The organism is Phocaeicola vulgatus ATCC 8482, assembly GCF_000012825.1.
GTDB lineage: Bacteria > Bacteroidota > Bacteroidia > Bacteroidales > Bacteroidaceae > Phocaeicola > Phocaeicola vulgatus.
The window spans coordinates 1,614,796-1,672,466 of the sequence record NC_009614.1; the positions used below are offsets into that span (position 1 = coordinate 1,614,796).

A 57,671-nucleotide genomic window follows, 5' to 3' on the forward strand; every position below is an offset into this window, starting at 1 on the left:
TTATCTTTAATAGTGTTATATTGTTTATTATCAAAGTTTTATATGCGGTAAATGTTATCTGTTTTATTTTCATGAAAAGGGCTTTATACCTTACTTTGCATTATTAAACTTAAGCAACAAACCCGATGAAAATAAAACAAATTCTACTTTGCATGCTTTTAGCCTGCTTTATTCTTCCCGCTTCCGCACAGAATAGCTGGGGTATTGTAGGAGGCGGACTTTTTTCTAAATCTCTGTCCAGGGATGCACGCTTCAGCCTGGGCGGTTATGCCGGAGGAATGTATGACGTTCATGTTAAAAACTCATGGTATGTACAACCACAATTATTATTTACTTATGAAGAATTCAGATCCAAGACAAGACTTGGTACCGATTCTTTTTTTAGTAAATTCAATTTGGAGCTTCCTATCCTTGCTTCTTATAATGTTGCTTTGAATAACAAATGGAATTTGCACATCAATGCGGGACCGTATCTGTCCTATGCTATGTTTGGCAGGGATAAATCCATTGATTACGCCTATGGCAACGGAATGCATTCTAGTTTGGGCTGGTGGCATCAGGATTTTCCAGATCATTTTACTTACGGCGGAAGGGCCGGGGTTTCATTGGAATCCGAGCATTTCATTTACACTATCGATGGTAAGTGTTCTCTTCGTAAGAGACCTTTCGGGCGGAGTGTCAGTTTATCGGCCGGTGTAGGATATAAGTTCTGAGTTTTCTGTATCTTTGTCACCGGAGAATAAAAATAGAGTTGCATGTATGTTTATATAAAACAGTTGGGTATTGTTTGCCTTCTATGTTGGCTTGGTCTTTCCTGTACTTTGCAGCGCACGGAACATCCTGCTTTGCGGCAAGCCGGATACTTGATGGAAGAACATTCCGACAGTGCGTTTTCATTATTGAAATCCATCTCTTCCCTAACCGGTATGAGCCCGGAAGACAAGGCCGGTTACGCTTTGCTGCTGGCTGAGGCTGCGGATAAAAATGGTTATTCACTGCTTCCTTGTGACTCATTATTGAATTTTGCTCTCCATGTATATCATGAAGAAGCCAAAGAACATGCCATAGCTCTTCTGTATAAGGGTAAAGTGCAACAGGAAATGGAAAACTATGCCGATGCCCTGAAGAGTTACCGTATGGCGCTTGAAATTCTTTCCGCCTATCCATGCGAATTCTATTGGAAAGGGTTTGTATATAATATGTTGGGTGGGCTGTATGGCAAACAGAACTTGTACGCACAGGCCAAAGATATGTATGTCAAGGCTTGTTATAATGATTCGCTGGCACGGCATAACCGTCATTTCATCAGTTCACTCAGCAATCTGGGGGTAGCTTACATTGGGTATGGAAATATAGACTCCGCTTTTATCTGCCAGCAACGCGCTTTGCAGCTTTCTCTTTCTACTGATAGTTTCCTTTTGCATTCTCTTTATGGAAATATAGGGGATTTATGCGGACGTACAGGACGGAACAGTATAGCTATTATTTGTCTGAAAAGGGCATACGATGCCTGTCGTCTTAGAGAAGACAGCTTGCAGTGTCTTTGGAATCTAGGGGAATTTTATTATAATAACGGGCAGCTTGATTCGGCTCTTTATTATTTGAACCGAAGCAAGGAAGCTGTCGATATTCATATCCGGTATCTCTCTTTCTTTGACTTGTATGCCATAGCCAAGCAGCAGGGAAATGTGGAGAAAGCTTTGGAATATCTGGAAATCAGCACCCAGTTGGAAGATTCTATCTATTCCACCAATGTGGCTACGGAACTGGAGAAGAAGACCTATCGTTGGAATGCCGACGCGCAAGTAAGGAAAGAACAGTTCAAGGCTAAACGGAGGATATACACCATTGCGATGATAGCTGTGGTGTTGCTGCTGGTCATTGTGATTATTTATCAACAGATACTGAAGAACAAGAAGATACAGCAATCCAATTATAAATATCTGTTGCAGAAGCTGAAACAGAACCTGATGGATATGCAGCAGAATATTGCTCAACATGAAGAGGTGATAGCCGAATTGAAACAGAAACAAGAAAGCCGTGTCGAGGAAATAGAAGAGAAGGAACGGGCTATAGAGGCCATGAAGATGGAGAAGGAGAAATTGCGCAACTGGTTGTTCCGGCAAAGTGCCCTCTATACGAAAATAGACAAACTGGCCAACCAGCAAAAGCATCACAAAGAGCGTATTGCAGTGCTCACCAATGCTGAGCAACGCCAACTCAGAGTGATTATAGGACAGATTTATGCTGATTACATAGAGCAACTGCATACCCGGTATCCCAAGTTGAACGAAGATGATGTCCTTTTGCTATGTCTGCAATTGGCGGATTTATCTCCTTTTGCCATCGCTTTATGCTTTGGTAATAATGATGCACAGATTGTAGCGCAACGCAAATATCGTATGAAAAGTAAGATGGAATAACTGTGTGTTACAGAATTTGCATAATGTTTTTTTAATAGATGTTTGTATATCAGGTTATAAAGGCATTTTGCTATCTTTGTGCATAGAAAGCTAAAAGACAAAATTACTATGCGTTCATTTATTATATATTTAAATTTCGTCAGTTTGCTGGCTGTCTGTTTGTTTGCCTGTAACCACCATTCTTCCAATCCGATGTTACAGCAGGTAGATTCATTGTTGGAAATGAAGCCGGACAGTGCATTGACTATTTTAAAAAATATATCTGTTTTAGAGGATTTGCCGGAAGTAGACAAGGCATACTATGCTTTGTTGCTGGCTGAGGCTACGGACAAGAACAAACTACCCTTATTGCCTTGCGATTCCTTATTGAATTTCGCCTTGGATTATTATGGAGATGATGATAGGGAGAAGGCTGTGGCATTGATGTATAAGGGAAGGCTGCTGGCAGAGATGGATGATGAAAAGGCAGCGATAGAGATGAATTTGAAGGCATTGGAAATATTGCAGGATTATCCGGTAGATACAAAATATAGAAGATTAATTTATAGTGCGCTGGGATTGTGGTATGGGAATTGTGGATTGAATGACAAGGCATTGGAGGTGTTGCACCAATCTCTTCATTATTCTTTTGATGCTAAAGATACTGCCATTGCTTATATTAATATAGGATATATTTATGGCATGAGAAATATGCAGGATTCTGCCATAACCTATCAGCGCAAAGCTGTGAAGTATGCCATGCGTTCTAAAGATAGAAGCATGATACTTACTTCTTGGCATAATTTGAGCATTTGTTATAGACACTTTGAAAATGTCGATTCGGCTGTTGTTTATGCGCATAAGGTTTTACAGCATTTATCTTATGGGAATGGAAAAGCAGATGCTTATTATAATATGGGGGATTTATATGTTGATTTGGAACAATATGATTCAGCACGCCATTATTTAGAAAAGAGTTTGTTTCTTTCTCCATCCCGCTCTATACCCTACTGGTCACTTGCCGTAATGGAGGCTGAACTAGGAAATTTTAAGTCTGCCTATCACTATCTGGATACGTTTGTTATGGTTCAGGACTCATTAGATAACAGTGAGCTATTGACGGAAGTGCAACATTTAGTCTATAAACATCAGACGGAATTAAGAGTAAAGGATGAACAGATAAAATCCAAAAGGATTATAAGATGGATTGTCTTTGTATCCGTTATTATTTGCTTTGTCGTTGCTTTGATTTACCAACGTTGGATAAATAAGAAAAATAACCAGCAGGCACTCTATCGGCAGTCATTGCAATATGCCCATGAGAAGCAGGATATGATGCAACAACGTATAGAGGAAAATGAATTAACTCTTGCACTGTTGCAAGACAGAGAGAACCAAAATCTTGATGAAATCGATAAAAAAGAACGATTGATTGCTCAGTTGAAGCAAGAAAAGCTGGAACTTCGCACATGGACGTTTTGGCAGACTCCTATATATAAAAAAGTGATGTCCTTATCCGAACAAAAGGAAGTGGATAAAAAGGCACGAAAAGTAATGACAGATGTAGAACGTGAAAAACTAAAGAAAACAGTATTTGAGATCTATGCTGATTATATTTCTCCTTTGCAACAGCAATATTCCAAATTGACGGAAGATGACCTGTTGTTCCTCTGTCTGCAAGAGGCAGATATTCCTGCACTGACCATTGCTTTATGCTTCGGGCATACCGATACGGTAGCACTTAATCAACGAAAATCACGCTTAAAAATTAAAATGTCAGAGCGATAAACTATAAACTTAGAATAAAGATTCAGATGGTGAAGAAAATATTGTGAAAATGTCAGTGTTGTAGATGTTAATTAATTGTTTTTCAGTATTTTGCAAAATGACAATGTCACAGTAAATACTTGTGCATACTTTTCTTTCCCTGTAACTTTGCGGCATAAACTTAAAACAAAAAGAAGTATGAAAGCAAAGTTATTATTGATGTTATTTTTAGTTTCCTTGAGTTTGGGAGTTCTTGCTTCAGAGCGTCCTAGGAAAGTACCTTATGTACGCTACAAAACTCAAGATAGAACAGCTAAGACAAGAAGTCTTTTTAACCCCTCAGTACAAGCCGAAGATATAAATGACTGCTTGTATCTCACATTTCAATTTTCATTAGATAATGCTGACATTACTATGCTAGATAAGGATGGTAATGAAAAGGTGTAGTTATGGATAACGCATTTGAAAAAACAGCTGTACTTCCTAAGTGTGATAAAGGAAGTGCTTACTCGACTCAGATAAATTTAAGTTTTTAAGTAATTCCAATTAAGGCTGTATGATAATATTTTAGTTGATAATCTAAGGTTATTGATAATGTGAAGTTCATATCTGAATCTTATTTTATTGCTCATGTTATGATAAAATATGTTATATGGTTGATTTTTAGTGTTGTATAGGTGAGTGGATGTTATATGGATAGAGCTTTATGCTTATATCTTCTTTCTAATTTTGCAACATCAAATAAAAAAATAAGTATGAAGACTAAAATGATTGTAGTGGTGGTGTTGGCTGCCATGTGTGTATTGCCTTTGTCTGCACAGGTAAAAGTTGGTGTGGAAGGTGGAATGAACCTGTCTCATTATCTGGTTTCCGGTTCTGACGGATATAAAGCCGAACAGGTAGGTGGAATGAAGCCCGGCTTTCAATTGGGGGTGACTGTGGACTACGAGATAGGAAAGCATTGGATGTTAATGTCCGGTTTGTCTTGGTTGCAGAATAGAAGTACCATGAAAATGATGGATCACATGGTTACTTATTTTCCTAAGACAGAGATAAAGATGAATAATCTGATTTTGCCGTTAAAAATGGGATATAATATTCGGGTTTCGGATAAACTCAGTCTCATTCCGTCGGTTGGAGTTTATGCTTCTTACGGATTTGGTGCTGGAAACTGTTCTTTGGATGTTATTCACCAAGAGGGGGATAATATAACTACCGAGCCTGCAAAATGGAAGCCCTTGGATGGTTTTTCCTATAAAGCCGGGGAGCCCAATAATAGTGGTAATCTTCAGGCTTTCCGCCGTTGGGATTATGGGGGCATTGTTGGAATGAAGGCTGTTATTGCCGATCATTATACGATAAGTTTTGATTATAGGGTCGGAATAAAAAAGATACAGGCACAAAATGGTTTGCGGAATTCAACTTTCCAGTTCTCCGTAGGCTATCGTTTCTAAACTGATTTAATTAAACTGGCAATCTGTCAAAATGATAATGCCGGTGTATGAGGGTGTCCTGTTTCAAAGGATACAGTTTGTGTATTTTCATCGTATTCTCGTGCATCGGCATTTTGACAGATTGTCTTCTTTTTCTGGTTATTTATTCTTTTATGGATATATGTGAACATATGTAGGGAAATGCATACATACGTGTCCGATAGGGATTTTTATGCCTTTTGAGACCCCTCTATTTATTGAGCCACCTCTTTCAATATCTCCTCTATTTTCTGAAAGAGTTGTCCTATGTGCGCTCCGTCCACAAAAGCATGGTTTACAGTGAAAGCGATGGGCATTACCAGTCTTCCTTCGCGTGGCACTACTTTGCCGGCATTCATCAGCGGATAGTCTAATGGATGGTCGGGAGCCATTTGTGTATAGGTGAGTGAAGTGAAATAAAGCTGAGGCGTGGCACTCAGTTGGATAATATCAAAATCTCCCTGTTCTGTAATGACTTTTTCGGCTCCATACGGGTCACCCTCTTCGGGGATGTTATGGACGATGTGATATGCTTCGGCATAAAACCGTTCAAAATCTGCATGGTAAGGGATGCGGACTGTGTAGAAAGTCTTGCCGGGTACAGCGATAGGTGATATGATGTCCACCTGATCGTGATAGACCACCTGTCCGTTTTTATCTGTACGGAAACGGAATTCTTTCACTTCATTGGCAGCACGTAGCACAGCATACAGGTAATACAGGAAAAAAGAGCGCTTGGCGGCTTTTGCAGCTGGAAATGCTTCAGTGCAATCCACTTCACTGGTAATGGATATCCATGAATTATGGAAGTTGCGGAAAAAATTATAATTGTCCCGGCGTTCCCAGGTTTCAATATCTATTATATGTTTCATTTATTTTACGGGTTTAAAAGAATGGTACATGAAGTGCGCTCCCAGCAGTATGAACGGAATGCTGAGCCATTGCCCCATGTTCAGCATCATACTGTCTTCAAAGGCTTCCTGGCTGGCTTTTATAAACTCCACAAGGAAGCGGAAGGTGAATATGGTAGTGAGGCAGTAGCCGAAATAGAAACCGGGGTATAGCGTGGTTTTGTACTTTTTATACAACCGCAAGCCTATGATAAAAATCAGAAGATAGGCGATGGCTTCGTAGAGTTGTGCCGGGTGGCGGGGTTGCATATCTTCGTGCGGAAAAATGAACGCCCAAGGAACATGAGTTACCGTACCTACTATTTCACCATTCATCAGGTTACCTAAACGGATAAAACAACCTGCCAGCGGGGTGGCGATGGCTATATTGTCTAGTACAGTCAGGAACTTCAATTTTACACGGCGTGAATAGATCCATAAGGCGAGCATTAGTCCGATGGTTCCTCCATGGCTGGCAAGACCTTGATAACCGGTCCATTTTATCCCAGAATCGGTAATCTTGACGGGCAACAGCATTTCTACAGGGTGAGAGAGCCAATAGCCTGGCTCATAGAACAGACAATGTCCCAGGCGAGCACCGATAACAATACCCAGCAGGCAGTAAACGAACAGGGAATCAAATTTTTCGTAAGGAATTTTTTGGTCTTGGTAGAGTTTGTATATCACCCAGTAGGCCAATGAAAGCCCTGTAACGAACAATACGGAGTAATAACGGATGGAAATGCCGAAAATGGAAAAGATTTCTATATCGGGATTCCAAAGAATGGCTGACAGTGTATTCATATCTTGAATTTTTGTGCAACTTTGCGGTAAGTGGGCATATCCACATCCATCTTTTCGCCCAGTGCGATCATATCAAACAATAGTCCTTGTATTTCGGACTCGTGTCCTTTGGCTATATCTTTTTGCATGGATGCGGTACTGTCCGGGTCTAATTTGTCAATCACTTTTAAGTTGTATCCTATCGGGTCTTCCGCATAGGTAATTCCCATTTTGCGGCCTATTTCAGAACTTTCCTTGGACAGACCGATGAAAGTGTCGCGTTCTGCTCCGGGATGTTGCAGAGGACCCATCGGGACATCATGGTAGGCACCTGTGCAGGCCATAGCCGAGATGAATGACCATTTGATGAAGGTGTCGCGATTGATATCATCCGAAATATCGGCTTTGATCCCTGCTTTTCTTAGTACATCGGCAATGGTTTCCAGACGTTCCAGAGCCACACCCTGTTGGGGATGTGCACCGAAAACCAGCCGGAATATTTTGCCCATTTGTGTGATTTCACCCGGTCCGGAAACGAAACCTACGATGTAGATGCATCCATCCAGTACTGTTACATGTGGAACGAGTTGCCCGATGCGGGGACCTGTACCGTAAACATTCAGGATGGGGATAATCAAGGTATCTTTATCCGAGGCTTTTTCCAACAGATCTTTGATGGAATCCAGGGAATAGCCCTTCACGCATACAAAAATTACGTTGGCCTTCTCGTTGTATTCCTCGGCTGTGCAGGCTTGTATAGGTAGAAAGTGATTACCTTTTAAGTCTGATCTAAGGTGAAGCCCTTTTTCACGAATGGCTTCCAGATGCTTGCCACGGGCAATGCATGTTACGTCTTTTCCTGCTAAAGCAAGGAAACCGGCGATGCTTCCTCCAACGCCGCCGGTTCCCACGATTAAATATTTTTCCATGTTAGTTGTATTTTGTTTTAGGAAACAAAACACTGACTTATCGGTCTGCCATCAGTTTTGCTGGTTTCCTGATGTTTTTTCATGCATTGCATGACAAGTCTTTTGCGTTTTGATTTACCTTATACATTGAAACGGAAGTGCATGATGTCACCGTCCTGTACTACGTATTCTTTACCTTCCACGCCCATTTTTCCAGCCTCTTTCACGGCGGCTTCCGAACCATATTTAATGTAGTCTTCGTACTTGATTACCTCGGCACGGATAAATCCTTTCTCGAAATCGGTGTGGATGACTCCTGCACATTGGGGGGCTTTCCATCCTTTACGATAGGTCCAGGCTTTTACTTCCATTTCTCCGGCGGTGATGAAGGTTTCCAGTTCCAGCAGGTGATAAGCCGATTTGATCAGACGGTTTACACCTGATTCTTTCAGACCGACTTCCTGAAGGAACATCTGGCGGTCTTCATAGGTTTCAAGTTCTGCGATATCGGCTTCGGTTTTGGCGGCTACGACCAGAATTTCTGCATTTTCTTCTTTTACGGCTTCGCGTACTTGTTCTACATATTTATTGCCGGTAGCAGCACTTGCTTCGTCCACGTTGCATACGTACATCACTGGTTTGCTGGTCAGCAAGAACAGTTCTTTTGCGATTTTTTGTTCGTCTTTGCTGTCAAATTGTACGGTACGCGCAGATTTGCCTTGTTCCAATGCGTCTTTATATTTAACAAGGATGTCGTACATTTGTTTTGCTTGTTTGTCACCGCCCGTCTGTGCCTGTTTTTGTACTTTTTGAATACGGCTTTCAATGGTTTCTAAATCTTTCAGCTGGAGTTCGGTGTCAATGATTTCTTTGTCACGTACCGGATCTACACTACCGTCTACATGAGTTACATTTTCATCGTCAAAACAACGGAGTACGTGCAGGATAGCATCTGTTTCACGGATATTTGCCAGAAACTTGTTTCCCAGCCCTTCACCTTTGCTAGCCCCTTTTACAAGTCCTGCAATGTCAACAATTTCTACAGTAGTGGGAACGATACGTCCCGGATGAACCAGTTCGGCAAGTTTGGTCAGGCGTTCATCAGGAACGGTGATGACACCTACATTCGGTTCGATGGTACAGAAAGGGAAGTTGGCTGCTTGAGCCTTTGCATTCGATAAACAATTAAAAAGTGTCGACTTTCCTACGTTTGGAAGACCGACAATACCACATTGTAAAGCCATTATCTATTTGTTTTTTTGATTATTATCTATCTATTTGTTTGCAAAGATAACCATTCTTTTTGTATCAGACTTCATATTGAAGTCAGATTTGGCTTTTTTATATGCGAAAAGGGAGAGGCTTGTTACGAAACAGAAAGGGCAACCGTCACGGCTGCCCTTTCGTCGAGTTTTTATGAAAAGTGTTAGATTGTTAGAATAGATTTATTTGTCCATAGTTACGGTCATTTCGGGTACTAATATATATTCTTTCTTTTTAGAGTTCCATTTGTAATATTCAGTAGTCATACTTTTATTGCCATAAGTATAACGAATGCAGAGGTTATTTTCCCAGCGGTTTTTGTTACTGTTCCATTTTTGCGCCTCGTCCTCAGTACGTTGGTTGTTGGCGTCATACTTGTAATTGTGCTTCATATAATTAGTAAGCATGGTGCCTTCCATTTTAAAAATCGTTTCCGAAACAACTACTCCATTTACTTCTTCTGCATTGTAAATCAGGTTGTCACCCGGATTTCCTGCAAAAACTGTAAGGTTAGCAATAAATAAAATTGCTACAACGAGCATTCCTTTCAAAAAATTGATCTTTTTCATGATATTGATATATTAGATTGTTACTTTCATATTGTTTTTAAAAGCGGTGCAAATGTACGAAAGAAAATTGAATCTCCTAACATTTCTGCTAGAAAATGATGATATTTTTGCAAAATGTCACTGATTAAACAAATATTAAGAATTGTATAATGGCTATTTGTTATAATTGTCTTGTCTTTGTGTTTTCCACTTATGTCTGGGATGGCAAATGAAAAGCTCAATGGATTGGAAAATACCATTGAGCTTTTATGATATAAATACTTTACATATAGTACTATCTATCTTGCTAATAGTTGGTTTATGTATGCTTTAATGTGCTTCAAGCCAGTTGCTTCCCCAACCGCAGTCTGCGCGTAAAGGTACTTGCATACGGTAGGCATTTTCCATCTCTTCAATCACAATCTTCTGTACTTTTTCCTTTTCTTCGGGTAGAACGCTGAAATTTAACTCATCATGTACCTGAAGTATCATTTTGGACTTTATACTTTCAGATTGAAAGCGCTGGTATATGCGTACCATAGCTACCTTGATAATATCGGCTGCACTTCCTTGGATAGGAGCATTGATGGCATTCCGTTCGGCATATCCGCGCACAACCGAATTTCTGGAATTGATATCCGGAAGATATCGTTTACGGCCGAATATGGTTTCAATATATCCTTGTCCGCGGGCAAGGTCAATGCTTTTGTCCATATATTCCTTTATTTGGGGATAAGTTTCGAAGTAGCCGTCTATTAGTTCTTTTGCCTCTTTGCGGTCTACATTCATACGTTCTGCCAGTCCGAATACGCTGATGCCGTAGATGATACCGAAATTAGCTGTTTTTGCTTTACTGCGTTGTTCGCGGGTAACTTTGTCTATACTTATCTTATATACTTTTGCTGCGGTGGCGGCATGAATGTCATCTCCTTCCTTGAAAGCCTCTATCATATTGGTATCTCCGCTAAGGTGTGCCATAATGCGTAGCTCAATCTGTGAATAGTCGGCGGAGAAAAATTCGCAGCCATCATCGGGGATGAAAGCCTTACGGATTTCCTTGCCGTCTTCGTTGCGGATAGGGATGTTCTGAAGGTTCGGGTTGCTGGAACTGAGCCGGCCGGTAGCAGTGACCGTTTGATTGAACGAAGTATGAATTTTACCTGTTTCTTTATTAATCAATAGGGGCAGAGCATCAATATAAGTACCGAGAAGCTTCTTCAGACCGCGGTGTTCCAATATCTTGCCTACTATTTCGTGTTTTCCTCGCAGACTTTCCAATACTTCTTCACTGGTGACATATTGTCCGGTTTTGGTTTTCTTGGCCTTCTCCACGATGCGCAGTTTGTCAAAAAGCACTTCACCTACCTGTTTGGGTGAAGCTATGTTGAAATCCGTACCTGCCAGTTGGTGCACTTCTTCTTCTATTTGGTTCATGCGGGCGGTGAAATGTTCCGAGGTCTGTTTTAAGGCTTCAGTGTCTACACGTACACCGTTGCGTTCCATATAAGCAAGTACGGGTACCAGGGGCATTTCTATTTCGTAGAAGAGTTTTTCCGCATCGTTGGTTTTCAATTCCTGTTCCAAGATGTTTTTCAATTTCAGTGTGACATCAGCATCCTCGCATGCGTACTTATAGATAGCTTCGGGGGAGAGGTCGCGCATATTCTTTTGACCTTTGCCTTTAGGACCAATCAGTTCTTCGATGTGGATAGTCTGATAATGCAGGTAGATTTCGGCAAGGTAGTCCATGTTGTGACGCAATTCCGGTTGTAGTACATAATGTGCCACCATGGTATCGAACAGGGGACCGCGCACTTCGGTTCCGTAGTTGCCCAGTACCAGCATATCGTATTTTATATTTTGCCCTACTTTCAATACTCCTTCTTTTTCGAAAGCCGGCCGGAACTCATTAACTATTTTTTGCGCTTCAGCCCGATCGGCAGGTACAGGAACATAAAATGCTTGATTTTCGGCATAGCTGAAGCTCATTCCCACGAGTTCTGCGGTGATGGGATCGGTTCCTGTTGTTTCTGTGTCTAGACTGAAAATTTCTTTTGTAAGTAAGTTTTGTAATAATTCAGTTCTTTTCTCTTCTGTATCAACGAGTTGATAGTCGTATTTTAAATTATCTAAACATGCTAGATTCGAATATTTCTCACTTTCCGTCCCTCCGTCGGTAAATTCTGCAAAGAGATTGCCTTGAGGAGAAGACGGGGAAGCGGGTGATTCACCGTTCGAAGCTGGTTCGCCGAAAAGGGAGAGTTGTCCCGAACCGTTCGGCGTATTTCCCTGCCGGGCGCTTCCTCCCGGTGTACGGTTTCGTCCTTGCGGGTCGTTTCCGGTCGCATCGGTGTATGTTCCGGCGAAGGCGGATTTCTTGTCTCGGTTGAAAACGCGGTCGATGAGGGTACGGAACTCCATCTCTTCAAAAATCTTCCGTAGTTCCTCTTCATTCGGTTCTTCTCTTTTCAGTTCGTCCATGTTCAAAGCGATGGGGACATCAATCTTGATAGTTGCCAGAAACTTGGAGAACTCAATCATTTTCCGGTTAGTTTCCACTTTGGTCTTCAAGGCTCCTTTCAGTTCGGCAGAGTGGGAGAGGAGGTTCTCGATGCTGCCATATTGCGCGATTAACTTTTGTGCTGTTTTCTCGCCCACGCCCGGACAACCGGGAATGTTGTCGGAACTATCGCCCATCAGTCCCAGCATATCAATGACTTGTGCGGGTGACTGGATATCGAACTTTGCCTTTACCTCTTCTATTCCCATCACTTCAAAACCGCCTGTATGCTTGGGACGGTACATGAAAACATTTCCGCCCACCAGTTGGCCATAGTCTTTGTCCGGTGTCATCATATAAGTAGTGATCCCCCGTTTGCCGGCTTCGGTGGCCAGTGTACCGATCACGTCATCGGCCTCGTATCCCGGTACTTCCAGAATAGGAATACGGTAGGCCCGTATAATATCCTTTATAATGGGTACGGACAAACGGATTACTTCGGGTGTTTCTTCACGTTGTGCCTTATACTGTTCATAGGCTTCGTGCCGGAAGGTGGGACCGGCGGGATCAAATGCCACACCGATGTGCGTAGGATTTTCTTTCTTCAAGACCTCTTCCAGTGTATTGACAAATCCCAGTACGGCTGAAGTGTTGAAACCCTTGGAGTTAATACGCGGGCTTTTGATGAAAGCGTAATACGCACGGTATATTAATGCATAAGCATCTAATAGAAAAAGTTTGTCCATTCTTAAAAATCTTTAGTTTTTTCATTGTAAAAGTACAAAAAAATACCGTATTCCGTCTTTTATTACTACTTTTGTGCACAAATTAACCTGCATGGACAAATTACAGCAAATCAAATTGCCTATTGACAAGGAGTTTGAGGAATTTAGAAGGTTGTTTGACTCTTCGCTCCAAAGTTCCAATTCTTTACTTAGTGAGGTGTTATCCTATATTAAGCAGAGAAATGGCAAGATGATGCGTCCCATATTGGCGTTGTTGATTGCTAAATTATTCGGTGAAATCAATGATTCTACGCTTCATGCGGCTCTTTCATTGGAGTTGCTCCATACGGCCAGCCTGGTGCACGATGATGTGGTGGATGAGAGTGACAAGCGCCGTGGGCAGTCTTCGGTAAATGCTATCTATAATAATAAGGTGTCGGTTCTGGTAGGCGACTATATGCTGGCAACCAGCCTGAAGCATTCTGCCATGACCCGCGAGATTACAATTGTAGATTTGGTGGCTTGTTTGGGACAGAACTTATCTGAAGGCGAGATTATTCAATTGGCGAATATTAATGCTTCTGAGTTCTCGGAAGAAGTGTATTATGATGTCATTCGTAAAAAGACGGCTGCATTGTTTACTGCCAGTGCGGAAGCGGGGGCTATTTCGGTGCATGCATCCGATGAAATGGTGAAAAATGCTCGTCTGTTTGGCGAAATGATTGGTATTGCTTTCCAGATAAAGGATGATATTTTCGACTATTATTCTTCTGATGAGATAGGTAAACCTACCGGGAACGATATGCGTGAAGGGAAGCTGACATTGCCGGCTTTGTATGTGTTGAATATGTTTGATGATGAGGAGATGCGGAAACTGGCGCTACGCATCCGGGCATTAGACGCTTCGGATGAAGATATTGCCCGTTTCATCGAATATACTAAGGTGAAGGGAGGGATAGAGTATGCCAGGCAGGCAATGGTGGATTATCGTAATAAAGCGTTGGCTTTACTTCCACAATCAGCCGGTCAAGCTGTAAAAGATGCTTTGACTGCTTATATTGATTATGTGATTGAAAGAGATAAATAGTACGATTGTTGAAGATATGTACTTCAAAAAGTTCGGGCGTAGTCCTTTATACAATAAGGACTACGCCCGAACTTTTTGAGGTACGCCTTTCTTTGGTAGAAGGTTTACCTTTAAAATAACCGGAATAGATAAAGCTCATTCCGGTCACTTTAAATGTGGTTGTTATTTAAATAGTGAAACAGTTCTTTGTTTAGAAGAACTTGGTTTCTTGACCTACAATTTCTGAGAGAAGCAGATTGGCCAGGCGGCTTGTTCCTAAGCGGAATAACTCGTTTGTCAGCCATTCTTCACCTAACACTTCTTTTACAATGGTATAGTAAACCAAAGCATCGTGTACGGTATTAATTCCTCCGGCGGGTTTGAATCCTACTTTGCGGCCTGTTGTCATATAGTATTCTTTGATAGCCTCGCACATCACCAAGGCGGCTTCAGGAGTAGCGGCGGGGTTTTCCTTTCCAGTAGAGGTTTTGATGAAATCGGCTCCGGAATACATCGATAGAATAGACGCTTTTTTGATGTTGGATGCGCTTCCCAGTGCTCCGGTTTCCAAGATCACTTTCAGGTGATGCTCACCACATACAGCTTTTAATTCTTCTATTTCATCACACATTCCTTCGTAATCCCCACTCAGGAACTTGCCTACCGGGATAACGATATCTATCTCATCGGCTCCGGTATGGAGAGCCATGGCTGTTTCGGCTACCTTTACTTCGGTAAAGGTTTGCGAGGAGGGAAAACCGCCCGATACACAGGCTATGTTTACATGATCTGCTTCCAAGGTGTCGTTGACTACTTCTGCCATATTAGGATATACACAGATTGCGGCTACATTGTCCAGATCGGGGTACTTGTCAACAAATTCATTTACTTTTCCGGTGAATTTCATTACACTTTCATCTGAATCAGTACACTTTAAAGTGGTTAGGTCAATGCAATGGAACAGGAATTTCTTTACGTCCGGTGTATTGTTTTCTGCTACATGTTTTTCGATGAGTAGGGCAGTTTTCGCTTTTACATCCTCATCGTGCAAACGGATGTTATACTTGGCAAGTGCTTCTTCGTACTTGCTGTGCTCAGGTCCATGATCGTGGTCATGACGATGTTCATGTCCACCTTCGAATTCGTGATTATGTTCCATAATTCTTTATAATTTGGGATTGTTTTTATGTCTGTCTTTATCTCTATTTGTTTTCTTCTCCAAGTTTTGACGGAAGGCTTCGGTCAGGTTTACTCCGGTCTGGTTGGCCAGACAGATAAGGACCCACAGTACATCTGCCATTTCATCGGCAAGGTTGTCTTTCTCTCCTTGCTTGAAAGACTGATCTCCGTATTTGCGTGCCATCACACGTGCCAGTTCGCCTACTTCCTCGGTCAGAACGGCCATATTGGTCAGTTCGCTGAAGTAACGTACACCATACGTTTTAATCCAGCGGTCCACTTCTTTTTGTGCTTCTTCCAGTGTCATTATTCCTTGTTTTTGGTGTCCATACATATAGTAACAGGACCGTTGTTCAGAAGTTCAACTTTCATGTCTGCTCCGAATTCTCCGGTTCCTACTTCTTTGCCCAGACCGATGCTCAGTTCTTGGCAGAAATAATTGTAGAGGGGGATGGCTACATCATGCTTTGCAGCACGGATATAGGAGGGACGGTTGCCTTTTTTTGTAGATGCGTGTAGTGTGAATTGGCTGATCACCAATATGTTGCCTCCTACCTCTAGGATAGATTTATTCATGACTCCATTTTCATCGTCAAAGACTCTCAGTCCTATTATTTTTTTGCATAACCAGTCGGCATCTTCTTGTGTATCAGCTTCTTCAATGCCAACCAATATCATGAATCCTTCTTTTATCGCCGATTTGCATACGCCTTCTATGGTAACAGAGGCGTGGCTTACTCGTTGAATAACTACTCTCATATTTATATTCTTTAATTTCTTGTTAGAAAAATTCTAGTTGTTTATCGGTAATGTCTCCGCTTCTACAATGGACAATATGTTGCCGGCTTCTTGCCTGGACTGATACGAGGCAGAGCATGTCCCTGTAGTAGATGTATGCAAAGGTAGGAAATCCCTTTTATTCTGTGAGATTTTCTTTGATATTTTTAGCGGCTGCTTCACCTACCACGGCTGCAATCTCTTCCAGTGAGGCTTGCCTGATGCGGCTGACGCTTTTGAATGTTTTCAGCAGGGCGGTCTTTCTTTTTTCGCCTATTCCCTTGATATTGTCCAAGGCGGACGCCACCTGACTCTTGCTTCGTTTGTCCCGGTGGAAGGTGATGGCGAAGCGGTGTACCTCGTTCTGTATGTTTTCCAACAGATGGAACAAGGGAGTGCTTTGCTTCACACCGATGGTCAGCGGAGGGAATCCGTATAACAATTCCGAGGTGCGGTGCTTGCGGTCTTTGGCCAGTCCGGCTATGGGGATATCCAGATGAAGTTCGTCCTCTATCACTTCTCTCACCACTTCCATTTGCCCCTTTCCACCGTCGGTAATGATGAGGTCGGGCAGGGGGGAACCTTCCTCTATGGCACGGCTATACCGGCGGCGTACCACCTCTTTCATCGAGGCGTAATCGTCGGGTCCGGTCACTGTCTTGATGATGTATTTCCGGTACTCCTTCTTGCTTGGTTTCGCCTTTTTGAAAACGACGCAGGCGGCCACCGCGTCCGAGCCTTGAATATTGGAATTATCGAAACATTCGATGTGGTTCGGTAGTTTTTTCATGTGCAGCTGCTCCTGGATTTCTTTCATCAGACGGACGCTTCTTTGTTCAGGATTCAACTTTTCCGCCTGTTTCAAGCGGTCCACTTTATACTGTTTCACGTTCATTACGGAAAGATCCAGCAAATGCTTCTTTTCTCCTCGTTGGGGAACGGTAAAGGATACATTGTTCATCTCCATATCCAGTTCAAAAGGTACGATGATTTCGCGGGAAGTGCTCTTATATCGTTCACGCATCTCAATAATGCCCAATTGTAGAAGTTCTTCTTTCGTTTCGTTCAGACGTTTCTTGTATTCGAAGGTGAAGGCTTGGTTGATGCATCCGTTTGTGATATGCAGATAGTTGATATAGGCTGAATTTTCTTCCATTTCAATGGAGAACACATCCACATTATGAATGATGGAATTAACGACTTCGCTCTTGGAACGATAGTTTTCTATCAAGTCATATTTCTCTTTTATTTTCTGTGCTTCCTCAAATTTCATTTCGGCAGCAAGCGCTTGCATCTCTTCCATCAGCAGGTCACTTACAATCTGGGTATCTCCTTTCAGAATATTTTTGATTTCACCGATATTCTTCATGTATTCTTCGTGTGACTGCTGCCCGATGCAGGGCCCTTTGCAGTTCTTTATGTGATATTCCAGACATACGTTGAACTTGCCGGCGCGAATGTTTTCGGGACTTAGATTGAGTTTGCAGGTACGGATGGGGTAGAGCTTTTTGATCAAGTCCATCACGGCAAGCATGGAGGGCATGTGACTGTACGGACCATAATAAGAGGATCCGTTGCGGATGACTTGCCGGGTTTTGAAAATACGTGGGAAATATTCGTTGCTTACACAAATAGAGGGGTAAGTCTTGTCATCTTTCAGCAATACATTGTAACGTGGCTTGTATTTCTTTATCAGGTTGTTTTCGAGTAAAAGGGCGTCTTCTTCTGTTTTTACCACGATATAACGGATATCTGCAATTTTGCTGACCAGCAATCGTGTCTTGCCGTTGGGGTGTTCTCTATTAAAATAAGAAGAGACTCTGCGCTTCAGGTTTTTTGCCTTTCCAACGTAGATAATGGTTCCTTCGGAGTTCAAGTATTGGTAAATGCCGGGGCTGTCGGGCAGGTTTAGTACAATTCCTTTCAGATAATCATTGGTTGTAATCTCTTCTTTTTCCATACATGCTTATTGAATATTGCCGGTTGGCAGAACTGTTTCTTGAGTTGATGTTGCAGCCGCAACATCCTATATCTTTCGGTTGTAACATTATATATCTTCAAGCTGTAACATTATATATCTTACAGCCTGAAGATATATATCTTTCGGTTTCATCGTCCATCTCATTCCATAGATCTCTTTTTATTGTGAACGATGATGGGGCCCGTTTTGATGGACATGTTGTGTGACACTATAAAGTAAGCAGTGTATCCACCGTGATATCTTCGGGGAATGCCTTTCTGCCGTTCAGACCTCCCAGTTCGATAATGAAATTGATGAAAATCTTTTTGGCGCCACATCTTTGTACCAAGCGATGAGTGGCCGCCATGGTTCCGCCGGTAGCCAATAAATCATCGTGCAGCAGAACCACGTCGTTCTCATCGATGGCGTCTTTATGTATCTGAATGGTGTCGGTTCCATACTCTTTTGCGTATGTTTCCTCTACTACTTCTGCGGGAAGTTTGCCCGGCTTGCGTGCCATCACGAATCCGGCACCTAACCGTGCCGCCAGCGCACCACCCATAATGAAGCCACGCGATTCAATACCTACTACTTTGGTGATGCCTTTGTCCTTGTACATCTCGTATAGAGTATCTAGTATTTCCTGCAAGCATTCGGGGTTTTTGAACAGGGTTGTCACATCGTAAAACAGAATTCCCGGAATGGGGAAATCTGGAATTTCTCTTAAGTTTGCTTTAAGCGTTTCTTTGCTCATAACCAGTATTTTATTGTTAGTCTATTAAATTACTTGTTTCACGTGAAACATACCTTGTTTCACCGTCCCAGCAGGACTAGTAAGACATTGATGTCGCTAGGAGAGATACCCGGTATGCGGCTGGCTTGGGCCAAAGTTTCGGGATCTATCTTCATCAGTTTCTGCCGGGCTTCGGTAGAGAGCGAATTCAATGAGTTGTAATCGAACTTGCCTTTGATGCGGATGGCTTCCAGACGATGTATCTTGTCGGCGATCATTCGTTCGCGGTCAATGTATCCCTGGTATTTGATCAGCACTTCGGCAGCTTCAATCACTTCTTCTTTACGGTCGGTAATTTGGTCCAGCATGGCTTTGAAAGCCGGAATGTGGCCGGCTATATTTTCGATGGTAATCTGCGGACGGTTCAGCAGGTCGATTAGTTTGCAGCCGTGTGTCAGACGGGCAGTACCCAAACTTTCCAAAGCATCATTGATTAATGCGGCTTTGATGGAGAAGGTTTTGGCAAAGTCGATGATTTGGTTCACGGCTTCCCGTTTGCTGCAAAGATGTTCGTAACGGTCTTGTTTTACCAGTCCCAGCTTGTAGGCGCGTTCGGTAAGGCGCATATCTGCATCGTCTTGTCGGAGCAGGATGCGGTATTCGGCACGGGAGGTGAACATACGATAAGGTTCGTCCACACCTTTTGTAACCAGATCGTCAATCAAGACACCGATGTAGGCCTCGTCCCGTCCCAGTGTGAACGGTTCGCCACCGTGGCAATTGATGTGTGCGTTGATGCCGGCAATGATTCCCTGTCCGCCTGCTTCTTCGTAACCGGTAGTTCCGTTTACTTGTCCGGCAAGGAACAGGTTCTTGATTATTTTCGATTCCAACGTATGTTTCAGTTGGGTGGGGTCGAAGTAATCATATTCGATGGCGTATCCCGGACGATAGACTACCAAGTCCTTAAATGCGGGTACTTTCTTTAATGCCGCCAACTGTATGTCCATGGGCAGTGAAGAAGAGAACCCGTTCAGGTAAAGTTCCTGTGTGGTTTCTCCTTCGGGTTCCAGGAAAAGCTGATGTTGCGGCTTGTCGGGGAAGGTTACGATTTTGGTTTCTATACTGGGACAATAACGCGGTCCGATGCTTTGGATTTGTCCGTTGAAAAGGGGAGAGTCGGGCAGACCTTTCCGTAGTATCTCGTGTACCTCTTCGTTGGTAAAGCAGGTCCAGCATTGCAGTTGTTTCAGTTTGCGCGGTTCGCTCATGAACGAAAAGCGATGGAAGTCGTTTTCTCCGTCCTGTGTTTCCATCAGGTCGTAGTGTACGCTGCGCCCGTCTATGCGGACAGGCGTACCGGTCTTCATGCGTCCGGCGGTGATTCCGTGGCGGGTGATTGATTCGGTCAGATGGTAGGAGGCAGGTTCGGCCATGCGTCCTCCTGCCAGTTGTTTATGCCCGATGTGCATCAGCCCGTTCAGGAAGGTTCCTGCGGTGAGCACGATACATTTAGCATGGAAAGTCACTCCCCAGCAAGTCATGACTCCAGTCGCTTCGCCGTTTTCCACGATTAGTTCTTCTACGGTATCTTGCCAAATGTGCAGATTGGGAGTATTCTCCAGAATCTCGCGCCATGCCCAGATAAACTTGCCGCGGTCACATTGGGCGCGGGGGCTCCACATAGCGGGACCTTTGGAGCGGTTGAGCATACGGAACTGTATGGCTGTACGGTCTGTAACCAGTCCCATGTAGCCACCTAATGCGTCTATCTCTCTTACGATTTGTCCCTTGGCGATGCCACCTACGGCAGGGTTACAACTCATTTGCCCGATTTTGTTCATATCCATGGTAATCAGGCAGGTCTTCGAACCCATGTTGGCTGCGGCCGCGGCTGCTTCACAGCCTGCGTGTCCGGCGCCTATTACAATAACGTCGTACTTAAAATCCATTGATTTATTTCTTTTTACCGATTGCAAAATTACGAATTTTACTCTGTAAAGCGGTGATAATACGGTTAAAAAGAATGTGTGGCGGCAGAAATCTGTTTCTGCCGCCACATCATACAAACGCTATTCTTAAAGTAAACTATTTCCTGTTATTTCTTGTCCGGAGCAGGAGGGGTGTCGGTCGGGCGTTTCTTTCCGTCCTTGTCTACCGGTTCAAAATCCTCTTTCTCCGGTTTATTCTGTGCATTTCCTTTCGAGGAAGGATTGACAATGTTCTGATAGGTATCATGAATGGGAAGCTTGTCTAGAATACCCAGTGCGGGAGCCACTTTGCTGACCACATTCTGCAAGAAATTGGACGTTGTGCCGTTGCCACCGTCAAATACAGTAACATTTCCCAGTTGGATATGTTCAAATGCCTTAACCTGTTCCGAAGCGATTTCCTTCCATTGGTCAACCATCTTGTATTGGATGGCGATTTCGGGATTGCGCTCGGCAGCCTTCACCATGGCCTCGAAACCTTCCGCTTCGGCCAGCAAGGACTTCTTCTTGCCTTCCGCTTCTGCTTCCAGTTTCATCTGGATGGCCTTGGCTTCCGCCTGTGCTTTGGCCAGGATAGCTTCCGCTTCTGCATTTGCCTTACGTTTTATTTGCTCGGCCAATGCGTCCGCATCCAAGATGGCCTGCTGTTTGGCTATTTCGGCAGGAACAATCTTATCCGCTTTCAAGGCCTGTTCTACTTTGCGGGCTTTCGCTTCTTCTATTTCACGCTGTGCGTTTTCCTGTGCGGTGAGGACGGCAGCTTGTGTCCGGGCTTGTGCTTCACCGGCTTTTCTAGAGGCTTCCGCCTTGGTAACTTCCAGTTCCGCATTACTTTCGGCAACCTCTTTGGCAGCGTTATTTTGCCCGATGGCCGATTTCTTTTGTGCTTCCGCCTGCTTTATTTCCATATCGGATTGGAGCTCTGCCGTACGGCTTTCCTGTTCGGTACGCGCCTGTTCCTTGTTCACCTCCATAGAGGCACTGGCTTTGGCGATACGTGATTCTTTTTCGGCATTTTCTTCTGCTACTTTCGATTCACGTTCCTTGTCGGCTATGGCTACTTTAATTTCCTCGTCACGTTGCGTATCGGCCAGTTGAGTGTTCTTGTCGCGGTTGGTTTCCGCTACTTTGGTGGCACGTTCTTTTTGTTGTTCCGCAATCTTGATGGCACCCAGTTTCTGTTGTTCTTCAATGTTAGCCAAGGCTTCGTTCTTGGCTTTCGCTTCGGCTTCTTTTCCCAGATTGACGATATAATCGGCTTCATCGCGGATATCGCTGATGTTGATGTTCATTAGGTAAAGACCGAATTTCTTCAATTCGGAGTCGATGTTCTTGCGGCAGTTCTCAAGGAATGTATCACGATCACTGTTCAGTTGTTCGATGGTCATGTCGGCAATGACCAGACGCATTTGTCCGTAAACAACGTCTTTAATCAGTTCCTGTTGTGCTTCGATATTCAGTCCCAGTAAGCGTTCGGCTGCATTCTGCATAACTTCGGGCTCTGTGCTTACGGCCACAGTGATGGTAGTGGGCACATCTACGCGGATGTTTTGTTTGGAAATGGCACCAGTCAGTTTGCAGTCAATCTGCATGGGTTTCATGTTCAGGAAAGAGTATCCCTGGATAATGGGCCATACAAAAGCGGCTCCTCCGTGATACAGTTTAGCCGATTTCTTGTCGCCGGTCTTACCATATACTACCAATACCTCGTCGCTCTTGCACTTGCGGTAACGACTTAAAATCCCGACGATGGTCAGGACGATGACAGCTACCAGAATAGCTGCATAAATGAGAATCTGCTCATCCATAAATGATTGCGTTTTTAGGGTTTATTTAATCAATATAATAGATTCCTTCCTTGTAATTCTTCAGTGTGAGGATATCGCCTTCCCGGTAGCTTTTACCCTGTATGCTCCGCACGGTAAGTTCTCTTTGTGCGCCATTGATGGCGATATAGACCACATAGTCTGTTCCTGCCTGTTCTTGTTCTTGGCAGCAGGTATATATTTCGCATTTCCTGCCTATTAATTCTTCTCCCTGTTCGGGCTTGTTTTCTTGTTTCAGCTTATAGCAGAGTTTATAAATCCAAGCCAGGACGAAGACAAAAAAGCTGCCGCTTATCACGGCGCCCAGGTAATGTAAGACAATGTAGGGAGGCTGGCATAAATACATGAACCAACCGAAACCCATGCAGAAATGAATCAGTCCTTTGAAGGAGAGTACGCTGCTCATGTCTATATCGGCGTTGCCATCGGCATTAACGTCTATGTCGGTGTCCATACTGCCGAAAAAGATGGATAAGATGAATTGCAGAAGAAAGATTCCCGTACTTACTAATGCAGCGAAAAAATATACGTTAGCTTCCATATATTTTGTGTTTATCTGTTTTTCAATTCACAAAATAAAGCAATTAATCCGAAAAAGCAAGAAGATAAGGGAAGAAATGTAGCTGTGCATGTACAGCTTTCGATGTTTTTTATCCGTTCGGCGGAAAGTTTTCCTAATTATGGGCATGTCTTTAAAAGGTTACGGGCAATCATTCCTGCGAACTATGCCCGTAGCTTTTATAGGTTGTTCCGCCTTGTATGTCCTGTTATAGGGAAATCAATGCCAGCGCTTTGTTTTCGGCGGCTTCCATAATCTCCCGTTCACCGGGGCCTTTGTCGTTGATGCCGCACAAGTGCAGGATACCATGAATAATCACCCGGTGAAGCTCGCGGTCGTAGGGTTGCTCAAATTGTTCTGCATTGCTGCGGACAGTATCCAAGCTGATGAATAAGTCGCCGGAAATACGGTCGCCTTCACAATAGTCGAAAGTGATGATATCCGTGTAATAATCATGTTGCAGATACTGTCGGTTCACTTCCAGAATTTTATCGTCCGAACAGAAGATGTAAGCGATTTCTCCCACTCTTTTTCCATAGCAGGCGGCTACTTCTTTAATCCATCCGGTGGTTTCTTTCTTTTTGATATCGGGCATTTTTACCCCTTCGGTTTGATAACTTATCATAGGCTGATTATTTTTTTATAATGTACAAAGATAAGGAAAGTATTTCAGCCGAAGAAAAGATAACAGATAAGAATAGCTGCAATGACCCCTGCCGCATCGGCTAGCAGTCCGCAAGGAACGGCGTGGCGTGTCCTCACTATTCCTACGCTGCCGAAATATACCGCCAGAATATAAAAGGTGGTGTCTGTGGAGCCTTGGAAGATACAGGACAGTCTGCCTACAAAGGAATCGGGACCGTATGTGGTCATGGCATCTACCATCAACCCTCGTGCCCCGCTTCCGCTCAAAGGTTTCATCAGCGCCGTAGGGAGCGCTCCTACGAAATCACTGTCGATACCGCATAGCTTTACGGCGTTGCCGATACCGTCAATCAAATAGTCCATCGCACCCGATGCACGGAAGACTCCGATACCTACCAGTATGGCTACCAGATAAGGAATGATGCGCACGGCGGTGCTGAATCCTTCTTTGGCCCCTTCGACAAAGGAGTCGTAGACATTGATTCTTTTTCTGAACCCTGCCACAATAAAGCCGATGATGATAAGAAATAGAAAGACATTGGCAAAGGTAGTGGAGTAAATATCTATCTGATCTCGTGACAAGGTATTGAAGAAATAAATAATTCCTGCTACCAGCAAACTCATTCCTCCTAAAAAGAGGAGGATAGTGCGGTTAAACAGATTGATTTTCTGATAAATACTTACTGCTACAATGCCTGCCAAAGTGGAGAAGAAGGTTGCCAGCAGGATGGGTACAAATATATCTGTAGGTTGGGTTGCTCCCAGCTGTGCACGATATACCATGATGCTGATAGGAATCAGTGTAAGCCCTGATGTATTCAGTACCAGAAACATGATCATGGGATTGCTGGCAGTATCTTTCTTGGGGTTCAATTCTTGCAGGCCCTCCATTGCTTTCAGTCCTAAGGGAGTGGCGGCATTATCCAGCCCCAGCATATTGGCCGCCAGGTTCATAAAGATACTGCCTGTTACTGGATGTCCTTTGGGAATATCGGGAAAAAGTTTGCTGAACAGAGGTCCCAGCAATCGGGAAAACAGAGTGATGACTCCGCCCTGTTCACCTATTCTCATGATACCCAGCCAAAGAGAAAGGACACCGGTCAGTCCCAATGAAATCTCAAAAGCGGTTTTGGAGGAATTGAAAGTAGAGTTGATAATTTCGGGAAACACTTGTGTGTCGCCTAGGAAAACGAGTCGCATCAACGCTGTCACGAAGGCTATCAGAAAAAAGGCTATCCAAATGTAGTTCAAAACCATATCGCTAGTTTTATTAGTAATAACTCGGACAAAAGTAGTCAAATTATTCGTTTTTGAATTAGAAAAGATTCAATTCTCTTATTTTTATTTCCAATCTTTGTTTGAACACGATAGCAAAATAGTATGAAATGATTTTAAGGGCAAACTACTCTCTCATTTGATTATTTCGATGAACGGGACGAGAAGGAAGCGTTTAAGCGATTCTCGCGAGTTTAAAGAATATCAAAAAGAGTAAAAAAGACGTTTGGTAGTTTGCTATTTGTCGGGTATATAAAGAAAAATGTTTTTTATGGATTTAAATATGCTTTGAAATGGATACTAATGAAATGTAAAATAACTCTTGGAATAAGTCTGTTCTAGAAGAAACGGATAATATAAGAATCGAAATAGTTAGGAAAAAGAGTTTTGTTGGTCGGATCTGATAATAAAAGGTTATATTTGTGCAAATATGCAGTGTGAATTCTGTAGTAGAAGGAGGGCATTGACGTAATAACAAGTAATCAGGGGGGAATATATGATGAAAACCGAGGAAATAAAAGATTAGTTCAAGCAGTTTGAAAGTATCGTTTGTGATTATCATGGAGTAAAGTGTTGGAGTGTACGCGAGTTGTATTCCTTATTGGGTTATACCCAGTGGAGAAACTTTGAGACCATCATCAATAAAGCGAAAGCTGCTGCACGAATGCAGGTGAATATGTGGCCTACCATTTTGCTGATGTCAGCAAAATGGTTTCTGTGGGGTCTGGTGTAGAAAGAGAGATAGATGATATCTATCTTACCCGTTATGCCTGTTATTTGACTGCTCAAAACGGTGATGCGCGTAAACCGACTATAGCTTTTGCTCAAAACTACTTTGCTGTTCAGACAAGGCGTGCAGAATTGGTGGAACAACGTCTGTTGGATTATGAGCGGGTTCAAGCACGGACTGAATTGGCTGAAACGGAAAAGCTGTTATCGGGTGTTCTTTATGAACGCGGAGTAGATAGTAAAGGTTTTGCCATTATCCGTTCAAAAGGAGATAAAGCCTTGTTTCGTCTTGACACAGCGTTGCTAAAACGTAAACTTGGTGCGCCCGACAGTCGTCTGCTGGCCGATTTCTTACCAACCATCAGCATTAAGGCAAAAGATTTTGCTGCCGAGATGGCTTCTATTAACGTACAACAAAAAGATCTTTATGGACAGTCATCAATTGAAAAAGAACATATTGAGAATAATACGGCTGTTCGGAATATGATGGTAAGCCGAGGAATCTATCCGGAACAATTGTCAGCAGGCGAAGATTTAAAGAAAGTGGAACGCCGTTTGAAATCAGAAGAAAAGAAAATAACTAAGAAATAATGAAGGAACCGCTTGAGGAGAAACTATAAATGAACTGAAACGGTTTGTTCACTTTCACATGCTTCAGTAAATAATTCTTGTGATGTCTGGTTAGGCAAAATAGAGCTTTTAGCCATATACTCTTTATTATTGGCATAGATAAAGAGTACGCTTCCCCCTTTTATCGTATTGATAATAGGTTTGGTCAGTGCCTGTGGTAAAGCCGGACAACCGAAGCTTCGTCCCAGTCTGCCTGATTTGCAGACGGAAGGGTTGGCGTATGCGGCGCCATGAACTACGATGGCACGTTCACGGGCCCGGTCATTGATTCCTTTTTCCAGCCCGTCTAATAAAAGGGAGTATCCGTTTCTGCCTTGATAAGTGTTTCCGGTAAGATAGAAGCCGAGGGAACTTTTATAAGAGCCGACTTCGTTGGAGAAAGAGGTAGCATAGTTCTCGCCGCTGTTTTTCCCATGAGAGACCACTGATGAGTATAGCATCTTTTTCTGTTCCATGTCAAAGACAAACAAACGTTTTTCGGTAGAGGGTTTGGTGAAATCAATCAATGTCAGTATGGATTTGCTTTTTTGTTTAATCAAGTTGTATCCTGCCACAGCCTGTCGGAATGCCAGGAAATTGACCACCCCTCCCAATTGCATATCTTCGAATAATTGTTCGCCGTCCATTTTTTGAGGTGCAGGGACAGATGTAGCAACTTTCTTTTCGGGTGTAGCCGTCCGGGTCGATACATTGCTCGACGGAAAGAGGAATAGGAACAGGAGTAAAAAAGCTTTCTGCATACGTATGGAAAAACTGGATAACGGGTGCAAAGTTACGCACATTTCTATTCCAAAACAAATATAATCGTCTCATTAACAGGTGCCCATTCGAAAATAAACTTGGCATGAGAGGTGGCATTTCTTACACACATATGTGAGCGGGGGATGGTACCCAACGTATAACTGTATTCTATGATCCCTGTTGCCGGTGCATTGGTGGGTACTCCGTGAATATAACCACCATTATTGAAACGGCTGGCGTAAGGTGCAAAACCACCGGTAGCGGCAGAACCGTCTTTTAGAAAAATCATCTTGGTCTTTTTCTCTTGCAGAACGAACATACCCAATGGAGTTTCTTGGGCGTATGGAGGACGATGTTGTCCTGTTGTAGCAGGATTCATGCTACGTATCAGCCAGTAGCCCTTTTCTTTCCGTTCCAAAGTAGTTATATTCTGATTATGGCGGTCTATAAAAATAGCTTTGTTGAACACTACGCTGTCGGGAATCAGTTTTATATATTTTGTCGGAGCATACCATTCGCCACCTATAAAGACAGGTTCTACTTTGGTGAACTTTCCTTCCTCACCTAGGTGACGGGTAAGAAGTCCATCCAGTCCGTAGCGTTCGGCAGTAAGGGTGTCATCTGTTAGGAAAAGAGGAATTCCCTGATAGCGTTCCACTCCCAATGTGTCGGCTATCCGTTTGTATGCATCCCTTTTAAAACTTTTCACTAAAGGCGCTTCTCCGTTCCGGTTTTTATAATTCTGTAAGATGCACCATTGTGCCGGCTTTTTTCGAATATTCTCCAACAATGCCAGCCGCTCCTTTATTTTCTCCCATTGGAAATGGCGGGTGGTGCCTTTATAAGGATAGGTATCCTTCAAAGTATGTTTATCATACAGCAGTTCCTTGTCAAGCCTGATGTCTTCGGGTTTGATATCTTTTTCTACAATCTCGGTGATGGCTTCTGTCACAGTATTGTGTACCTCTGTTATCACTTCCTTAATTTCGCTATTTGCTTTCGAGGTACACGAGCAGATTGTACAGAAACCGGTCAATAAATATATGAATTCTATTCTTTTCATCATAGACACAGGTTTGTGGCTTTCTTCTACAAATATAATTCTTTAAAAGGAATAAACATGCGTTTTTGTTTTTAAATGCAGTGAAAAATTCCTGTTTCTTTGAACAATCTCCCCTATTGCATACCTTATAAAGGACCGCTGGGAATAATCGTTTATCTTGGCTTGAGGTTTTTACAGAAAAAAAGAATCAACTTAAAAACAAGTATTATGGTGGAATCAACTAGAGTAAGAAGTAAAAGATTATCCTTTTCAGGTAAGAAGACACTGTCTTCCTTTATGCAAGTGAATATTGCCAGTCTGAGACAATCGGGAAAATTGCGTACCAGTGAGACGTATAGAGCTACACTGAACAGTTTTATGAAATTTATGGATGGCAAGGATGTTCTGTTGAGCAATATGGATGCCGAGTTGATGATGGGGTATGAAACTTATTTAAAGGCGCAGGGAGCAAGTATGAACACCGTTTCTTTTTATATGCGTATTTTGCGTGCAACGTATAATCGTGCAGTAGATAAAGGGGTGATCAGACAGCGTTTTCCTTTTAAGCACGTCTATACGGGAGTGGAAAAAACGGTGAAGCGGGCCATTTCTTTTAAAGTAATCAGACAACTGAAGGAGATGGATTTAAGTCACTCTCAGTCAATGGAGTTTGCGCGTGATATGTTTATGTTCAGCTTTTATACCCGGGGAATGTCATTTGTGGACATGGCTTTTCTTAAAAAAACAGATTTAAATAATGGTATGCTGACTTATAGAAGAAAGAAAACCGGTCAGTTGCTTTCCATCAGATGGGAGAAATGCATGCAGGATATAGTGGATAAATATCCCGGAAACTATTCGACTTATCTTCTTCCTATTATAATTCATATCAGGAAAGATGAAAGATTGCAATATAAAAATTCAATTTGCTTGGTGAACAGAAGGCTAAAAGAAATAGGGAAAAAGTTGGGGCTTGTTCATCCTTTGACTATGTATGTGGCGCGCCATTCATGGGCCAGTGTTGCCAGAGGCAAACATATTCCTCTTTCTGTGATAAGTGAAGGGATGGGACATGATTCGGAAAAAACGACTTTGATTTATCTGGCAGCATTGGATACCACCGTGATAGACAAAGCGAATATGGTGGTGCTGAGGGAATTCTTGTGATAATAGGGTAAAGATATTGTTTCTTGTCAAAAAGAGGATATCATATCACAAGGTATCCTCCATTTGACGGGATCAGTGTGTCTAGTATTTTTTTATAAATGTGTGTTTGTTCTCTCTAAAGATGATAGCACTTTCTGATGTGGCTGAGTTGAATATGTTTGTTGCAAGGTCGGCACAGCCTATGATCTCTTTATTGTTATCTTTTGTCAGAAGATACCTTATAGTAAAGGAGAATCGGATTACAGATAGATTTTGAAACAATTGCCATAAACCATTATGCTGTTTTTGTCCACCTATTTGTTATGAAAAAAATATCAGCTTCCAAATATTCAATATTTTTCCGTAATATGACAATTGTCATAGGTTTGTTTTTTTATGTGAATTATAGCTGATACAACTATTTTTTAATAGACAAACTTGAATAAAAGAAAAGGCAAAGTTTACTTGGGTTTTATTCTTTGATTTTGGAGATAATCCTCTTATTACAAGAACTTTATAGAAAAAATACTAAGTTGGAATATTATATATCTCTTATTAAGAGATATATATTTTGTCGCAAATTTAAGCAAAGTTTTGAGAATTAGAACAATTTAGCAAGGAAATTTAATAATTGATTCAAAAAAAACGTTTTCTGAATACATGATTTAGTCTTTCAAAGTATTCTTGTGTGAATGTATTTTGTTGATTTATAATGTGTTATATATCTCTTATATATCTCTTAATAAGAGATCTATCGTATAACTGATGACACGCCATATAATAATGTATGGTTGTGAAGATGTTAAAGCGAAGATTAAAAGTAAATAAAAATATGGACTATCTATTCTTGAGACGACACAGACGGACTGCTACTTCGAATAGGCAGAAAAGCCTGCTTCTTAAGGCTGCTGAACGCCAGTGGGAACTACAGTTCGCCAATAAGGGGACTGAAGGGAGAAAGGTGGATTGTGCCCTATATAAATGTATATTGTATAACCTTGAAATAAAGCAAGTTTTTTTGGATTCGGAGCTTTCTTTGAAAAAGTTTAGCGTTATGATAGACACCAACCAAACTTACCTGTCGAATGTGGTAAACAAGTATTTCAACTGCAATTTGAAGGAGTTGCTGAATACTTACCGTGTGGAATATGCCAAAGAGTTACTCCATGCTGGGAAATGTTCATTAGAAGAACTCCCACAGCGATGTGGCTTTGCCTCTAGAAGTGCTTTTTATGCCTCTTTTAGTAAAATAGTCGGAATGTCTCCTTTGCGCTTTCTAGCTCGAGAACAGAATAATTCGCTCTTAGAATCAATGATTTATGTATAATCAATTTTAGTTTTTTAAATTTATAAATTTAAAGTTTTTCTATTATGAACAAAAAGTTTTTAAGTGCAATCCTGTTTGGTGCCTTGATGGTTACCTCGACAGGAACATTTGTATCTTGTAAGGACTATGATGATGACATCGACAGCTTGAACGAGAAAGTGGACAAGCTGACTAAAGATTTGTCTGAATTACAGGCCGCAGCTGGAAAATATGTCACAGCTGTCAAGTATGATGCGGCAACAGGTAAGTTGACTGTTACCGGCGGTAACGGTGAAACTTTCCAACTTCCGATGCCTGCTGAACTTCCCACTTACTCTTTGAAAGTTGTAGATGGTAAGATACAGTTGTTAGATGGTGACAAGGTCGTTTCTGAAGCACCCCTGCCTACAACTGATGCTCCTGCGGCATTTGATCCTACTTTGTTGAAGTGGAACAATGGCTATCTGTATTATGGAGATGTAAAAATCTCAGGTGTAGAGAAACCTCAAAGCGTTGGTTCTATTACAGAAGTGAAAGATGAAGAAACTGGTGAGGTGATTGGCTATGTCATTGAACTAGATGGAAAATCTGCTACATTCTCTTTGGTTGCTGATTTGAAGGCGTTAGTATTCCAACCTGCATTCTATTATCAGGGTATTGAAGCAATGGAAGCTATTGGTCTTAATTATAAAACCTTGACAGTAGCTAAAGTAGATGCAGATGGAAATTATGATAAGGATGCTCCTGTTGTAGGTGAAGCAACTACAATGATTCCGGACTTGGTAGCTGATTATCATGTAAATCCTACCGTAGCGAAAGTTCCAGGTGATGTAAAAGCATATACTTTCTTGCGTTATGACAAGAATTATACTCGTTCTGCTGCGACAGCGTAAGCGTCTCCGCGATTCTATCTTGTCGCCCTTTTTTCATTCTTATATTTTTGCCATATATAAAAATGAGGCATTATGGATTTAGCAGAAAATCGATTTGGAAAAACCTGGAAACATTTCCTTGAAGTATTGAAAGTAGACTACAATTGTTCTTTAGCCGATGTTTGCCGTGATCAGCATACCACTCTTGGAGGTATGAGTTCCTGGATGTCCAGACGGGGTTATAGCGTTAAACAAGCCAAGGCGGATGTGGTCCGTGATTATTATGGCGGCGTTGAACCCTCCCGACCGACAACTTCCTCTCCTTCGTTCACTCAAATAGCCCCCGTCATGTTGTCGGAAGAAGAGTTTAGTCTTTCCGGGATCACAATCACCTTTAACAGCGGAACGACCATTTCGGTCAAACGGGCCACTCCCGGGGGTATTATTAAAATGTTACGCGATTACGAAAGAAAGGAGGGGGATCCATGTATTCTCTAACATCAGCCAATCGCTACTATCTGTACCAGGGCTTTGTCCGTATGAACCTTGGCATTGACGGTTTATTCAAAATCATACGCTCTCAAATGAAGGAGCTGTCCCCCATTTCCGGAGATATATTTTTATTCTTTGGCAAAAACCGGCAGAGTGTAAAAATACTGCGTTGGGATGGTGATGGCTTTCTCCTGTACTACAAGCGTCTGGAAGGTGGAAGTTTTGAGTTGCCGACATTTAACCCCCATACAGGCAATTATGAGATCTCTTATCAGGTTTTGTCTTTTATCTTAAATGGAGTGTCATTGAAGTCTGTACGGTTGCGAAAACGTTTTAGGATTTAATGTAATATACTGTATATTAACTGTTTGATTTTAAATTACCATCCGATTATTTTGGCCGACTCATTGATTTTTTGTATCTTTACGCCATGAAAAAGGATGAGGTCATAGAGTTATTGAAGGAGCAAATCAAGGAGTTGCGGGATGATAACAACAGACTCCTGGACCAGATAGATGATTTGATAAAGGAGGTTTCTTCCCTTAAAGAGGCACTCCTTCAAAAAGGCGAATCTCTTGGCAAGCAACAGCGTCTTACCAAGGGGATCGCCAAACTTGTATCAAACACATCCGAACAGCAACAACCCCCTCAACCTGCATTGCCGGAGGAAGAGCGGCAGAAGAGAGAAGCAGAAAAAGCAGATAAGCGTAAAGCCAGAAAGAACAATGGGGCCAAACGTGACATGCATTATGAGATGGAGCAGGAGGAACATGACGTTTATCCCGACGATCCTGATTTTGACATCAATAAAGCCCGGCTGGTTACCACCGCTCCCAGAATATGTGTCCGCTATGAATGTGTACCCATGCGCTTCATCAAGCACGTCTACAAGATACACACCTACGCGCAAGACGGTTGTCTCTTTGAGGGAAAAACACCGGTCTCGGCTTTCTTGAATTCCAGCTATGACGGCTCATTCATTGCCGGGCTGATGGAATTGCGTTATATACAATCGCTACCGGTTGAAAGAATCATCAACTACTTCGAAAGTCATGGCTTTACGCTGAAGAAACCTACGGCTCATAAGTTGATGGAAAAAGCCTCAAGCCTCTTTGAAAATCTTTATAAGTGTATCCGGCAGACAGCTTTGAGTGATCCTTATAAGGCAGCCGACGAAACCTATTACAAAATACTCGTCCCGGAAAAGAACAGCAAGGGAAAAGGAGTCCGCAAGGGATACCTCTGGGTGGTTGTGGGCATAAACACCAGGATGATATACCTGCTCTATGATGACGGCTCCCGCTCTGAAAAAGTTATTCTTAACGAATTAGGCGGTTGCAAAGGTATCATACAAAGCGACGGATACTCACCTTACCGGAAACTCGAAAGCGATGCTTATCCCCATATCACACGCATTCCGTGCCTGCAACATATAAAACGGAAATTTATAGATTGCGGTGAGGATGACCCGGATGCAAAAAGAATCGTGGAGATGATAAACACACTTTATCAAAATGAACATAAGCATAAGATCGGGGTTGACGGATGGACGGTAGAACAGAATCTTGTCCATCGGAAAAAGTATGCGCCGGACATACTCGGAGAAATAAAAGATGTGCTTGATGATATAGAAGAACGGGGAGATTTGTTGCCTAAGAGCGAACTGAAGGAAGCTATCACCTATCTTCGCAATGAGTGGAATGCCGTGGTGGACATCTTTAATTATGGTGACACTTACCTGGACAACAATATAGTTGAACGGATGAACCGCTACATATCCTTATCAAGAAAAAACTCATTGTTCTTCGGCAGCCATAAGGGAGCCGAACGGGGCGCCATACTCTACACGATAGCACTTACTTGTAGGATGAATAAAGTGAATCTGTTTGAGTATCTCACGGATATCATAAACAGAACTGCCGAATGGCAACCGAATACACCACTGGAAAAATACAGGCAACTGCTTCCCGACAGATGGGAAAAGGCTAATGACTAAAAAGGGATCATTAGACTTTTTACTTTTAATATACTATATAGAATCGCGGAGACGCTTACGCGACAGCTCCGAAAGTAGTAAAAACTAATGTTACAAACGGTAAGGCCCCCAAGGGTATATTGACTGTAAATGCTCATTTTACAGATGCTGATATTAAGAACATTGAAAATGATGAGCAAGTAACTGTATTAGCTTTGCAAGTAAGTAAGGGGGATACCGTTGTTACTTCTGATTATGCTGCTGTTAAGGCTGCTTATTACAAGGACTTGGTATTGGCAGCTGTAGATAGTATTCATGCAAATGACCGCCACTTGTTTACAACTGCTGCTGAAGCTATTGCTGATAATGAACATGTTTGCAAGATTGTCTGGAACAGCAATGGTATCGATATTGCTCGTTTGGTCAATACTCACAGAACTAATATAGATAAAGAAGGTACACATTCAAAATGGGATGTTCGTGCTGCTGATGGTACTGTAGAAAAATATGGTTTCAAATATTCTTACGAATTAGTTGGTTATCATAAAGGTAATAACGAAACTTCAGAAAGTGCTCATGCTGCATTGAAGGGTTCTGTTATTCGTCCTCAGATGACAAGTGGTGGTAAGCAGCAACCTTGGGGATTTACTCAGAATAAAGCTACAAAAGATCGTGAACCGTTGGTTCGTGTTATCTTGACTGATACTATTAGCGGAAAAATAGCTTCTGTTGGTTATTTAAAATTCAAGATTACCGATACTGCTAATCAGAATGAAGTTGTATTGACCCCGAATTTCCCATTTGCCAATGGTTATACTGTTGATTGTACAGAAACAGAGACTAAACTTGGTTTGTCATGGCATCAAGTTGAAGAACAGATTCTGGCTCAATTGGAAGAAATTGGTATTTCTAAGGATGAATTCCATAAGAATTTCAAATTGGATGGTGCTGTAGAAGACGTAGAGCAACAAGCTTTGGTAAATGCTACTCAGTATGATGGAATTACTGTTGATTCTAAGGCTGTTACTACTCCGGTTGGTGTGGTTTCACAGACTAATTGGGATCCGGCGGATGAAATGACTGAAGTTTTGACTTGGGTAGTTAAGAATAATCAGGCATATCACATCTTTAAGGCTGGTGCTAAGAGTATTGCAGTAAATGTACGTTATAGCTATGAAGTATCTGAAGGTGTATATCAATATGTATATGTTACTTTCACTTGGACTCCTAGTCCTTTGAACTTTACTCCTAATGGTACCATTGAAAACTCTGCTAAGATTGATAAATATTGGTATGAAAAGAACGGTGCTGTAGCAGGTTCTGGTTATTCAGATATCCATGCTAATGTTCATCAAGTTGTTAGCGATAACTCTAATGATTGTACATTTGATAGCGAAATCTTGAATACTTTCACTGGTAATGTGATTACCGTGACAAGTGACGCTACTTATCCTGCATTTGCTAATGATAAGTTGACTAAGGAAGTTGTATTTGCTAACCCTCAAGATCATTTGACTAAGAAGGGAACTGCTTATGTCGTGAATGGTGCTTCTGGTGCTCAATATGATATCACTGTATCTGCTGATGGAAAAACTCTACAAGCTACTAATAACGCTGTACCAAAAGCAGTTGTTGTTCTTGCTGGAACAGTGATGGAATATCAAGAAAATGATTTTGCAAAAGATATTTTGAACAATGCAGATCACAACTTGCTGGGACAAGACCAGACATTTACTGCTAAATTGCAAATTAATGCTGCTAACTGCGATTATGTAGATTATGCTTTGGGTAACAACGTATTCTATGCTAAATATTTGCGTCCTGTATCAGTAGATCCGTCAGATGTAGATGAATTAATTGATGCTACTAATGGTGCTTCTATTGCAGGCTTGACCTTGAATCTGATTGATTGGAGAGACAAGTATTTTGATAAAGCAGAAGATACTACTGGTGATGATGGTAAGAAATATAATTTCTATGGATTTTATGGCGTAACTAAAGTTGCTGCTGATATTGAAAACGCTACAACAACTTTGAATGGTGGAACATTAGGTTCTACTAAATTATCTTCTGTAACGAAGAATGTAAAATTGTATTTCGGTGAAGATAAATCTACAACCAATGTATTTACTGCTCTGAAGGTTGGCGATAATGGTAAATTCTATTATTACAATAATGGTACTACTTTAGGTAAGTTTACAATCCGCGTTCCGCTGGAAGTTACTTATAAGTGGGGTACTATCTATACCGAAGTTGATTTGAATATCAATAAGACTATTCAGAACTAATATTGTAATAACTTTGAGTTTAATTTAAATAAGGGCCGGCCATTCATAGTGGCTGGCCTTTTTTAATAGGAGGAAAGAATGAAATGAAAAAACTGAAATTTATTTTATTGTTGACTGTTTTATTAACAACCTTTTCTTGTCAATCAGGAAAACAGAAGGTGCAAAGCAAAGAAGAGAAGAGTATTAATGAATTTGTAGCTCATCTAACGGAAGTTGATACGGTTTTGATAACAAACCTAATAAATCAATTTATGGAATATGCGAAAAATGGTCAGCTGGAATCTGCCGCAGCTATGCTTTATAAAGCCGATTCGGCAGATGTTTGGAATGAACCTATTCAATTGGATAACAATGAATTGCATCAAGTCGCAAAAATGATGGAATCTTTTCCTGTATTAAGTTATAAGATAGATTATATAAAGTTCTATACTCCTGTTAAAAACGAGGTGAAGTGCACGATTGTTATGCAGAAAGGAGAAAGTGGAACACCTATTGCAACTAGTAGTTGGTATTTTAAGCTGATGAATTATTTGGGTGGATGGCGGCTTTGTATGATGAATTAGCTAATGATCGATTTATATAAGCAGTCGTGGGAAAAAGTGTCATTTAAAAATTATTGAAGGGGGTGTTTGTTTAGGATATTTATGTGATTTTCAATACAAAAGATTATAGTTATAAATTGTAGCAGGGTCAAAAGAGAACGGTTTCTCAGGCTTGTAGTCGAAAAGTTGACAGTTCAACCAGATAATCCGGACTGTCAGCTTCTTTTTTTGTGTCCGGAGAGATTTCTTCTGTCCGGTAAGTTCCCTATGGATCCAGATAGCAGTGCATTTACCCATAGCAAGGATAACAGCATTACGATAATCTGTGAAAGTATTTCTTTCTTAATCATATTATACCTGTTCCTTTTCAAAAGTTACGAAAGAGTGATCGCATGAGTAAGAAAAATCTTACTCTGCTGTTTTGTAAGCCTTGTCCATACTTTGTATCCGTCGTCTTGCACCGAATATCTTGTAACAGGAATGAAACTCCTTTGTCACGAAACCTTTAATAGAGTGTAACTCTCAAGAAACCTGACCCATCTACTTTTGCGGCAGATTTATAACGCATAAAAAAGTATATGAAAAAGGTTGTTAGAGCTGTGTCTCTTATGCTGCTGATGGCAGGTGTTTGTGGAAATGCATTTGCCGAGGAAAATGAAAACATTGTCCGGCAAGGCGCTATCCGCGGACGTGTGATAGACAATGGAAAACAAATTCTGCCGGGTGCTTCCATCTTTGTTGAAAATCTGAAAACCGGAGTAATCAGTGATGTGAACGGTTTTTATACGCTGCCCAATCTGAAACCCGGAACTTACACAGTTAAAGTAACCTACGTAGGTTATAGCCCCATTGAAATGAAAGTTACCGTCCCCGAAGGCAAGACTTTAGAAAAAGATATAGTGATGAATGAAGGGGTGGAACTGCAGGAAGTGCAGGTAAAGGGAGCTTTTCAAGGACAGAAGAAAGCAATCAATACACAAAAGAATAATCTGGGTATCACTAATGTTGTATCTGCCGACCAGGTAGGGAAATTTCCCGACTCAAACATAGGTGATGCATTGAAACGTATCAGTGGCATCAATGTGCAATACGATCAAGGCGAGGCCCGTTTCGGACAGGTCCGCGGCACTAGTGCCGATTTAAGCTCCGTCACCATTAACGGCAACCGTGTCCCATCTGCTGAAGGGGATACCCGTAACGTGCAGTTGGACTTGATTCCTGCCGATATGATTCAGACCATCGAAGTAAGCAAAGTCGTTACACCCGATATGGACGGCGATGCTATCGGTGGTTCCATCAATCTGGTAACCAAAAATTCTCCTTATAAACGCACTATCAATGCTACAGCGGGAAGTGGTTACAACTGGATCAGCGAGAAAGCCCAGTTGAACTTAGGTTTCACTTACGGCGATCGTTTCTTCAATGACAGACTGGGTATGCTGCTCTCCGCTTCTTATCAGAATGCTCCTTCCGGTTCTTATGATACTGAATTCATGTGGGAACAAAATGAAGATGGCAAAGTATATGTCAGCGATTATCAGATGCGCCAGTACTTTGTCACCCGTGAACGTCAAAGTTATTCGGCGGCTTTTGATTTTGATATCAATGAAAACCATAAATTGACTTTCAAAGGGATCTTCAACAACCGTAACGATTGGGAAAACCGTTACCGTACCAATATCAAGGATTTGGATGAGAACGGAAAAGGCACAGTCCGCATCCAGACCAAAGCAGGTACTCCTGATAATCGCAATGCCCGTCTGGAGCGTCAGCGTACCATGGATTTCGCTTTGGGCGGAGAACACTTATGGGGGGCAATCGGTATGGATTGGAATGCCAGTTATGCAAAAGCTACGGAAGAACGCCCTAATGAACGTTATCTTGACTTCCAACTGAAAAAGCAGGAATTTGATATGGACTTGAGTGATGAACGCCAGCCGTTGGCAACACCTGGAACAGGTGCTACTTTGACACTGAGTGATAAGTTCAGCTTGAAGGAACTGACGGAACAACAGGAGGACATCAAAGAAGAAGATATGAAATTCTCGGCCAATTTCAAGGCCAGTTTAAATAATGGAGCCAAACTGAAGTTCGGTGCGAAGGTAGTACGTAAAACAAAAGAGAAAGAAATAGACTTCTACGAATATACTCCGAAAGACGAGGATGCCTTCATGACCAACAGCCTGAAAAATACGGTAGACCAGAGTACGGATAAGTTTATGCCGAGCGACAAATATCAGGTAGGAACATTTGCCAGTAAAGAATATGTGGGTGGATTGAATTTAAATGATGCTTCCCAGTTCGATAAAGAACAGGTACAAGCCGAATTGGCTGAGAACTTTGAGGCTCGTGAAACTGTAAGTTCCGGGTATGTGCGGTTTGATCATAAATTCGCTTCCGATATAAACCTGATGGCGGGACTCCGTATGGAACATACTTCCCTTCGTTATACCGGCCGTAACTATGATGATGAGACAGATAAGACCACCAAGACCGGCCGCATGACCAACAGTTATGTGAATTTCCTTCCTTCTATTTTGGTGAAATGGGATGTAAATGATGATTTCAAGATACGCGGTTCTTACACGCAGACCTTGAGCCGGCCCAAATATTCAGCTTTGGTTCCCAGTGTGAATATCAACCGTGGTGATAATGAAATAAAGATTGGTAATTCTGACTTGAAACCGACTATTTCTTATAACTTTGATTTGAGTGCCGATTATTATTTCAAGAGTGTAGGTTTAGTGAGCGCAGGTTTTTTCTATAAGAAAATAGACGATTTCATCGTAGATCAGGTACTGACCAACTATGAATACCAAGGAACAGAATATACCCGTTTCACTCAGCCCAAGAATGCAGGAAATGCTAATCTGTGGGGATTGGAATTTTCTTATCAGCGTGATTTCGGCTTCATTGCTCCGGCCTTGAAGTATGTGGGTTTCTATGGAACCTATACTTATACTCACTCACGCGTGGAGGACTTTAACTTCGAAGGACGTGAGAACGAGAGCGGGTTGAGTTTGCCGGGGTCTCCCGAGCATACGGCGAATGCCTCTCTTTACTTTGAAAAAGGAGGCTTGAATGTGCGCCTGAGCTATAACTTTGCATCTGATTTTATCGATGAAATGGGCCCAAGTACATTTTATGACAGATATTATGATGCTGTGAACTATATGGATGTGAACGCTAGTTATACCTTTGGCAAGAAGGTGAAAATGACCTTTTATGCTGAGGCGAACAATCTGCTGAACCAGCCGCTCCGTTATTACCAGGGAACGAAGGATCGTACTATGCAGGCAGAATATTATGGCGTGAGAATGAATGCAGGTTTAAAAATAAGTTTCTAAAAATAAGTATATGAAAACGTTGATGATGATTAGAAGAATGAAAGAAGTATTGACATGGGTATGGATTGCCGTCATTGGTACGGCTATCTGCCTGAATGTGTGTGCCCAGACTCCGCAAGATTGGAAAGGACTGGAGAAACAACTGAATTTTTATATGGCTAACGATTTGGGACGTAACGGTTATTATGACCAGAAGCCCATAGCCGAGTTGATGGGAGAAATGGCGGATGTTATTGGTCCCGAGTGTGTATTTGCAGCCGGAGACGTGCACCATTTTGAAGGTGTGCGCAGCGTTAACGATCCGCTCTGGATGACCAACTACGAGTTGATTTACAGTCATCCCGAGTTGATGATAGACTGGTTTCCGATCTTGGGAAATCATGAATACCGGGGTAATACGCAGGCTGTGTTGGATTATACCAATGTGAGTCGTCGCTGGTCGATGCCTGGTCGTTATTATACCAAAGTCTTCGAGAAGAAAGGAACTGCCATCCGTTTTGTGATGATAGATACCGCTCCTCTGATTGACAAATACCGTAACGAGAGCGAAACTTATCCGGATGCCTGTAAACAAGATATGGATCAGCAATTGGCATGGATAGATTCTGTACTGACTGTTGCCAAAGAAGATTGGGTAGTCGTAATCGGACATCATCCCATTTATGCTGAAACGTCGAAAGACGACAGTGAACGCAGCGATATGCAGAAGCGTCTGGATCCTATCCTCCGTAAACATAAGGTGGATATCTATGCATGCGGACACATTCATAACTTCCAGCACCTTCGTGTGCCGGGCAGTGATATCGACTATGTGGTAAATTCGGCTGGTTCGTTGAGCCGTAAGGTAAAACCAGTGGAAGGCACTCTGTTCTGTAGTCCCGAACCGGGCTTTTCTATCTTTACGGCAGACAAGAAAGAACTGGATATGCACATGATTGATAAGAAAGGAAAAGTAATCTATACTGTAAAACGCACCAAATAGGGATAGTTATTTTAGGGAAAAAGAGTACATTTGCGGTATAAAACTGTAAATGTACTTTTTGTTATGTTGAATACACTCCTTTTGATTGGTGGTCTGGCTCTCATTTTAGCTGGCGCGAATGGCTTGACGGATGGTTCTGCAGCGGTTGCCAAACGTTTCCGTATTTCTGATTTGGTAATCGGGCTTACCATTGTAGCTTTCGGCACTTCGGCTCCCGAATTGGTTATCAGTGTGCTTTCTGCATTGAATGGCAGTGCTGAAATGGCTATTGGTAATGTGGTGGGTAGTAATATATTCAATGCTTTGATGATTATAGGTTGTACTGCCTTGGTACTCCCCATAAAAGTAGGTGAGGGGACGATGAGTAAAGAGATTCCGTTAGTCATTCTTTCTTCGTTGGTACTTTTTGTCTGTGCCAATGACATGATGCTGGACAGGGAAGCGGTCAATGTTATCAGCCGTTCCGATGGGTTTGTTCTGCTGGCTTTCTTCCTTATATTTATGCGTTATACATTTGCCATCGCCCGTAATGGGGCAGATGAGGCAGGAGAGGAGCAGAAGATAAAGGAAATGCCTGTATGGAAATCGGTGTTGTATATTGCAGGAGGGCTGGCCGGACTCATATTCGGCGGACAGCTTTTTGTCGACGGGGCAAGCGGGCTTGCCCGTTCATGGGGTGTCAGTGAATCGGTAATCGGACTGACATTGGTAGCCGGAGGTACTTCCTTGCCGGAACTTGCCACATCTGTTACGGCGGCTTTAAAGAAGAATCCGGGAATTGCTATCGGCAATGTCATCGGTAGTAATCTGTTCAATATATTCTTTGTTCTGGGGTGCAGCGCTACGGTGTCACCGCTTCCGATGGGGAATATAAATAACCTCGATTTAAGTGTACTGATTGCTTCCTCCCTGTTGTTGTGGCTGGTAGGCTGGTTTTTCCGCAAACGTACCATAACCCGGCTTGAAGGCGCATTGATGGTTGGCTGTTATGTCGTTTATACCGCCTATCTTATTGCCCAACAGTGAAAAAGCCATAAAAAGAATAAGTTTTCTGCAAAAAAACTTCTATCTTTACACCCCGAATTTTATAAAAATACAGCATGGCTATTACCATTAAAAAAGTCAGTTCAAAGAAAGAACTAAAGACGTTTATACGGTTCAACTACGAGTTATACAAAGAGAATCCCTATTCCGTACCCGATTTGTACGATGATATGCTGAATACGTTCAGCCCGAAGAAGAATGCCGCTTTCGAGTTTTGTGAGGCGGAGTATTTTCTGGCATATAAGGATAACAAGGTGGTAGGACGTATTGCAGGGATTATAAATAAACGCGCAAACGAGACTTGGAATAAAAAAGAAGTTCGTTTCGGATGGATCGATTTTCTGGATGATATCGAAATATCACGTGCCTTGTTGGATGCAGTAGCCCAATGGGGTAAATCAAAAGGTATGGATACCATTCAGGGGCCTTTAGGCTTTACCGACTTTGATGCGGAGGGTATGCTGGTAGAAGGATTCGACCAGTTGAGCACCATGGCGACTATCTATAATTATCCTTATTACCCACAGCATATGGAGAAGTTGGGATTCGAGAAGGATGCCGATTGGGTGGAATATAAAATTTATATTCCGGATGCAATTCCTGATAAGCATAAGCGTATCAGTGACTTGATTCAACGTAAGTTTAACCTGAAGGTGAAGAAATATACATCGGGTAAGAAAATTGCGGCCGAATATGGACAGGCTATATTCGAGTTGATGAATGAGGCTTATGCTCCGCTTTATGGTTTCTCGGCTTTGTCGCAAGGACAGATCAACCAGTATATAAAGATGTATTTGCCTATTGTAGATTTGCGTATGGTAACCTTGGTGACCGATGCCGAAGATAAACTGGTGGCAGTGGGGATTTCAATGCCTTCTCTGTCCGAAGCGTTACAAAAAGCGAAGGGACGTTTGCTGCCTATGGGATGGTATCACCTGTTGAAAGTGTTGTTCCTGCATAAGTATCCTCCTATGTTGGATTTGTTGCTGGTTGCTGTAAAACCTGAGTATCAGAACAAAGGTGTCAATGCTTTGTTATTCTCGGACTTGATCCCCGTATATCAGCAACTGGGATTCAAGTATGCCGAAAGTAATCCGGAACTGGAACTGAACGGAAAGGTGCAGGCCCAGTGGGAATATTTCAAGACCGAGCAGCATAAACGCCGTCGTGCTTATAAAAAGAGTATTCTGTAACAACGATATATAAAAATGTGATAAGTCAATATGGAAGAAAACAACGAACTGATAAACAATCCCGCCGTAGAATATACCGACGATAATATCCGCCACCTCAGTGACATGGAGCATGTGCGTACCCGTCCCGGTATGTATATTGGAAAGTTGGGTGACGGATCACATGCCGAGGACGGTATCTACGTTCTTTTGAAAGAAATTATCGATAACAGTATCGATGAATTTAAAATGCAGGCGGGTAAAAAGATTGAGATTATTATTGAAGAAAATCTCCGTGTCAGCGTGCGTGATTATGGCCGGGGTATTCCGCAGGGAAAACTCATTGAAGCTGTTAGTGTGTTGAATACGGGAGGTAAATATGACAGCAAGGCGTTCAAGAAGAGCGTCGGACTGAATGGGGTCGGTGTGAAAGCCGTCAATGCATTGAGCTCACGTTTCGAGGTGCGCAGCTATCGTGATGGAAAGGTGCGTATCGCTACCTTTGCCAAGGGAGACTTGTTGACGGATACCACACAAGATACAACAGAAGAGAACGGTACTTATATTTTCTTTGAACCGGATAACCTGTTGTTTGAGAACTACAGTTTCCGTCCGGAGTTCGTGGAAACCATGCTCCGCAACTATACCTATCTGAATACAGGACTGGCCATTATCTATAACGGTCAGCGTATCCTGTCCCGTAACGGGTTGGTGGACTTGCTTAACGACAACATGACGGCTGTGGGATTATATCCCATCATCCACTTGAAAGGAGAAGATATCGAGATCGCTTTTACGCATACCGGCCAGTATGGTGAGGAGTATTACTCTTTTGTCAACGGACAGCACACCACGCAGGGAGGTACGCATCAAAGTGCTTTCAAAGAGCATATGGCCCGTACCATCAAGGAATATTTCAACAAGAATATGGACTATGCCGATATCCGTAACGGATTGGTAGCTGCCATTGCCGTTAATGTGGAGGAACCGTTGTTCGAAAGTCAGACTAAAATCAAGCTGGGCTCTACCAATATGGCTCCCGGTGGTCCTACCGTTAATAAGTTTGTAGGTGATTTTGTAAAGACTGAGGTCGATAACTATCTGCACAAACATACGGATGTGGCCGATGTGATGTTGCAGAAGATTCAAGAATCGGAGAAAGAGCGTAAGGCTATAGCCGGAGTGACCAAACTGGCACGTGAACGTGCCAAAAAGGCAAATCTTCATAACCGTAAGTTGCGTGACTGCCGTTTTCACCTGAATGATGCCAAAGGAGACAAGAAGGAGGAAAGCTGCATTTTCATTACCGAGGGTGACTCGGCGAGCGGTTCTATCACCAAGAGCCGTGATGTAAATACTCAGGCAGTATTCAGTTTGCGTGGTAAGCCGTTGAATTCTTACGGGCTGACCAAGAAGATTGTATATGAGAATGAAGAGTTTAACTTGCTTCAGGCTGCTCTGAACATAGAGGACGGTATGGAAGGATTACGATATAACAAAGTGATTGTGGCAACAGATGCCGATGTGGACGGTATGCACATCCGTTTGTTGCTGATTACCTTCTTCCTGCAATTCTTCCCCGATTTGATAAAGAAAGGTCATGTATATATCCTTCAGACTCCTTTGTTCCGTGTCCGTAACCGCAAGAAAGGAGTTTATGAAACGGTATATTGTTATTCGGAAGAAGAACGGATTGCCGCAATCGAACGGTTAAGCCCCAATCCCGAAATCACACGGTTCAAAGGTTTGGGAGAGATTTCACCCGATGAATTCAAGCACTTTATCGGCAAAGATATGCGTTTGGAGCAAGTTTCCCTCCGCAAGACTGATCTGGTAAAGGAGTTACTGGAGTTCTACATGGGTAAGAACACGATGGAACGTCAGAATTTTATTATAGATAACCTTGTTGTAGAAGAAGATATTGCGTGAGTGAATCACTAAAAAATATGAGAAGAGCGATATTTCCGGGAACCTTTGATCCTTTTACCATCGGTCATTATTCGGTCGTGAAGAGAGCGTTGACTTTTATGGACGAAGTGGTGATCGGCATCGGTATCAATGAGAATAAGAAAACTTGGTTTCCTACAGAGAAACGAGTGGAGATGATCGAGAAACTTTTTGCGGATGATCCCCGGGTAAAGGTCGATGCTTATGATTGTCTGACCATTGACTTTGCCCGAGCTAAGGAGGCGCAGTTCATTGTTCGTGGTATCCGTACCGTACACGATTTTGAATATGAGGAAACTATAGCCGATATCAACCGGAAACTGGCCGGAATAGAAACGATTCTGTTGTTTACGGAGCCGGAACTAACCTCTATCAGCTCTACGATTGTAAGAGAATTGTTGCAGTTTGGCAAAGATGTGACGCCATTCTTGCCTGAAGGAATGAAAATAGACTGACCATGAAATATACTATGTATTTTGCAGGCTTGATTGCCTGCTTTTTTTCTATCGTAGCCGCACAGGCTCAGGAGAGTAAATTTCTGAATTCTCCGGCACGTAAGTTGCAACTGGCGGAATTTGCCATTGCCAATCTTTATGTAGACGAAGTCAATGAGGGAAAGCTGGTGGAAGAAGCTATCGTAAAAATGCTGGAGCAGCTTGATCCTCATTCTACCTATTCTGATCCGGAGGAAGTGAAGAGAATGAACGAGCCGTTGCAGGGAAACTTCGAAGGTATCGGTATACAGTTTAATATGGCGGAGGACACTTTGCTGGTGATACAGCCTGTATCGGGCGGACCGTCCGAAAAAGTCGGTATTCTGGCCGGTGATCGTATCGTCATGGTGGAAGATACGCTGATAGCCGGTGTAAAGATGAGTACCGAGGATATTATGCGTCGTCTCCGTGGTCCTAAAGATTCAAAAGTGAATCTGAAAATACTTCGCCGAGGGGTGAAGGAACTGCTCCCCTTTACGGTGAAAAGGGATAAAATACCTGTTTACAGCTTGGATGCTTCCTATATGATTAAAGATAAGATCGGTTATATTCGTATCAACCGTTTTGCCGCCACTACCCATGAGGAGTTCAAGAAAGCGCTGACCGGGTTGCAGAAGAAAGGAATGAAAGACTTGATTCTTGATTTGCAGGGCAATGGCGGGGGGTATTTGAATGCTGCTATCGATATTGCCAATGAATTTTTGGGTAAAAAGGAACTGATTGTCTATACGGAGGGCCGTCGTAATCCTCGTAGCGAGTTTTTTGCCAAAGGTACGGGCGAGTTTCAGAACGGTCGTCTGATGGTATTGGTTGATGAATTTTCGGCTTCTGCCAGTGAGATTGTGACCGGAGCTGTTCAGGATTGGGACAGAGGCGTTGTGGTAGGCCGTCGCAGTTTTGGTAAAGGCTTGGTGCAGCGTCCCATTGATTTGCCGGACGGTTCGATGATCCGTCTGACGGTGGCCCGCTATTATACGCCTGCCGGACGTTGTATCCAGAAACCTTACGAGAGCATTGAAAAGTATAATGAAGACCTGATAGACCGTTATAATAAAGGAGAAATGATGAGTGAAGACAGCATCCACTTTCCGGATTCACTGAAGTTCAAGACTCATAGGTTGGCCCGTACGGTATATGGTGGCGGAGGGATCATGCCCGATTATTTTGTGCCGATTGATACGACTCTCTATACTAAATACCATCGTCAGTTGCGTGATAAAGGAGCATTGATGAAAGCTCATTTCCATTTTATTGATGCCCATCGTAAAGAATGGCTGGGCAAATACAAGACTTTCAATGAGTTCTACAAACGTTTTGAAGTGACTCCGGATATGTTGACACAACTGGTTGCTACCGGCAAGGAGATGGGAGTGGAATATAATGAAGAAGAGTATCAAAAGGCCCTGCCTCTGCTGAGGTTGCAGATGAAAGCATTGATAGCCCGTGATTTATGGGATATGAATGAATATTATCACGTCATTAATGACGCGAATGAAAGTATCAGGAAAGCGCTGGAACTGTTGGAGCAACCGGACTTTGAGGGGCTGCTGTTGAAAAAGCGATAGTCAAGACTTTATATTAACTGCAGGGGCGCATAGTTGCACTCCTGCAGTTGTCTGAAAAACTTCTGTTGTGTCTTCTTTTAGGTGTGGAATAATTTTCCAACCATCACTTTATCTGTCTCCCGAACAGCACCTTATTCAGCCATCGGTTCACATACACGTTCACGAAAGCACATCCTACTCCGATAGCGGCTCCTGCCACTACATCACTGGGATAGTGCACCCCTTGGTTCATCCGGGCAAACCCTACTCCGCAAGCCCATACGGCTGAAGGGGCGATAACATACCACTTAGGATAAGTGATGGAGAGTGAGGTGGCTAAAGAAAAAGCTGCCGCAGTGTGTCCTGAAGGGAATGACGGACTATCGGCATCCGGTGCTCCGTATGCATGAATCTTATCCGGATACTTTACAAAAGGCCGGTCACGACCTATTATATGTTTGGCGGCGTATGTAATCCCCACTGCTTCAATCACACTGGTTCCTATGTAAATGGCATCTTTCAGCATCGGCTGGTCTTTCTTTATCAATGCATAGAGTCCCATGGCTGTAGGTATTCCTACGGGTAGAATCACTCCGCTAGCGGACAATCCGCGGCTCAGTCCGTGTACATCCCATCGGTTGATGGTTTTCAACGTGTTGATGTCTATATTCTGTGCGCTGAGGCTGAATGTAAAACAGGCTGTCAGTATAAGAAAAATAATCCTTTGGCGTTTCATTTAGTTTGGCATTTGTTCAGTGCAAAGATAGGAAAATAATGTAATTCGCATTTACCCTTCCCCGAATTAAAGAATAATTTCCATAATTCCTTGTATTATCGCTAGAATTCCTTTACTTTTGCATCGTGAATACACAGCTTTTAACAGAATTTTTAGTTCTAACAATTAAATAATTTAAATTCAATCATTTATGTGGTTAAGTAATTCATCTATTGGAAGGAAAGTGGTGATGAGTGTCACAGGTATCGCCCTTGTCCTGTTTCTGACGTTTCACATGGCGATGAACCTTGTTGCGCTCTTCTCGGAAGATGCTTACAACATGATTTGTGAATTCTTGGGAGCTAACTGGTACGCGTTGGTTGCAACTGCCGGGCTGGCTGCTCTGTTTGTAATTCACATCATCTACGCTTTCTGGTTGACCATGCAGAACCGTGCAGCTCGCGGTAGCGAACGTTATGCAGTGAACGTTAAACCTAAAACTGTGGAATGGGCATCTCAGAACATGCTTGTCCTGGGTATTGTCGTTATTGCCGGATTGGCTCTTCATTTTGCCAATTTCTGGTACAAAATGCAGTTTGCCGAAATTATCGGTGTTCATGATTTGGGCGCATTCGGTCCTACAGACGGTGCCGCTTACATTCGTGAAACATTCGGATGCCCTGTATTTACAGTGCTTTACCTCATTTGGTTAGCAGCTTTGTGGTTCCACCTGACTCACGGATTCTGGAGTGCTTTGCAGACTTTGGGCTGGAGCAATAAAATCTGGTTCGAGCGTTGGAAGACTATTGGTAACATCTACTCTACTTTGGTAGTTCTTGGTTTTGCAGCAGTAGTCGTTATCTACTTCGTGAAATCACTCGCTTGTGGTGCTTGCTAATCGTAAATTGTAAATGATAAAATTGTAAATGAATATGGCTACTATAGATTCTAAAATTCCTGAAGGCGCTTTAGCCGAGAAATGGACCAATTATAAAGCTCATCAAAAATTGGTAAACCCTGCCAACAAACGTCGTCTTGACATTATTGTGGTAGGTACCGGTTTGGCAGGTGCTTCGGCTGCTGCTTCACTGGGTGCTCTGGGTTTCAAGGTATTAAACTTCTGTATCCAGGACTCTCCCCGTCGTGCACACTCTATTGCTGCACAGGGAGGTATCAATGCTGCTAAGAATTATCAAAATGATGGTGACTCTGTTTACCGTCTTTTCTACGATACAATCAAAGGTGGTGACTACCGTGCACGCGAAGCTAACGTTTATCGTCTGGCCGAAGTGTCAAATGCTATCATCGACCAGTGCGTAGCTCAAGGTGTTCCTTTCGCTCGCGAATACGGTGGTTTGCTGGATAACCGTTCATTCGGTGGTGCTCAGGTATCACGTACATTCTATGCCCGCGGTCAAACCGGACAGCAGTTGTTGCTGGGTGCTTATTCTGCATTGAGCCGTGAAGTTCAGCGTGGTAACGTGAAGTTGTACACTCGTTATGAGATGTTGGACGTTGTGCTGATTAAGGATAACGAAGGTGTGGAACGCGCCCGTGGTATCATCGCCCGTAATTTGGTTACAGGTAAGATTGAACGTTTCGCTGCCCATGCGGTAGTTATCGGTACCGGCGGTTATGGTAATACTTACTTCTTGTCTACCAACGCTATGGCGTCAAATGGTTCGGCTGCTATGCAGGTTTACCGCAAAGGTGCTTACTTTGCCAATCCTTGCTTTGCACAGATCCACCCGACTTGTATCCCTGTACACGGTGACAAGCAGTCTAAACTGACTTTGATGTCCGAGTCATTGCGTAATGACGGACGTATCTGGGTTCCGAAAAAGCTGGAAGATGCCAAGGCATTGCAGGCAGGAACTAAGAAACCGACCGATATTCCTGATGCAGACCGTGACTTCTACTTGGAACGCCGTTATCCGGCATTCGGTAACCTGGTTCCCCGTGACGTTGCTTCACGTGCTGCGAAAGAACGTTGCGACGCCGGTTTCGGTGTGAACAACACAGGTCTGGCCGTATTCCTTGACTTTAAATACGCTATCGACCGTCTGGGTGAAGATGTAGTTCGTGCCCGTTACGGTAACTTGTTCGATATGTACGAAGAAATCACTGACGAAAATCCGTACAAGACTCCGATGATGATCTTCCCGGCTATCCACTATACGATGGGTGGTATCTGGGTTGACTATGAACTGATGACTTCTATCAAGGGCTTGTATGCTATCGGTGAAGCTAACTTCTCTGACCACGGTGCAAACCGTTTGGGTGCATCTGCATTGATGCAGGGATTGGCTGACGGTTACTTCGTATTGCCTTATACTATCCAGAACTATTTGTCAGACCAGATTCAGGTTCCCCGTTTCTCGACAGACCTTCCTGAATTTGTGGCTGCCGAAAAGGCTGTAAACGATAAGATCCAGAAACTGATGAATATCAAGGGTCATCGTTCAGTAGACTCTATTCACAAGGAACTGGGCCACATCATGTGGGACTTCGTAGGTATGGGACGTACCAAGGAATCTTTGACTACTGCTCTGGCTAAACTGAAAGAAGTAAGAAAGACCTTCTGGAGCGACCTTCGCATTCCGGGTGAAGCTAATGAATTGAATGTGGAACTTGAAAAGGCGATCCGCCTGGCTGATTTCATCGAAATCGGTGAGCTGATGGCTTACGATGCATTGAACCGTGAGGAATCTTGTGGTGGTCACTTCCGTGAAGAACACCAGACTCCGGAGGGTGAAGCGCTTCGTCACGATGACAAGTTCTCGTATGTAGCTTGCTGGAAATACACAGGTGAAGGAAAAGAACCCGAATTGATCAAGGAAGATTTGAACTATCAGTTCGTTAAGGTTCAAACTCGTAACTATAAGTCTTAATTATTAATTGTATAGAAATCATGGATAAAAATATAAGTTTCACACTGAAAGTTTGGCGTCAGAAAGGTCCTAAGGATAAAGGACATTTTGATACCTTCCAAATGAAAGATATTCCGGGTGATACCTCATTCCTGGAAATGATGGATATCTTGAACGAGCAGCTTATCAATGAAGGTAAAGAACCTATCGTATTCGACCACGACTGTCGTGAAGGTATCTGCGGTATGTGCTCTATGTATATCAACGGACATCCTCACGGACCTGCTACAGGTGCTACTACCTGCCAGATTTATATGCGTCGTTTCAAAGACGGTGACACCATTACTGTTGAACCTTGGCGTTCTGCCGGTTTCCCGGTAATCCGCGACTTGATGGTAGACCGCAGCGCATACGACAAGATTATGCAGGCGGGTGGTTACGTGTCAATCAATACCGGTGGTATTCCTGACGCTAACGCAATTCCTATTGCAAAACCTATTGCCGATGAGGCTATGGATGCTGCTGCATGTATCGGTTGTGGTGCTTGTGTTGCTGCATGTAAGAATGGTTCTGCTATGTTGTTTGTTTCTGCAAAGGTCAGCCAGTTGGCACTGTTACCTCAAGGTAAAGTGGAAGCTGCACGCCGTGCGAAAGCTATGTTGAGCAAAATGGATGAACTGGGTTTTGGTAACTGTACAAACACTCGTGCTTGTGAGGCAGAATGTCCGAAGCTGGTTTCTATCAGCAACATTGCTCGTTTGAACCGTGAATTTATTGCTGCGAAGCTGAAAGACTAATTACGGTTAGTTTTACTTGATATTTGAGAGTGCCCTGCCTTTTGGCGGGGCATTTTTTTTATAATTATGTATTGGGTGAAATTTCTTCCTTTTCTTTTTTACGGATGTTTCTGGGAGAGTCGCCAAAGGACTTCTTACAGAAGTTGGAAAAATGTGAGAGAGATTCAAATCCATGTCCAAAGCAGATTTCGGAGATGGAAGCATCTGTATAGCGCAATTGGTAAAGGATACTTTCTTTGCGCTGTTTCATCATCCATTCATAGGCCGGTTCGTTGAAGATGGCTTTGAAAATGCGGCGGAAGGTGGTGACGCTGTAGCCGCCCAGTTGTGCGAACTCCTCTACGGACTTTATTTGTTTGTGGTGCTTTAATATGAAATATTCAAAACTGCTGGTGTATTGGGATAGGCTGTGTACAACAGGAGATAGCTCATAGTCTGTGTAATAGTGTGCCAACAGATAATAAAGTTCTTTACGCTTGAATTCGAGCAGCTCTTTACAAATTTTGTCTGCATTCAGATAGGAAGCAACCCCTTCAAGGAAAAGCTTTATTTCGGGCTTTATTTTCAGTGGCTCGGAGATGAGTGGCGGAGGCACGTTTTTCAATATATAGGTATAGCGGTCATAGCAGAAGGCTTTAGGGTCATCAAATGTGTACAGAATACCTTCCGAGTCTGTCATGGCCAGTATTTCCACTTTTGATGCGATAGCTTGCAGCACAAATTCTCCGGAATTGATGATGGTTCCGGCATATTCTTCACTATTGATTAATATTTGACCTTTGAGTAAGAAAAATAAAATATTGGTTTCACACTTATGTGGGGGTAAGTGGAAACCTTTTTTGTTATGTGTGTAATGGATGCTGTTCTCCACTGCTTTAGGGCATTGGGTACAATCCATCCTTTCATTACAGGGCAGACCAGACATATATAGATGTTAGAAACGCTTGTGTTCTTTTGGTTGATTTGACAAATGTAGGTCAAATATGGATAATTTGCAATAAGTTTCAGGAAAAAGACCGAAGAATCCTGTTTCCACTTGTTTGTCTTCTGCCGTTACGGAAAATGATAGCCTGTGGGCATGAGCATAGAGGGCTAAATTTGTGTGGCCAAACACAAAGAAGTTGCAATTGTTGGGAAAGTAGCAGAAAGAAAGTATCTTTGTGTGTATCCATGGGGAGGTATACCGGCTAAAACAGCATAGATTATGGAATTTGTAGTATCATCCTCCAATTTCTCCGGTATCATTGGCGAGCTGCAAACTATCGCATATACTTTTTGAGGACGGTTGATTGACAACAGGTAAAAATGCTCCGCAAATGAAATCGCAAATCATGATGGGGATGATACGGTGTTTCATTGCGGAGCAGGAAATTGCTATGTTCTTATCAGGAGATTATAATTTCATTGATTTATAAGCTTGCTGAGGGATCTTATGATGCAGGGTTTTTAGGAGTTTGCTCGTTATCAGTAGCATCCCAATTTTCATCATATGTTGTATTTACACTCATTTCTTCTGCACCAACCGGTAAAGTTAGTATATAACGGATACTTTGTCCGTTAGTCCATTCTCCGGTTAAGGATACTTCTTTTGAGTCATTAAAGAATGTTGCATTATCCTTCTCTGTTTTATACTTGACTATGATTTTTGCATCAGTAAGAGATTGTGGGTACAGCATTAATGAATTATCATTTTGTGTATAATCATAAATACCATCTTTGGCTGTTACGGTATTATCGAATGTATAGCTATAGCCACTAGCAGGTGCACTTCCTGTTATATTCCAATTTCCACCTTTTCCTTCGGTTCCTCCGAATGTATATGTTGCAGTACCGCCTTTGGCACCGGTGATAGTTATGCTTTCAACTGTGTAAGTATAGCTGCTATCAACTAGTTTCACAGCAAAGTTTATACGGGTGAGGATGTGTTGGAATGTAAGATTTAATGTATTATCACTTGGCTTGGTTACATCTTTGGAATAAGCCACTATAATATCTTTTTGATCGGCTGGGGTGTCAGGAAGAGTATAACTGATAGTAGGATAAGCGTTAGAACTAGCAGGTGCTGTATAGGTTACATCATTGGTATACCCAAAAAATTGCATTTCTGTGATAGGCCAGTAAAAAGTACCACTTGTTGTTGCCCAGCTACCTTGACCTCCTTTATATTCTATACCATCCATATAAGCATTACCCCATCCTGAAGTTGCAATATCATTGCTTTTAACTATATAGGCATGTAATTTAAACGACGTGAAACTGCTATTGCTTGTAACAGCGGCTCTTGAACTCTTTTTGACAATTGTGTTTACTCCTATTTCATTTTTACTTTTTGGAGTTCCATTGTCAATACCATCAATTTCATTCTGTGAGCAACTTGTGATTGCCAGTGCAGCTAAAGCTGCAAATAAAATCTTCTTCATATTCTGTGTGTTTTAAGTTAATAATTCTATGACTCTTTATTTTATATCTTAACCAACCGGTAATTCCACATTCGTTTCATCGTCCCAGTCACTAACGTTCCCATCAAATCCACCGCCACTTTCATCTGGAGGAACCTCTACATCATCCACTACAATTTTCTCGTCATCCGGAAGCTCAATCTCTATCTCGGACTCTTGAGGTTTTTCATCACCTTCTCCCGGCTCGTCTTCAGGAGGTTTTACCGCTTCCGTTATTTCCACTTTCGCTTCTTGTCTGGAACCATCCACCCTTACTATGATCAGATTCAGAAACTGAGTGATATCAGCTCTTGCCTGCGTCAGTTCGGGATGTCCGAAACAGGTGAAACTCCCTTTTATAACCCCATTCCCTTTACCGGTTTCACAATAAATGGGAGCGAAGCGGCATAAGCCGGCTCCTTTACCTAAATGGTAACATTCAGCCATTCCGGAAACACTGCCAATGATCGATGAGACATTTTTCAGCCCCTCTGTCTTTATTGAAAAGATGTAAGTGGTTACCACAGATTTTGGTCTTACCTCTAGTGTCGGTAACTCTTCTCCTTTTCCTATCTCTACATCGTCCAGGGTTGCCACATAAAAATTATCCGGTCCCCATACCATGTTTTCTGTTTCGCTGTCGCCCAATCCCGTGCAGTTTCCTGTACACGCCATTATCGTTTCGTAACTGTCTTCGCCTTTTACTTGCACTACTTCGGTGTCATAATTGTAAATCACTGCCAAGTAATGCCCCGGGGGCACTTTCATTTCTCCGCCTTTTGCCGGCAAGTAAGTATCAATCTTTCTTCCTTGGGCGTCCTTGGGATAGAAAATAACCCGGACTCCTTCCGGCAGACGGCCGGTTACCCCTTCCCAGTCCAAACGGATATTTATTCCTGTTACGGGATAATCGTCCAGAATCTCGCGTCGGCTGCATCCCACTAAAGTCAATAGTGAAGATAAAAGTACAAGAGCTACGTACCTTGTCTTTTTCATTTTCTTCCTCTCTTCTTTGTTATCACCCATACCAACGAAATTTTTGCTTTCGTAGGGCCTATAAAGGTGTAATTCCCGCTACTCATCCAAACTAGTGACCCTTCATAGGGAGTGTACTTTTGATATTCCGTGGTCAGGTAGCCTATGCCCAGGCTGAATTCCAATGCCAGATGCCGTGACACTGAAGTGGAATATCCATAAGTGAATCCTGCCGCACCGTAATATTTACCTTGGTAGCCGTCTCCTTTAAACTGAAAGTCGTAGATACCTCCTTCGGCATACAATCCAAAGAAATGTCCGTTCAACCGGTGATGCAGTTCACGGTTGCCCAGCCAGTAGCGGCTTTCTATTCCTCCCGAAATCAGCTGGTAGCAGATTTCTTTGCTACTGTTGGACCACCAGGGGCTTTTATATTCCAGGTTCACTGACCACCGCTTTCCTACAGGAATTTCTATTTCTATATTAGGCGCCAGTGCCAGGTCGTACAATAAATTATTTTTCAGTGCAAGCACTGTGTTGCCGGCTGTCTTGTCTCTTCTTGCTGCCTTTTCTTTGGGCTTTTTTCCCCGTTTTTCTTTTGTCTCTTTTTCCTTTTCTGCCTTTGTTACTGTTTTTTCTGTTTCTGTTATTACTTGTCTCCTTTCCTTTTGTGGGAGTGCTTGCACCGCCATTGACGCAATGGTCGTTTCCCTGTCAATCGGAATGAATTCAGTTTCTTCTATCATGGCCGCCTGTTCCGTGGAGGAGTTTTTTCCTTCCTTTTCTTCCGGATAAGACAGGCAGACTCTTATTTTTGTCCGTCTGAGCTCCGGTAGCAGCCGGTTGGAAATATATTGATAAGGTATGCCGGCATCCAGATGTTGCAAGAAATCTTGCATTTTTACAGGATTGTCATGGTGATAATCTATCAATGCCAATACATCCTCCCGGTCGGGGACCAGCCTGTCGTCCGTTATCAGTTTCCGTAAGGCATCCCCGTATTCTTCTCCTGTACGGATACAGATTTGGGCGGCATTGACTTGCGGATATTTCCGACATAAGAACGCTTTTACTTCCTCGCTTCTTTTTAGGCCCGGCGCTATGTCCGGTTCTTTTTTTCCGTTATATGAATCCGGTGAAACCAGAATAATGGAATAAAGATGTCTGCTGCGGGCAGGATGGGCAAGCAGGGAATCCAATGTTGCCAGCGTTTTACCGTTTCCTTGGTAATCCTTGTCCGCCTGTCGGGCCTTTAGGTCAAAATAGAGCATCATGTCCAATATGGTATCTTTGGGATTTTCGTACTCTGTCGTCCGGGCATAAGTGCTATTGGTCAGTAGGCACAAAAACACAAATATGCTGAATATAGTAGTGCGTTTTTCCATGGATTACCATTATGTGTGGAGCAAATATAGGTGATAAAATCTGAAAAAAAACTTATTAAATGTTCTATTTTCGGACGTGAAAGGGTTAGTGAAGCGATTGGACAGAATTTGCAAGTTTGGGCAGCCGGATAATGAGAAGGGCAGGGGAGCTTACTTTTATTTGGAGTGAATAATCAGAGGAATACTTTCTTTTTGCTTTTTACTTTCCAATGGACAGAAATGAACGGTCTTATCATATGGATAGGGCAATGTTTCATATTCCTTTTTTAATCCGTGTTTTTCAATCTAATTGTAATGTTGTGTGCGAAAACGGTTGTATTTGTGAAATAATACTAAATGAAAAGCGAAATTGAACTAAATATTTGGAGAAAATGAGTGTAAGTTGTACATTTGTCATGTGATTTTTTTCATAGTATTAGATTTAAGGTTAACAAAGGTTGGAGCAAAGCGTTGCTCCTTTTCCTTTTTTAAGCCCTTCGCTTTTGTTCTTTTCCTGCCTGTCAAGTTTCCTGTCTTTTAAAATATTCAGCTTCTTGTTTTCATCCATCGGATTTTATGTTATCTTTGTGTCAATGTAATTAATTGACAATCTAAATGAAAAGACACGCAAACCTTTTATGCTTGGGAGTTGCTGTTGCATTACTGAATGCCTGCGCTCCGGCTGTGAATGCTCCTGAACCTGTTTTCCCCATTCCTGAAAAGAAACAGGTGGATTGGCAGAAAATGGAGACATACGCTTTCGTACATTTCGGACTGAACACGTTCAATGATCGTGAATGGGGATATGGAGATTCCGATCCTGCTACATTCAATCCTGTCAAACTGGACTGCGAACAATGGGTGAAAACCTTTGTGGCGGCAGGGATGAAAGGAGTTATCCTTACGGCAAAACATCATGACGGATTTTGCCTGTGGCCTACGGGGCTGAC

Annotated in this window: 48 protein-coding genes and 1 pseudogene (1 of these 49 running past the window's edge); 26 read left to right on the top strand and 23 right to left on the bottom strand. The window is 42.6% G+C overall.

The features are described 5' to 3' along the window. Positions 1 to 125 precede the first annotated feature (125 nt). From BVU_RS06050 to BVU_RS06070, 5 genes are all read left to right on the top strand, one after another. A complete protein-coding gene (locus tag BVU_RS06050) occupies positions 126 to 713 on the top strand; it encodes an outer membrane beta-barrel protein (RefSeq protein WP_011965083.1) in 588 nt (195 codons plus the stop codon). Between the two features lie 42 nt (positions 714 to 755). Continuing rightward, positions 756 to 2,423, top strand: coding sequence for a tetratricopeptide repeat protein (locus tag BVU_RS06055; protein ID WP_005843956.1), 1,668 nt, complete (start codon positions 756 to 758; stop codon positions 2,421 to 2,423). A 108-nt stretch (positions 2,424 to 2,531) separates the two neighbouring features. Beyond that, a complete protein-coding gene (locus tag BVU_RS06060) occupies positions 2,532 to 4,190 on the top strand; it encodes a tetratricopeptide repeat protein (protein ID WP_011965084.1) in 1,659 nt (552 codons plus the stop codon). A 177-nt stretch (positions 4,191 to 4,367) separates the two neighbouring features. Further along, positions 4,368 to 4,616: a hypothetical protein gene (locus tag BVU_RS06065; protein ID WP_011965085.1), complete on the top strand. Its 249-nt coding sequence runs from the start codon at positions 4,368 to 4,370 to the stop codon at positions 4,614 to 4,616. Between the two features lie 308 nt (positions 4,617 to 4,924). Beyond that, positions 4,925 to 5,623, top strand: coding sequence for a porin family protein (locus BVU_RS06070; RefSeq protein WP_005843945.1), 699 nt, complete (start codon positions 4,925 to 4,927; stop codon positions 5,621 to 5,623). A gap of 233 nt (positions 5,624 to 5,856) precedes the next feature. Here BVU_RS06070 and BVU_RS06075 read toward each other — a convergent pair whose 3' ends face one another. The 6 genes from BVU_RS06075 to polA all read right to left on the bottom strand — a co-directional run bounded on the left by BVU_RS06075 (position 5,857) and on the right by polA (position 13,279). Further along, positions 5,857 to 6,513 carry a chloramphenicol acetyltransferase gene (locus BVU_RS06075; protein ID WP_011965086.1) on the bottom strand — a complete coding sequence of 219 codons (657 nt, stop codon included), beginning with the start codon at positions 6,511 to 6,513 and terminating at the stop codon, positions 5,857 to 5,859. Further along, positions 6,514 to 7,335 (bottom strand): prolipoprotein diacylglyceryl transferase, encoded by an 822-nt coding sequence (lgt, locus tag BVU_RS06080; protein ID WP_005843938.1) that lies wholly within the window; start codon positions 7,333 to 7,335, stop codon positions 6,514 to 6,516. Continuing rightward, entirely contained in the window at positions 7,332 to 8,243 is a 912-nt protein-coding gene (locus tag BVU_RS06085; protein WP_011965087.1) for a ketopantoate reductase family protein, read from the bottom strand. Before BVU_RS06085 ends, lgt begins: the two co-directional genes overlap by 4 nt. A 119-nt stretch (positions 8,244 to 8,362) precedes the next feature. After that, positions 8,363 to 9,466: a redox-regulated ATPase YchF gene (gene ychF, locus BVU_RS06090; protein WP_005843934.1), complete on the bottom strand. Its 1,104-nt coding sequence runs from the start codon at positions 9,464 to 9,466 to the stop codon at positions 8,363 to 8,365. A 201-nt stretch (positions 9,467 to 9,667) separates the two neighbouring features. Continuing rightward, positions 9,668 to 10,054: a DUF3836 domain-containing protein gene (locus tag BVU_RS06095; RefSeq protein ID WP_005849881.1), complete on the bottom strand. Its 387-nt coding sequence runs from the start codon at positions 10,052 to 10,054 to the stop codon at positions 9,668 to 9,670. 309 nt (positions 10,055 to 10,363) lie between these two features. Further along, the gene (gene polA / locus BVU_RS06100; protein WP_011965088.1) at positions 10,364 to 13,279 is read right to left on the bottom strand and encodes a DNA polymerase I; all 2,916 of its coding nucleotides are present in this window, start codon (positions 13,277 to 13,279) and stop codon (positions 10,364 to 10,366) included. 91 nt (positions 13,280 to 13,370) lie between these two features. Between polA and BVU_RS06105 the strand changes: the two genes are divergently transcribed. Next, positions 13,371 to 14,345 (top strand): polyprenyl synthetase family protein, encoded by a 975-nt coding sequence (locus BVU_RS06105; protein ID WP_005843928.1) that lies wholly within the window; start codon positions 13,371 to 13,373, stop codon positions 14,343 to 14,345. A gap of 190 nt (positions 14,346 to 14,535) precedes the next feature. Here BVU_RS06105 and deoC read toward each other — a convergent pair whose 3' ends face one another. The 10 genes from deoC to BVU_RS06160 all read right to left on the bottom strand — a co-directional run bounded on the left by deoC (position 14,536) and on the right by BVU_RS06160 (position 25,251). Then, entirely contained in the window at positions 14,536 to 15,483 is a 948-nt protein-coding gene (gene deoC / locus BVU_RS06110; RefSeq protein ID WP_005843926.1) for a deoxyribose-phosphate aldolase, read from the bottom strand. A gap of 6 nt (positions 15,484 to 15,489) precedes the next feature. After that, positions 15,490 to 15,810: a nucleotide pyrophosphohydrolase gene (locus tag BVU_RS06115; RefSeq protein ID WP_008666433.1), complete on the bottom strand. Its 321-nt coding sequence runs from the start codon at positions 15,808 to 15,810 to the stop codon at positions 15,490 to 15,492. Next, complete coding sequence (dtd, locus tag BVU_RS06120) at positions 15,810 to 16,262, bottom strand: D-aminoacyl-tRNA deacylase (protein WP_005843922.1); 453 nt, start codon at positions 16,260 to 16,262, stop codon at positions 15,810 to 15,812. Before dtd ends, BVU_RS06115 begins: the two co-directional genes overlap by 1 nt. A gap of 157 nt (positions 16,263 to 16,419) precedes the next feature. After that, positions 16,420 to 18,240 (bottom strand): excinuclease ABC subunit UvrC, encoded by a 1,821-nt coding sequence (uvrC, locus tag BVU_RS06125; protein WP_011965089.1) that lies wholly within the window; start codon positions 18,238 to 18,240, stop codon positions 16,420 to 16,422. 229 nt (positions 18,241 to 18,469) lie between these two features. Then, positions 18,470 to 18,994, bottom strand: coding sequence for an adenine phosphoribosyltransferase (locus BVU_RS06135; RefSeq protein ID WP_005843916.1), 525 nt, complete (start codon positions 18,992 to 18,994; stop codon positions 18,470 to 18,472). Between the two features lie 59 nt (positions 18,995 to 19,053). Next, entirely contained in the window at positions 19,054 to 20,925 is a 1,872-nt protein-coding gene (gene mnmG / locus BVU_RS06140; RefSeq protein WP_005843914.1) for a tRNA uridine-5-carboxymethylaminomethyl(34) synthesis enzyme MnmG, read from the bottom strand. A gap of 146 nt (positions 20,926 to 21,071) precedes the next feature. Further along, positions 21,072 to 22,772 carry a flotillin family protein gene (locus tag BVU_RS06145; protein WP_005843912.1) on the bottom strand — a complete coding sequence of 567 codons (1,701 nt, stop codon included), beginning with the start codon at positions 22,770 to 22,772 and terminating at the stop codon, positions 21,072 to 21,074. Between the two features lie 25 nt (positions 22,773 to 22,797). After that, positions 22,798 to 23,331 (bottom strand): hypothetical protein, encoded by a 534-nt coding sequence (locus tag BVU_RS06150; protein WP_011965090.1) that lies wholly within the window; start codon positions 23,329 to 23,331, stop codon positions 22,798 to 22,800. A gap of 226 nt (positions 23,332 to 23,557) precedes the next feature. Then, positions 23,558 to 23,974 (bottom strand): rRNA maturation RNase YbeY, encoded by a 417-nt coding sequence (gene ybeY / locus BVU_RS06155; RefSeq protein WP_005843908.1) that lies wholly within the window; start codon positions 23,972 to 23,974, stop codon positions 23,558 to 23,560. Between the two features lie 44 nt (positions 23,975 to 24,018). Next, positions 24,019 to 25,251, bottom strand: a complete 1,233-nt coding sequence (locus BVU_RS06160; protein ID WP_011965091.1) for a nucleoside recognition domain-containing protein — start codon at positions 25,249 to 25,251, stop codon at positions 24,019 to 24,021. Between the two features lie 562 nt (positions 25,252 to 25,813). Here BVU_RS06160 and dinD point away from each other — a divergent pair. Then, a pseudogene (dinD, locus tag BVU_RS06165) lies at positions 25,814 to 26,589 on the top strand (DNA damage-inducible protein D). Positions 26,590 to 26,612: 23 nt separating this feature from the next. Here dinD and BVU_RS06170 read toward each other — a convergent pair. Beyond that, positions 26,613 to 27,410, bottom strand: coding sequence for a murein L,D-transpeptidase catalytic domain family protein (locus BVU_RS06170; RefSeq protein WP_080510685.1), 798 nt, complete (start codon positions 27,408 to 27,410; stop codon positions 26,613 to 26,615). Positions 27,411 to 27,412: 2 nt separating this feature from the next. Continuing rightward, complete coding sequence (locus BVU_RS06175; protein WP_011965095.1) at positions 27,413 to 28,432, bottom strand: L,D-transpeptidase; 1,020 nt, start codon at positions 28,430 to 28,432, stop codon at positions 27,413 to 27,415. Between the two features lie 207 nt (positions 28,433 to 28,639). Between BVU_RS06175 and BVU_RS06180 the strand changes: the two genes are divergently transcribed. From BVU_RS06180 to BVU_RS06255, 15 genes are all read left to right on the top strand, one after another. Next, positions 28,640 to 29,578 carry a tyrosine-type recombinase/integrase gene (locus tag BVU_RS06180; RefSeq protein ID WP_005843898.1) on the top strand — a complete coding sequence of 313 codons (939 nt, stop codon included), beginning with the start codon at positions 28,640 to 28,642 and terminating at the stop codon, positions 29,576 to 29,578. Between the two features lie 811 nt (positions 29,579 to 30,389). Further along, the gene (locus BVU_RS06185; RefSeq protein WP_005849860.1) at positions 30,390 to 30,884 is read left to right on the top strand and encodes a helix-turn-helix domain-containing protein; all 495 of its coding nucleotides are present in this window, start codon (positions 30,390 to 30,392) and stop codon (positions 30,882 to 30,884) included. A 44-nt stretch (positions 30,885 to 30,928) separates the two neighbouring features. Next, on the top strand, positions 30,929 to 31,756 hold the full coding sequence (locus BVU_RS06190) for a hypothetical protein (protein WP_011965096.1): 828 nt from the start codon (positions 30,929 to 30,931) through the stop codon (positions 31,754 to 31,756). Positions 31,757 to 31,828: 72 nt separating this feature from the next. Further along, positions 31,829 to 32,233 (top strand): hypothetical protein, encoded by a 405-nt coding sequence (locus tag BVU_RS06195; protein ID WP_011964762.1) that lies wholly within the window; start codon positions 31,829 to 31,831, stop codon positions 32,231 to 32,233. Further along, positions 32,221 to 32,571 carry an IS66 family insertion sequence element accessory protein TnpB gene (gene tnpB, locus BVU_RS06200; RefSeq protein WP_011964763.1) on the top strand — a complete coding sequence of 117 codons (351 nt, stop codon included), beginning with the start codon at positions 32,221 to 32,223 and terminating at the stop codon, positions 32,569 to 32,571. Before BVU_RS06195 ends, tnpB begins: the two co-directional genes overlap by 13 nt. 86 nt (positions 32,572 to 32,657) lie before the next feature. Beyond that, positions 32,658 to 34,223 carry an IS66 family transposase gene (gene tnpC / locus BVU_RS06205; protein ID WP_011964764.1) on the top strand — a complete coding sequence of 522 codons (1,566 nt, stop codon included), beginning with the start codon at positions 32,658 to 32,660 and terminating at the stop codon, positions 34,221 to 34,223. A 119-nt stretch (positions 34,224 to 34,342) separates the two neighbouring features. Then, positions 34,343 to 36,490 (top strand): hypothetical protein, encoded by a 2,148-nt coding sequence (locus BVU_RS06210; RefSeq protein WP_041174420.1) that lies wholly within the window; start codon positions 34,343 to 34,345, stop codon positions 36,488 to 36,490. A gap of 83 nt (positions 36,491 to 36,573) precedes the next feature. Then, complete coding sequence (locus BVU_RS06215; RefSeq protein WP_005849856.1) at positions 36,574 to 37,053, top strand: hypothetical protein; 480 nt, start codon at positions 36,574 to 36,576, stop codon at positions 37,051 to 37,053. A gap of 557 nt (positions 37,054 to 37,610) precedes the next feature. Continuing rightward, positions 37,611 to 40,379, top strand: coding sequence for a TonB-dependent receptor (locus BVU_RS06225; RefSeq protein WP_011965098.1), 2,769 nt, complete (start codon positions 37,611 to 37,613; stop codon positions 40,377 to 40,379). A gap of 10 nt (positions 40,380 to 40,389) precedes the next feature. Next, entirely contained in the window at positions 40,390 to 41,361 is a 972-nt protein-coding gene (locus BVU_RS06230) for a metallophosphoesterase (protein ID WP_005843888.1), read from the top strand. Positions 41,362 to 41,424: 63 nt separating this feature from the next. Continuing rightward, the gene (locus BVU_RS06235) at positions 41,425 to 42,387 is read left to right on the top strand and encodes a calcium/sodium antiporter (RefSeq protein ID WP_005849851.1); all 963 of its coding nucleotides are present in this window, start codon (positions 41,425 to 41,427) and stop codon (positions 42,385 to 42,387) included. A gap of 74 nt (positions 42,388 to 42,461) precedes the next feature. Next, positions 42,462 to 43,598 carry a hypothetical protein gene (locus BVU_RS06240; RefSeq protein ID WP_005849849.1) on the top strand — a complete coding sequence of 379 codons (1,137 nt, stop codon included), beginning with the start codon at positions 42,462 to 42,464 and terminating at the stop codon, positions 43,596 to 43,598. A 30-nt stretch (positions 43,599 to 43,628) separates the two neighbouring features. Continuing rightward, a complete protein-coding gene (locus BVU_RS06245; RefSeq protein WP_011965099.1) occupies positions 43,629 to 45,506 on the top strand; it encodes a DNA topoisomerase IV subunit B in 1,878 nt (625 codons plus the stop codon). A 17-nt stretch (positions 45,507 to 45,523) separates the two neighbouring features. Beyond that, positions 45,524 to 45,979, top strand: a complete 456-nt coding sequence (gene coaD, locus BVU_RS06250; protein WP_005849847.1) for a pantetheine-phosphate adenylyltransferase — start codon at positions 45,524 to 45,526, stop codon at positions 45,977 to 45,979. A 2-nt stretch (positions 45,980 to 45,981) separates the two neighbouring features. Further along, entirely contained in the window at positions 45,982 to 47,583 is a 1,602-nt protein-coding gene (locus BVU_RS06255) for a S41 family peptidase (protein ID WP_011965100.1), read from the top strand. A 103-nt stretch (positions 47,584 to 47,686) separates the two neighbouring features. Here BVU_RS06255 and BVU_RS06260 read toward each other — a convergent pair whose 3' ends face one another. Then, a complete protein-coding gene (locus tag BVU_RS06260; RefSeq protein WP_008666413.1) occupies positions 47,687 to 48,298 on the bottom strand; it encodes a phosphatase PAP2 family protein in 612 nt (203 codons plus the stop codon). 190 nt (positions 48,299 to 48,488) lie between these two features. On the opposite strand from BVU_RS06260, the gene BVU_RS06265 reads away from it, so the two are divergent. From BVU_RS06265 to BVU_RS06275, 3 genes are read left to right on the top strand one after another with little or no spacing between them, the layout of a single operon-like run. Further along, a complete protein-coding gene (locus BVU_RS06265; RefSeq protein WP_005843874.1) occupies positions 48,489 to 49,175 on the top strand; it encodes a succinate dehydrogenase/fumarate reductase cytochrome b subunit in 687 nt (228 codons plus the stop codon). Positions 49,176 to 49,209: 34 nt separating this feature from the next. Next, positions 49,210 to 51,168 carry a fumarate reductase/succinate dehydrogenase flavoprotein subunit gene (locus BVU_RS06270; protein WP_005849842.1) on the top strand — a complete coding sequence of 653 codons (1,959 nt, stop codon included), beginning with the start codon at positions 49,210 to 49,212 and terminating at the stop codon, positions 51,166 to 51,168. A gap of 20 nt (positions 51,169 to 51,188) precedes the next feature. Next, a complete protein-coding gene (locus BVU_RS06275) occupies positions 51,189 to 51,944 on the top strand; it encodes a succinate dehydrogenase/fumarate reductase iron-sulfur subunit (RefSeq protein WP_005843870.1) in 756 nt (251 codons plus the stop codon). Between the two features lie 64 nt (positions 51,945 to 52,008). Here the strand turns inward: BVU_RS06275 and BVU_RS06280 are convergent, their stop codons facing one another. The 4 genes from BVU_RS06280 to BVU_RS06295 form a co-directional block, all read right to left on the bottom strand. Next, entirely contained in the window at positions 52,009 to 52,869 is an 861-nt protein-coding gene (locus tag BVU_RS06280) for a helix-turn-helix domain-containing protein (protein WP_011965101.1), read from the bottom strand. Between the two features lie 505 nt (positions 52,870 to 53,374). Then, complete coding sequence (locus BVU_RS06285; protein ID WP_011965102.1) at positions 53,375 to 54,364, bottom strand: fimbrillin family protein; 990 nt, start codon at positions 54,362 to 54,364, stop codon at positions 53,375 to 53,377. 48 nt (positions 54,365 to 54,412) lie between these two features. Next, on the bottom strand, positions 54,413 to 55,408 hold the full coding sequence (locus BVU_RS06290; protein ID WP_008666411.1) for a DUF5119 domain-containing protein: 996 nt from the start codon (positions 55,406 to 55,408) through the stop codon (positions 54,413 to 54,415). Beyond that, a complete protein-coding gene (locus tag BVU_RS06295; protein WP_011965103.1) occupies positions 55,375 to 56,742 on the bottom strand; it encodes a DUF3575 domain-containing protein in 1,368 nt (455 codons plus the stop codon). The genes BVU_RS06290 and BVU_RS06295 overlap by 34 nt, the downstream gene beginning before the upstream one ends. Before the next feature lie 594 nt (positions 56,743 to 57,336). Here BVU_RS06295 and BVU_RS06300 point away from each other — a divergent pair. Next, positions 57,337 to 57,671 carry the beginning of an alpha-L-fucosidase gene (locus BVU_RS06300; protein WP_011965104.1) on the top strand. It continues 1,549 nt past the right edge of the window, so the window shows 335 of its 1,884 coding nt (coding positions 1-335); it begins with the start codon at positions 57,337 to 57,339; its stop codon lies off the right edge, out of view.

Coding starts and splice junctions, on each gene's coding strand:
- BVU_RS06050 (WP_011965083.1), top strand. CDS start 126: ATGAAAATAAAACAAATTCTACTTTGCATGCTTTTAGCCTGCTTTATT.
- BVU_RS06055 (WP_005843956.1), top strand. CDS start 756: ATGTATGTTTATATAAAACAGTTGGGTATTGTTTGCCTTCTATGTTGG.
- BVU_RS06060 (WP_011965084.1), top strand. CDS start 2,532: ATGCGTTCATTTATTATATATTTAAATTTCGTCAGTTTGCTGGCTGTC.
- BVU_RS06065 (WP_011965085.1), top strand. CDS start 4,368: ATGAAAGCAAAGTTATTATTGATGTTATTTTTAGTTTCCTTGAGTTTG.
- BVU_RS06070 (WP_005843945.1), top strand. CDS start 4,925: ATGAAGACTAAAATGATTGTAGTGGTGGTGTTGGCTGCCATGTGTGTA.
- BVU_RS06075 (WP_011965086.1), bottom strand. CDS start 6,513: ATGAAACATATAATAGATATTGAAACCTGGGAACGCCGGGACAATTAT.
- lgt (WP_005843938.1), bottom strand. CDS start 7,335: ATGAATACACTGTCAGCCATTCTTTGGAATCCCGATATAGAAATCTTT.
- BVU_RS06085 (WP_011965087.1), bottom strand. CDS start 8,243: ATGGAAAAATATTTAATCGTGGGAACCGGCGGCGTTGGAGGAAGCATC.
- ychF (WP_005843934.1), bottom strand. CDS start 9,466: ATGGCTTTACAATGTGGTATTGTCGGTCTTCCAAACGTAGGAAAGTCG.
- BVU_RS06095 (WP_005849881.1), bottom strand. CDS start 10,054: ATGAAAAAGATCAATTTTTTGAAAGGAATGCTCGTTGTAGCAATTTTA.
- polA (WP_011965088.1), bottom strand. CDS start 13,279: ATGGACAAACTTTTTCTATTAGATGCTTATGCATTAATATACCGTGCG.
- BVU_RS06105 (WP_005843928.1), top strand. CDS start 13,371: ATGGACAAATTACAGCAAATCAAATTGCCTATTGACAAGGAGTTTGAG.
- deoC (WP_005843926.1), bottom strand. CDS start 15,483: ATGGAACATAATCACGAATTCGAAGGTGGACATGAACATCGTCATGAC.
- BVU_RS06115 (WP_008666433.1), bottom strand. CDS start 15,810: ATGACACTGGAAGAAGCACAAAAAGAAGTGGACCGCTGGATTAAAACG.
- dtd (WP_005843922.1), bottom strand. CDS start 16,262: ATGAGAGTAGTTATTCAACGAGTAAGCCACGCCTCTGTTACCATAGAA.
- uvrC (WP_011965089.1), bottom strand. CDS start 18,240: ATGGAAAAAGAAGAGATTACAACCAATGATTATCTGAAAGGAATTGTA.
- BVU_RS06135 (WP_005843916.1), bottom strand. CDS start 18,994: ATGAGCAAAGAAACGCTTAAAGCAAACTTAAGAGAAATTCCAGATTTC.
- mnmG (WP_005843914.1), bottom strand. CDS start 20,925: ATGGATTTTAAGTACGACGTTATTGTAATAGGCGCCGGACACGCAGGC.
- BVU_RS06145 (WP_005843912.1), bottom strand. CDS start 22,772: ATGGATGAGCAGATTCTCATTTATGCAGCTATTCTGGTAGCTGTCATC.
- BVU_RS06150 (WP_011965090.1), bottom strand. CDS start 23,331: ATGGAAGCTAACGTATATTTTTTCGCTGCATTAGTAAGTACGGGAATC.
- ybeY (WP_005843908.1), bottom strand. CDS start 23,974: ATGATAAGTTATCAAACCGAAGGGGTAAAAATGCCCGATATCAAAAAG.
- BVU_RS06160 (WP_011965091.1), bottom strand. CDS start 25,251: ATGGTTTTGAACTACATTTGGATAGCCTTTTTTCTGATAGCCTTCGTG.
- BVU_RS06170 (WP_080510685.1), bottom strand. CDS start 27,410: ATGTGCGTAACTTTGCACCCGTTATCCAGTTTTTCCATACGTATGCAG.
- BVU_RS06175 (WP_011965095.1), bottom strand. CDS start 28,432: ATGAAAAGAATAGAATTCATATATTTATTGACCGGTTTCTGTACAATC.
- BVU_RS06180 (WP_005843898.1), top strand. CDS start 28,640: ATGGTGGAATCAACTAGAGTAAGAAGTAAAAGATTATCCTTTTCAGGT.
- BVU_RS06185 (WP_005849860.1), top strand. CDS start 30,390: ATGGACTATCTATTCTTGAGACGACACAGACGGACTGCTACTTCGAAT.
- BVU_RS06190 (WP_011965096.1), top strand. CDS start 30,929: ATGAACAAAAAGTTTTTAAGTGCAATCCTGTTTGGTGCCTTGATGGTT.
- BVU_RS06195 (WP_011964762.1), top strand. CDS start 31,829: ATGGATTTAGCAGAAAATCGATTTGGAAAAACCTGGAAACATTTCCTT.
- tnpB (WP_011964763.1), top strand. CDS start 32,221: ATGTATTCTCTAACATCAGCCAATCGCTACTATCTGTACCAGGGCTTT.
- tnpC (WP_011964764.1), top strand. CDS start 32,658: ATGAAAAAGGATGAGGTCATAGAGTTATTGAAGGAGCAAATCAAGGAG.
- BVU_RS06215 (WP_005849856.1), top strand. CDS start 36,574: ATGAAAAAACTGAAATTTATTTTATTGTTGACTGTTTTATTAACAACC.
- BVU_RS06225 (WP_011965098.1), top strand. CDS start 37,611: ATGAAAAAGGTTGTTAGAGCTGTGTCTCTTATGCTGCTGATGGCAGGT.
- BVU_RS06230 (WP_005843888.1), top strand. CDS start 40,390: ATGAAAACGTTGATGATGATTAGAAGAATGAAAGAAGTATTGACATGG.
- BVU_RS06235 (WP_005849851.1), top strand. CDS start 41,425: ATGTTGAATACACTCCTTTTGATTGGTGGTCTGGCTCTCATTTTAGCT.
- BVU_RS06240 (WP_005849849.1), top strand. CDS start 42,462: ATGGCTATTACCATTAAAAAAGTCAGTTCAAAGAAAGAACTAAAGACG.
- BVU_RS06245 (WP_011965099.1), top strand. CDS start 43,629: ATGGAAGAAAACAACGAACTGATAAACAATCCCGCCGTAGAATATACC.
- coaD (WP_005849847.1), top strand. CDS start 45,524: ATGAGAAGAGCGATATTTCCGGGAACCTTTGATCCTTTTACCATCGGT.
- BVU_RS06255 (WP_011965100.1), top strand. CDS start 45,982: ATGAAATATACTATGTATTTTGCAGGCTTGATTGCCTGCTTTTTTTCT.
- BVU_RS06260 (WP_008666413.1), bottom strand. CDS start 48,298: ATGAAACGCCAAAGGATTATTTTTCTTATACTGACAGCCTGTTTTACA.
- BVU_RS06265 (WP_005843874.1), top strand. CDS start 48,489: ATGTGGTTAAGTAATTCATCTATTGGAAGGAAAGTGGTGATGAGTGTC.
- BVU_RS06270 (WP_005849842.1), top strand. CDS start 49,210: ATGGCTACTATAGATTCTAAAATTCCTGAAGGCGCTTTAGCCGAGAAA.
- BVU_RS06275 (WP_005843870.1), top strand. CDS start 51,189: ATGGATAAAAATATAAGTTTCACACTGAAAGTTTGGCGTCAGAAAGGT.
- BVU_RS06280 (WP_011965101.1), bottom strand. CDS start 52,869: ATGTCTGGTCTGCCCTGTAATGAAAGGATGGATTGTACCCAATGCCCT.
- BVU_RS06285 (WP_011965102.1), bottom strand. CDS start 54,364: ATGAAGAAGATTTTATTTGCAGCTTTAGCTGCACTGGCAATCACAAGT.
- BVU_RS06290 (WP_008666411.1), bottom strand. CDS start 55,408: ATGGGTGATAACAAAGAAGAGAGGAAGAAAATGAAAAAGACAAGGTAC.
- BVU_RS06295 (WP_011965103.1), bottom strand. CDS start 56,742: ATGGAAAAACGCACTACTATATTCAGCATATTTGTGTTTTTGTGCCTA.